Source organism: Pseudomonas sp. (genome assembly GCF_033723075.1).
Lineage (GTDB): Bacteria > Pseudomonadota > Gammaproteobacteria > Pseudomonadales > Pseudomonadaceae > Aquipseudomonas.
Genome location: NZ_JAWVXU010000024.1, coordinates 1 through 54,417 on the forward strand (window position 1 = coordinate 1; position 54,417 = coordinate 54,417).

42 protein-coding genes, 1 tRNA gene and 2 pseudogenes are annotated in these 54,417 nt (G+C 61.8%); 27 read left to right on the forward strand and 18 right to left on the reverse strand.

Annotated elements, in window-relative coordinates; all coding sequences use genetic code 11:
* The 8 genes from R3355_RS21210 to R3355_RS21245 form a co-directional block, all read right to left on the reverse strand.
* Positions 1-294 (reverse strand): aminotransferase class III-fold pyridoxal phosphate-dependent enzyme (locus tag R3355_RS21210; protein ID WP_318963044.1); only part of this gene is annotated, 294 nt, incomplete at its 3' end.
* Positions 295-450: 156 nt separating this feature from the next.
* Positions 451-1,908 (reverse strand): NADP-dependent succinate-semialdehyde dehydrogenase, encoded by a 1,458-nt coding sequence (gabD, locus tag R3355_RS21215; protein ID WP_318963045.1) that lies wholly within the window; start codon positions 1,906-1,908, stop codon positions 451-453.
* 25 nt (positions 1,909-1,933) lie between these two features.
* Complete coding sequence (locus R3355_RS21220) at positions 1,934-2,761, reverse strand: ABC transporter permease (RefSeq protein WP_318963046.1); 828 nt, start codon at positions 2,759-2,761, stop codon at positions 1,934-1,936.
* A gap of 53 nt (positions 2,762-2,814) precedes the next feature.
* Positions 2,815-4,056, reverse strand: a complete 1,242-nt coding sequence (locus R3355_RS21225; protein WP_413243556.1) for an ABC transporter permease — start codon at positions 4,054-4,056, stop codon at positions 2,815-2,817.
* Between the two features lie 96 nt (positions 4,057-4,152).
* Positions 4,153-5,187: an ABC transporter substrate-binding protein gene (locus tag R3355_RS21230; RefSeq protein WP_318963050.1), complete on the reverse strand. Its 1,035-nt coding sequence runs from the start codon at positions 5,185-5,187 to the stop codon at positions 4,153-4,155.
* Between the two features lie 55 nt (positions 5,188-5,242).
* On the reverse strand, positions 5,243-6,352 hold the full coding sequence (locus R3355_RS21235) for an ABC transporter ATP-binding protein (RefSeq protein ID WP_318963052.1): 1,110 nt from the start codon (positions 6,350-6,352) through the stop codon (positions 5,243-5,245).
* Between the two features lie 227 nt (positions 6,353-6,579).
* Entirely contained in the window at positions 6,580-7,209 is a 630-nt protein-coding gene (locus tag R3355_RS21240) for a response regulator transcription factor (protein WP_318963053.1), read from the reverse strand.
* Positions 7,206-9,614, reverse strand: coding sequence for a PAS domain S-box protein (locus R3355_RS21245; protein ID WP_318963054.1), 2,409 nt, complete (start codon positions 9,612-9,614; stop codon positions 7,206-7,208). Before R3355_RS21245 ends, R3355_RS21240 begins: the two co-directional genes overlap by 4 nt.
* Before the next feature lie 221 nt (positions 9,615-9,835).
* Between R3355_RS21245 and R3355_RS21250 the strand changes: the two genes are divergently transcribed.
* Complete coding sequence (locus R3355_RS21250; RefSeq protein ID WP_318963055.1) at positions 9,836-10,858, forward strand: DUF3530 family protein; 1,023 nt, start codon at positions 9,836-9,838, stop codon at positions 10,856-10,858.
* A 6-nt stretch (positions 10,859-10,864) separates the two neighbouring features.
* Here R3355_RS21250 and R3355_RS21255 read toward each other — a convergent pair whose 3' ends face one another.
* From R3355_RS21255 to R3355_RS21265, 3 genes are read right to left on the reverse strand one after another with little or no spacing between them, the layout of a single operon-like run.
* The gene (locus tag R3355_RS21255; RefSeq protein WP_318963056.1) at positions 10,865-11,623 is read right to left on the reverse strand and encodes a DnaJ domain-containing protein; all 759 of its coding nucleotides are present in this window, start codon (positions 11,621-11,623) and stop codon (positions 10,865-10,867) included.
* Between the two features lies 1 nt (position 11,624).
* Positions 11,625-12,296 carry an N-acetylmuramate alpha-1-phosphate uridylyltransferase MurU gene (gene murU / locus R3355_RS21260; RefSeq protein ID WP_318963058.1) on the reverse strand — a complete coding sequence of 224 codons (672 nt, stop codon included), beginning with the start codon at positions 12,294-12,296 and terminating at the stop codon, positions 11,625-11,627.
* On the reverse strand, positions 12,293-13,318 hold the full coding sequence (locus tag R3355_RS21265; RefSeq protein WP_318963059.1) for an aminoglycoside phosphotransferase family protein: 1,026 nt from the start codon (positions 13,316-13,318) through the stop codon (positions 12,293-12,295). Before R3355_RS21265 ends, murU begins: the two co-directional genes overlap by 4 nt.
* A 124-nt stretch (positions 13,319-13,442) precedes the next feature.
* On the opposite strand from R3355_RS21265, the gene R3355_RS21270 reads away from it, so the two are divergent.
* The 11 genes from R3355_RS21270 to R3355_RS21320 all read left to right on the forward strand — a co-directional run bounded on the left by R3355_RS21270 (position 13,443) and on the right by R3355_RS21320 (position 28,135).
* Complete coding sequence (locus R3355_RS21270; RefSeq protein ID WP_318963060.1) at positions 13,443-16,202, forward strand: LPS-assembly protein LptD; 2,760 nt, start codon at positions 13,443-13,445, stop codon at positions 16,200-16,202.
* A complete protein-coding gene (locus R3355_RS21275; RefSeq protein WP_318963061.1) occupies positions 16,183-17,475 on the forward strand; it encodes a peptidylprolyl isomerase in 1,293 nt (430 codons plus the stop codon). Before R3355_RS21270 ends, R3355_RS21275 begins: the two co-directional genes overlap by 20 nt.
* Positions 17,476-17,609: 134 nt before the next feature.
* Positions 17,610-18,602 carry a 4-hydroxythreonine-4-phosphate dehydrogenase PdxA gene (gene pdxA, locus R3355_RS21280; protein ID WP_318963062.1) on the forward strand — a complete coding sequence of 331 codons (993 nt, stop codon included), beginning with the start codon at positions 17,610-17,612 and terminating at the stop codon, positions 18,600-18,602.
* Between the two features lie 122 nt (positions 18,603-18,724).
* Positions 18,725-19,525, forward strand: a complete 801-nt coding sequence (gene rsmA / locus R3355_RS21285; RefSeq protein ID WP_318963064.1) for a 16S rRNA (adenine(1518)-N(6)/adenine(1519)-N(6))-dimethyltransferase RsmA — start codon at positions 18,725-18,727, stop codon at positions 19,523-19,525.
* 146 nt (positions 19,526-19,671) lie between these two features.
* Positions 19,672-20,052 (forward strand): Co2+/Mg2+ efflux protein ApaG, encoded by a 381-nt coding sequence (apaG, locus tag R3355_RS21290; RefSeq protein ID WP_318963065.1) that lies wholly within the window; start codon positions 19,672-19,674, stop codon positions 20,050-20,052.
* On the forward strand, positions 20,052-20,876 hold the full coding sequence (locus R3355_RS21295; RefSeq protein ID WP_318963066.1) for a symmetrical bis(5'-nucleosyl)-tetraphosphatase: 825 nt from the start codon (positions 20,052-20,054) through the stop codon (positions 20,874-20,876). The genes apaG and R3355_RS21295 overlap by 1 nt, the downstream gene beginning before the upstream one ends.
* On the forward strand, positions 20,873-21,202 hold the full coding sequence (gene glpE / locus R3355_RS21300; RefSeq protein ID WP_318963067.1) for a thiosulfate sulfurtransferase GlpE: 330 nt from the start codon (positions 20,873-20,875) through the stop codon (positions 21,200-21,202). The genes R3355_RS21295 and glpE overlap by 4 nt, the downstream gene beginning before the upstream one ends.
* A gap of 283 nt (positions 21,203-21,485) precedes the next feature.
* Complete coding sequence (locus R3355_RS21305; RefSeq protein ID WP_318949721.1) at positions 21,486-23,408, forward strand: PrkA family serine protein kinase; 1,923 nt, start codon at positions 21,486-21,488, stop codon at positions 23,406-23,408.
* Between the two features lie 105 nt (positions 23,409-23,513).
* Entirely contained in the window at positions 23,514-24,785 is a 1,272-nt protein-coding gene (locus R3355_RS21310; protein ID WP_318963068.1) for a YeaH/YhbH family protein, read from the forward strand.
* A gap of 23 nt (positions 24,786-24,808) precedes the next feature.
* A complete protein-coding gene (locus R3355_RS21315; protein WP_318949724.1) occupies positions 24,809-26,362 on the forward strand; it encodes a SpoVR family protein in 1,554 nt (517 codons plus the stop codon).
* A 516-nt stretch (positions 26,363-26,878) separates the two neighbouring features.
* A complete protein-coding gene (locus R3355_RS21320) occupies positions 26,879-28,135 on the forward strand; it encodes a multifunctional CCA addition/repair protein (protein ID WP_318963070.1) in 1,257 nt (418 codons plus the stop codon).
* A 15-nt stretch (positions 28,136-28,150) separates the two neighbouring features.
* On the opposite strand, the gene folK is transcribed toward R3355_RS21320, so the two are convergent.
* Both folK and folB read right to left on the reverse strand, forming a co-directional pair.
* On the reverse strand, positions 28,151-28,690 hold the full coding sequence (gene folK, locus R3355_RS21325; RefSeq protein WP_318963071.1) for a 2-amino-4-hydroxy-6-hydroxymethyldihydropteridine diphosphokinase: 540 nt from the start codon (positions 28,688-28,690) through the stop codon (positions 28,151-28,153).
* Positions 28,681-29,037: a dihydroneopterin aldolase gene (gene folB, locus R3355_RS21330; RefSeq protein ID WP_318951266.1), complete on the reverse strand. Its 357-nt coding sequence runs from the start codon at positions 29,035-29,037 to the stop codon at positions 28,681-28,683. Before folB ends, folK begins: the two co-directional genes overlap by 10 nt.
* Positions 29,038-29,267: 230 nt before the next feature.
* On the opposite strand from folB, the gene plsY reads away from it, so the two are divergent.
* Positions 29,268-29,837, forward strand: a complete 570-nt coding sequence (gene plsY / locus R3355_RS21335) for a glycerol-3-phosphate 1-O-acyltransferase PlsY (protein WP_318951265.1) — start codon at positions 29,268-29,270, stop codon at positions 29,835-29,837.
* A 7-nt stretch (positions 29,838-29,844) separates the two neighbouring features.
* Here the strand turns inward: plsY and tsaD are convergent, their stop codons facing one another.
* Positions 29,845-30,870, reverse strand: coding sequence for a tRNA (adenosine(37)-N6)-threonylcarbamoyltransferase complex transferase subunit TsaD (gene tsaD / locus R3355_RS21340; protein WP_318963072.1), 1,026 nt, complete (start codon positions 30,868-30,870; stop codon positions 29,845-29,847).
* Positions 30,871-31,076: 206 nt separating this feature from the next.
* On the opposite strand from tsaD, the gene rpsU reads away from it, so the two are divergent.
* The 5 genes from rpsU (at position 31,077) to R3355_RS21365 (ending at position 39,276) form a co-directional block, all read left to right on the forward strand.
* Positions 31,077-31,292 (forward strand): 30S ribosomal protein S21, encoded by a 216-nt coding sequence (gene rpsU, locus R3355_RS21345; RefSeq protein ID WP_003296736.1) that lies wholly within the window; start codon positions 31,077-31,079, stop codon positions 31,290-31,292.
* 140 nt (positions 31,293-31,432) lie between these two features.
* Positions 31,433-33,427, forward strand: coding sequence for a DNA primase (gene dnaG, locus R3355_RS21350; RefSeq protein ID WP_318963074.1), 1,995 nt, complete (start codon positions 31,433-31,435; stop codon positions 33,425-33,427).
* Between the two features lie 67 nt (positions 33,428-33,494).
* Positions 33,495-35,345, forward strand: a complete 1,851-nt coding sequence (gene rpoD, locus R3355_RS21355; RefSeq protein WP_318963076.1) for an RNA polymerase sigma factor RpoD — start codon at positions 33,495-33,497, stop codon at positions 35,343-35,345.
* 101 nt (positions 35,346-35,446) lie between these two features.
* A complete protein-coding gene (locus tag R3355_RS21360) occupies positions 35,447-39,184 on the forward strand; it encodes an EAL domain-containing protein (RefSeq protein WP_318963077.1) in 3,738 nt (1,245 codons plus the stop codon).
* A 15-nt stretch (positions 39,185-39,199) separates the two neighbouring features.
* Positions 39,200-39,276 (forward strand) — tRNA-Ile (locus R3355_RS21365).
* Positions 39,277-39,450: 174 nt separating this feature from the next.
* Here the strand turns inward: R3355_RS21365 and R3355_RS21370 are convergent.
* Positions 39,451-40,188, reverse strand: coding sequence for a metallophosphoesterase family protein (locus tag R3355_RS21370; RefSeq protein ID WP_318963079.1), 738 nt, complete (start codon positions 40,186-40,188; stop codon positions 39,451-39,453).
* A gap of 207 nt (positions 40,189-40,395) precedes the next feature.
* Between R3355_RS21370 and R3355_RS21375 the strand changes: the two are divergent.
* The 6 genes and pseudogenes from R3355_RS21375 to R3355_RS21400 form a co-directional block, all read left to right on the forward strand.
* Positions 40,396-40,794 (forward strand): annotated as a pseudogene (locus R3355_RS21375) (PAAR domain-containing protein); the annotation flags it as partial.
* Positions 40,795-41,741: 947 nt separating this feature from the next.
* On the forward strand, positions 41,742-42,137 hold the full coding sequence (locus R3355_RS21380; RefSeq protein WP_318963081.1) for a putative Ig domain-containing protein: 396 nt from the start codon (positions 41,742-41,744) through the stop codon (positions 42,135-42,137).
* Positions 42,138-42,463: 326 nt separating this feature from the next.
* Positions 42,464-43,057 (forward strand): annotated as a pseudogene (locus tag R3355_RS21385) (nuclease-related domain-containing protein); the annotation flags it as partial.
* A 71-nt stretch (positions 43,058-43,128) separates the two neighbouring features.
* Positions 43,129-44,037, forward strand: coding sequence for a hypothetical protein (locus R3355_RS21390; RefSeq protein WP_318963082.1), 909 nt, complete (start codon positions 43,129-43,131; stop codon positions 44,035-44,037).
* A complete protein-coding gene (locus R3355_RS21395; RefSeq protein WP_318963083.1) occupies positions 44,038-44,517 on the forward strand; it encodes a hypothetical protein in 480 nt (159 codons plus the stop codon). It abuts the gene before it with no gap.
* Positions 44,504-46,555: a hypothetical protein gene (locus R3355_RS21400; protein ID WP_318963084.1), complete on the forward strand. Its 2,052-nt coding sequence runs from the start codon at positions 44,504-44,506 to the stop codon at positions 46,553-46,555. Before R3355_RS21395 ends, R3355_RS21400 begins: the two co-directional genes overlap by 14 nt.
* A 256-nt stretch (positions 46,556-46,811) precedes the next feature.
* On the opposite strand, the gene R3355_RS21405 is transcribed toward R3355_RS21400, so the two are convergent.
* Positions 46,812-47,063 (reverse strand): helix-turn-helix transcriptional regulator, encoded by a 252-nt coding sequence (locus R3355_RS21405; RefSeq protein ID WP_318963086.1) that lies wholly within the window; start codon positions 47,061-47,063, stop codon positions 46,812-46,814.
* 312 nt (positions 47,064-47,375) lie between these two features.
* Complete coding sequence (locus R3355_RS21410) at positions 47,376-48,008, reverse strand: TetR family transcriptional regulator (RefSeq protein WP_318963088.1); 633 nt, start codon at positions 48,006-48,008, stop codon at positions 47,376-47,378.
* 231 nt (positions 48,009-48,239) lie between these two features.
* On the opposite strand from R3355_RS21410, the gene R3355_RS21415 reads away from it, so the two are divergent.
* The 3 genes from R3355_RS21415 to adeC are packed head-to-tail and all read left to right on the forward strand — an operon-like array spanning position 48,240 to position 53,983.
* Positions 48,240-49,394 carry an efflux RND transporter periplasmic adaptor subunit gene (locus tag R3355_RS21415; protein ID WP_318963090.1) on the forward strand — a complete coding sequence of 385 codons (1,155 nt, stop codon included), beginning with the start codon at positions 48,240-48,242 and terminating at the stop codon, positions 49,392-49,394.
* Between the two features lie 3 nt (positions 49,395-49,397).
* Entirely contained in the window at positions 49,398-52,547 is a 3,150-nt protein-coding gene (locus tag R3355_RS21420) for an efflux RND transporter permease subunit (protein WP_318963091.1), read from the forward strand.
* Complete coding sequence (gene adeC, locus R3355_RS21425) at positions 52,544-53,983, forward strand: AdeC/AdeK/OprM family multidrug efflux complex outer membrane factor (RefSeq protein WP_318963092.1); 1,440 nt, start codon at positions 52,544-52,546, stop codon at positions 53,981-53,983. The genes R3355_RS21420 and adeC overlap by 4 nt, the downstream gene beginning before the upstream one ends.
* Before the next feature lie 121 nt (positions 53,984-54,104).
* Here the strand turns inward: adeC and R3355_RS21430 are convergent.
* Positions 54,105-54,417: acyl-CoA dehydrogenase C-terminal domain-containing protein (locus tag R3355_RS21430; RefSeq protein ID WP_318963094.1), on the reverse strand; the 313-nt coding region annotated here is incomplete at its 5' end.

A 54,417-nucleotide genomic window follows, 5' to 3' on the forward strand; every position in this document is an offset into this window, starting at 1 on the left:
CACCCGCGCGTTGATCTTCTCGCACAGCTCGACGTAGGGCTCGTAGGCCAGCACCTGGAAACAGGTGTGAGTGAGCTTGGTCAGCTGCTCCTGCACCGCGGCGATGACTTTGGGGTGCAGGTGGCCGGTGTTGAGCACCGCGATACCGCCGGCGAAGTCGATGAACTCGCGACCCTCAACATCGGTGACCGTGGCGTTCTGCGCCCGGTCGGCGAAGATCGGGTGGATCTGCCCCACGCCGCGCGGAACGGCAGCTGTGCGGCGTTGCATCAGGGATTCGTTGGTCTTGCTCATGCTGTCCTCATCGGAATTGCAGGTTGTTCAGGTGGTGGAAGACGCTTCGCGGTCTTCCACCCTACGGATTTAGGGCAACGCTTTTGCTGCAATTTATAGAGCGTAGCGAGCGAAGGTCAGACCCCGCCAACGCCGTATGGCCGAGCGCAGTAGCTCTTAGATCCCCAGACAGAGGTATTTGATTTCCAGGTATTCATCCAGACCGTACTTCGAACCTTCACGACCCAGGCCCGAGGACTTCATGCCGCCGAACGGCGCCACCTCGGTGGAGATCACCCCGGTATTGATGCCGACCATGCCGTATTCCAGCGCCTCGGCCACGCGGAACACCCGACCGAGGTCGCGGGCGTAGAAGTAGGCGGCCAGGCCGAATTCGGTGTCGTTGGCCTGGCGGATCACCTCGGCCTCGTCCTGGAAGCGGAACAGCGGCGCCAGCGGGCCGAAGGTTTCCTCGCGCGCCACGGCCATCTCGGCGGTCACGCCACTGACGATGGTCGGCTCGAAGAAGTTGCCGCCCAGGCGCTTGCCGCCGGCGACCAGGGTCGCGCCCTTGTCCAGGGCATCACGCAGGTGACGCTCGACCTTGGACACCGCCTCGGCGTTGATCAGCGGCCCGGTGGTGATGCCCTCCTGCATGCCGTTGCCGACCCGGAGTTTGGCCACCGCCACCTGCAACTTGGCGGCGAAGGCGTCATACACGCCGTCCTGCACATACAGGCGGTTGGCGCAGACGCAGGTCTGCCCGGCGTTGCGGTACTTGGAAATGATCGCGCCCTCCACCGCCGCATCCAGGTCGGCGTCGTCGAAGACAATGAAAGGCGCGTTGCCGCCCAGCTCCAGCGAGAGCTTCTTCAGGGTCGGCGCGCACTGCTGCATCAGTTGGATGCCGACTGCGGTCGAACCGGTGAACGACAGCTTGCGCACGATGGGGTTCGCGCACAGCTCGGCGCCGACCTCGCGGCTGCTGGCAACATCCGCCGGGATCACGCTGAGCAAGCCGGCAGGAATACCCGCGCGCTCGGCCAGAGCAGCCAGGGCTAGGGCCGAAAACGGCGTCTGCGGCGCCGGCTTGAGCACCATGGCGCAGCCCACCGCCAGGGCCGGACCGGCCTTGCGGGTGATCATGGCGCTGGGGAAGTTCCACGGCGTGATGGCCGCGGTGACGCCCACCGGCTCCTTCTGCACCAGGATGCGCTTGTCCGTGGCATGGCCGGGGATCAGATCGCCATAGGCGCGCTTGGCCTCCTCGGCGAACCACTCGATAAAGGAGGCGGCGTAGGCGATCTCGCCGCGGGCCTCGGCCAGCGGTTTGCCCTGCTCGGCGGTCATGATCCGCGCCAGGTCTTCCTGGTTGGCCATGATCAGTTCGAACCACTGACGCAGGTGACCCGCCCGCTCTTTCGCCGTCAGCGCACGCCAGGCCGGCTGGGCGGCTTGCGCGGCGGCGATGGCGCGACGGGTTTCACCGCGGCCCATGTTCGGCACGCTGCCGATCTTTTCGGCATTGGCCGGATTGAAGATCTCGGTACGCGCGCCGCTGTCGGCTTCGCACCACTGGCCGTTCACATAGGCCTGCTGACGCAGCAGGCTGGGGTCCTTCAACTCAAGGCTCATGCGGATTCTCTTGTTCATTTGGCGATCAAGTGGGTTGCTGGGTGCGCAGTTTCTCGCTGCGCCCGCGCAGCCATTCCAGGGTCAGCAACAGCAGGATGGAGAAGCCGATCAGCAGGGTCGCCGCCGCGGCGATGGTCGGCGACAGGTTCTCGCGGATGCCGCTGAACATCTGCCGCGGCAAGGTGGCCTGCTCCGGGCCGGCGAGGAACAGGGTCACCACCACTTCATCGAAGGAGGTGGCGAAGGCGAACAGCGCGCCACTGATCACCCCGGGGGCGATCAGCGGCAGGGTCACCCGGCGGAACGCGGTCAGCGGCGAGGCGCCGAGGCTGGCAGCGGCACGCACCAGGTTCTGGTTGAAGCCCTGCAGGGTGGCCGACACCGTGATGATGACGAAGGGCACGCCCAACACCGCATGCACCACGATCAGCGAGAAGTAGCTGTTGCCCAGGCCCAGCGGGGCGAAGAACAGGTAGCTGGCCACCCCGACGATCACCACCGGCACCACCATGGGCGAGATCAGCAGGCTCATCACCAGCGCCTTGCCGCGGAACTCGCCGCGGGTCAGGCCGATCGCCGCCAGGGTGCCGAAGACCATGGCCAGCACGGTGGCGGCCGGGGCGATGATCAGGCTGTTCTTCAGCGAACGCATCCAGTCGGCGGACATGAAGAAGTCCTCATACCAGCGCAGGGAAAAGCCCTGCAGCGGGTAGACCAGGAAGGTGCCGGAGTTGAACGACAGCGGGATGATCACCAGTACCGGCAGGATCAGGAACAGCAGCACCAGCGCGCAGAGGCTGCGCAGGCTGTAGTACCAGACGCGCTCGACGGGTGACAGGTGGGGGCTCAGCATAGATCTCTCTCCATCCTAAGGTTGTCCTCGCCCGGCGGGCGAGGACGACAAGGTCATGCCAGGCGCAGCCGGCTTGCGCCGACCAGCCAGCTGTAGACCACGTAAAGCACCAGGGTGGCGCCCAGCAGCAGGCCGCCGAGGGCCGTGGCCATGCCCCAGTTGATGGTGTTGTTGGTATAGAAGGCGACGAAATAGCTGATCATCTGGTCGCTCGGGCTGCCCAGCAGCGCCGGGGTGATGTAGTAGCCGATCGACAGGATGAACACCAGCAGGCAGCCGGCGCCGACCCCGGCCAGGGTCTGCGGGAAGTACACCCGCCAGAAGCTGGCGAAGGGGTGACAGCCCAGCGACACCGCCGCACGCATGTAGGTCGGCGAGATGCCCTTCATCACGCTGTAGATCGGCAGGATCATGAACGGCAGCATGATATGCACCATGGCGATGTACACCCCGCTGCGGTTGAACACCAGCTGCAGCGGCTCGTCGATGATGCCCAGCGACAGCAGCGCACCGTTGATCAGGCCGCCCGACTGCAACAGCACTATCCAGGCCGCGACCCGCACCAGGATCGAGGTCCAGAACGGCAGCAGCACCAGGATCATCAGCAGGTTGCTCTGCCGGGTCGGCAGGTTGGCCAGCAGGTAGGCCAGCGGGTAGGCCAGCACCAGACAGATGCTGGTGATCACCAGGCTCATCCAGAAGGTGCGCACGAAGATGTCCAGGTAGATGGCCTGGTCCGGGGTGGCGCTGGCCAGCTCGCCGAGATCATCGATGCGATGGTCGAGGGCGGCCAGCAGGTAATAGGGGGTGATGCTCGAATCGTTGCGGCGGATCACCTGCCAATAGGCCGGGTCGCCCCAACGCTCGTCCAGGCCTTCCAGAGCGTCCTTGTAGGACTGCGGTTCACTGGCGAAGGGCAGCGCACGGGCGGTGCTGCCGATCAGACTGCGAAAGCCGGCCAGCTCCATGTTCAGCCGCTTGGACAGATCACCCAGGCTGCGCTGTTTGTGCGCCTCGACGATATCCAGGGCCATGGCGCGATAGACCGCCTCGTCCGGCAGCGCCTTGCCGTTCCATTCGGCGATGGCCTCGACGGTAAGCGGCAGGCTGGCGACCACTTCCGGGTTGTCCACACTGCGCCAGAGCAAGGCACCGATGGGCACCAGGAAGGTCAGCAGGAGAAACACCAGCAGGGGCAGGATCAGGGCCTTGGACTTCAGCCGATTGAAGCGTTCGGCACGGGCCAGACGCTGCTTGAGACTGGGACTGGTGATGGGCAGGTCGGTGACAGGCATTACGCTGGCCATGGAAAACTCCGCATGCAACGGCCGCACGAGGCGACGGGTAAACACAGGCATGGCCCCGGCCTTGCGGCCGGGGTCAGGGTGACTTTAGTTGCGCGCAGCCCAGGCGTTGAAGCGCTGTTCCAGCTGCTCGCCGTAGTCGGCCCAGAAAGTCACGTCGATGGCCACCTGATCCTTGATGTTTTCAGGTGTGGTCGGCATCAGGTTCAGGCGCTCGGGCGCCAGCAGGTCGATGGCCTGTTTCTTGGCCGGGCCGTAGGCGATGTTTTCGGCGAAGACTTTCTGCGGTTGCGCTTGCACCGAGAAGGCGATGAACTGCTTGGCTTCTTCCTGATTCTTCGCGCCCCGCGGGATGGCCCAGGAATCGAAGTCGTAGATGCCACCGTTCCACACCACCTGCAGGTTGCTTTCGGCCTGCACTGCGGCGATCCGACCGTTGTAGGCCGAACTCATGACCACGTCGCCCGAGGCCAGGTACTGCGGCGGCTGGGCGCCGGCTTCCCACCACTGGATATGCGGCTTTAGCTCATCCAGTTTGCGGAAGGCCCGGTCGACGCCTTCACGGGTCGCCAGCACCTTATAGACCTCGGTCGGCGCCACGCCATCGGCCATCAGGGCGAATTCCAGGGTGTACTTGGCGCCCTTGCGCAGGCCGCGCTTGCCGGGGAATTTCTCCACGTCCCAGAAATCGACCCAGCCGGTCGGCGCGCCGCTGAGCTTGTCGGCGTTATAGGCCAGCACCGTCGACCAGACGAAGAAGCCCACGCCACACGGCTGGATAGCGCCGTCGATGAAATCGTCCGGGTTGCCGAACAGCGCCGGATCGAGCGGCTCGAACAAGCCCTCGTCACAGCCGCGGGCCAGCTCGGGCGATTCCACTTCGAGCAGGTTCCAGTTCACGCTGTTGGTGTCGACCATGGCCTTGACCTTGGCCATCTCGCCGTTGTACTGGCCGGCCAGGATCTTGTTGCCGGTGCTTTTCTCGAAGGGTTCGTAGAAGGCCTTGACCTGCGCCTCCTTGCTCGCACCGCCGAATGAAATCGCAGTCAGGTCGGCCGCCATCGCCGGAACTGCAAGGGCCACCCCAACGGCCAGGGCCGCAAACTTCAGGGATTTCGACATTGTTGTTATCTCCTCTGTGTCACATGGGTAAGGATGAAGCACTGTCAGAACGGGTTCAGTCCGGCTGCTGTGGATCGAGGGCGCGGACGTGCTCGACATGCCAGCCGAGCGGCACCAGATCGCCAACGGCCAGAGCGATGTCCAGCTCGGCCACCGGCTGCTTGATGTAGAAATCGCTTTTGCCGCAGACCTCCATGCGGATCCGTACGTGGTCGCCCAGGTAGATGACCTCGGCGACGCGCCCGGAGAAGCGGTTCGGGCAGGCCTCGCTGTGGCCGTTCAGGCGGATCCGCTCGGGGCGTACCGACAGGGTCACCGGCTCGCCCGGCTGACCGACATTGACCGCCAGCGCCTCGATCCGCTCGCCGCGGGCCAGGCCGACCACGCAGCGCTCGCCATCGCGGCTGATCAGGTGGCCGCTGAGGCGGTTGTTCTCGCCGATGAAGTTGGCGACGAAGGTATTGCTCGGCTGCTCATACAGGGTGCGCGGATCGGCGATCTGCTGGATCTCGCCCTGGTGGAACACCGCGACCCGATCGGACATGGTCAGCGCCTCGCCCTGGTCGTGGGTGACGTAGACCACGGTCACGCCCAGACGCTGATGCAGGTGCTTGATCTCCATCTGCATGTGCTCGCGCAACTGCTTGTCCAGCGCCCCAAGGGGTTCGTCCATCAGCACCAGTTGCGGCTCAAAAACCAGGGCGCGGGCCAGGGCCACACGCTGCTGCTGGCCGCCGGAGAGTTGCCCGGGGTAGCGGTTGCGGAAGCTGTCCAGTTGCACCATCGACAGCGCCTTCTTGACCCGCTCACTGATGTCGGTGCGCGACAGACCGCGCACACTCAGCGGAAAGGCCAGGTTCTCGGCCACCGTCATGTGCGGGAACAAGGCGTAGTTCTGGAACACCATGCCGATATCGCGCTTGTGCGGTGGCAGCTTGGTCAGCGAGCGACCGCCGAGGAGGATTTCCCCGGCGGTAGGGGTTTCGAAACCGGCCAGCATCATCAAGCTGGTGGTCTTGCCCGAACCGGACGGCCCGAGCAGGGTGAGGAACTCGCCCTTGCGGATGTCCAGATTGAGGTCCTTGACGATCAGATTCTCGCCGTCATAGCTCTTCTGCACACCGCGAAAACTCACCAACACATCGTTTGCCTGAGACTCGGACATCACCGCACCCTTTGTTGTTGTCTGTACGTCGTTGGCTACAGACTAGGGGCAGCGCGGCAGTGAAAAAATCGGGCAGGATGACGACCTGTCATCAGATCGACGGAGAGTTTGCTGTAGGAATCGCCCTACAAAAGCCAAGGATATCCGTCAGGCAGCGGATGCGAGGCACGCCGGCTCGGAGGCTGTGGCAATATCGAGCGCCGACGCGAGGGGTGTTTCACACCCGCTCAGACCAGGCGGTGTTCCATGGCATAACGCACCAGGTCGGCCATCGAGTGCACCCCGAGCTTCTGCATCAGGCGCGCCTTGTGGGTACTCACGGTCTTGTTGCTGATCGCCAGATGCAGGGCGATGTCGTTGACCCCTTCGCCGCGCACCAGGCGCTCGAACACCGAGAACTCGCGCTCCGAGAGCTGGGCATGGGGCGGCCGCGAATCGGTCAAACCGACCTCGAAAACCATGCGATCGGCCAGCTCGGGATCGATGTAGCGAGCACCGCCGGCCACCTTGCGGATGGCGCTGATCAACAGCGCCGGGTCGCTGTCCTTGGTCGCATAACCGGCGGCACCGATCTTCAGCGCGCGGGCGGCCATCTGGGTTTCGTTGTGCATCGACAGCACCAGGATCGCCGGCCCGTTGGCCAACGCGCGGATCCGTGGAATCGCCTCCAGGCCATTGACCCCGGGCATGCTGATATCCAGCAGCACCACGTCGCAGACGGTCTTGCGCAGGCAGTCGAGCAACTGCTCGCCGTTGCCGGCCTCGCCCACCACCTCGAGGTCGCGGGCCATACCGATCAGCTGCTTGATGCCTTCACGCACGATGGCGTGGTCCTCAGCCACTATTACCCGAATCACGCCACTTCCTCCTCGGCCACCGCCACTCGTGCGCACAGCGTAGTCCCCTCGCCGGGCTGGCTGTCAATCTGCAACTGGCCACCGAGCATCAATACCCGCTCCTGCATGCCCACCAGGCCGAACGACTGCCCCGGCTTGCGCTGCTCGGGCGCGAAGCCTTTGCCGTCGTCGCTGACGCACAGGCACAGCTCGCCGCCCTCCAGGCGCAGACTCACCTGTACGCTGTGCGCGCCGGCGTGGCGCATGATGTTGGTCAGCGCCTCCTGAAGAATGCGAAACAGGCCGATGGCCTTGGCATCGCTGAGTGTCGGCAGGTTTTCCGGCACCTCGACCATGCACGGGATCTGGGTGCGCGCCTCGAAGCGGCGTACCTGCCACTCGATGGCCGAGGCGATGCCGGCATCGAGAATCGGCGGGCGCAGCGCCGTGGCCACATCGCGCACCAGCTGAAACAGCTGGGCGATCAGGCGCTTCATGTTCTGCAGGTGCTGATCCAGCGCCGGCAGCTGGCCGGAGCAGACCAGCTCGCACATGGCAGTTTCCAGCTTGAGCACGGTGAGCACCTGGCCCAGCTCGTCGTGCACCTCGCGGGCGATGCGCGCCTTCTCCTCCTCGCGCACGCTCTCCAGATGCGCCGACAGCTCACGCAGGCGCGCCCGCGACTCGCCCAGCGCCAGCTCCACCTGCTTGTTCTCGGTGATGTCCCAGACGACCCCGTCCCACACCACCCGGCCCTCGCCCAGGCGTCGCGCGGTGGCCTTGATATCGGCCCAGCGCAGCTGACCGGCGCGGGTGAGAATGCGCCCCTGCCACTGCCAGTCGCTGTCGCCGGCCAGGGCCGCGCCCTGGCTGCGCCGGTAGCTGGCCTGATCATCGGGATGCACCAGGCTGCGCAGGCCGCGGTCGGCGCGTTGCAACTCGACGGCCGGATAACCGACCAGCTCGGCACTGGCCTCGCTGATATAGGCAAACACCACCTGCTGTTCGAGCGCGCTACGCTCCAGGCGAAACACCAGGCCGGGCACATTGCTGGCGATGCCCTTGAACCGCGCCTCGCTCTCCTGCAGGGCGGCGCGGGCGCGGCGGCGCTCGGTGACATCGGCGAGGAACACCACCAGGTATTCCGCCCGATCGAAGCGCAGGAAGCTCAGCGACACATCCACCGGCAAGCCGCTGCCATCGGCGCGCAGGCACTCGGTCTCGAAGCCCGGCAAGGCCTCGCCGCTGCTGCGCGCCAGCTTCCACAGGCTCAACCAGCGATCCATATCCAGGCTCGGTTCCAGCGCCTGTAACGGCCGCTCCACCAGGGCCCCGCTGGTGTAGCCGAGCATGTCCTCGGCGGCGCGGTTGGCATAACGCACATGGCTGTCCCAATTGACCCAGAGAATGCCCACGGTGCTGTGGTCGATGGAGAACTGGCTGAGGCGCAGGGCCTGCTCGGCCACCTCGCGCTGGCTCAATTCCTGGCGCACACCGAGCAGTTGACGCTCCAGGCTGCGACGCTGCTGGCGCAGGTGCAGGACGATGGCCGCGGCGCTGAGCAAGGCCAACAACAGCAACAACGCAAGACCGCGCCAGAAGGCCAGGGATTCGCCGATCTGCGGGTATTTCAACGGCAGCCAGCGCTCGCGCAGACGCTCGATCTCACGCCCGGGCATGGCCTCCAGGGTCCGCTCGAGGATTTCCGCCAGCAGCGGCTCGTCGCGCCGACTGGCGATGCGCAGCAACTGCGGCAGACCGATATCGCCGACGATGCTCAGGGCGGCGAACTGCGGCTCGCGCAGCAGCAGGCTGAGGCGCGCCTCGTCGACCACCGCGTAGCTGACCTCCTGGCGCAACAGGCGCAGCAGGCCCACCCGCTCCGAGCTCACCGCCTGCAGGCGCAAATTGTTGTGGGTCTTGTACAGGTACTCGAACACCGCGCTCGGCTCGCGCACCGCGACCAGTTCATCGTGCCCCAGGCGGTCGAGGTCGACCGCACTGATACCGCGCTGCTCACTCACCACCAGGTGTGGCACCCGCATATAGGGCGCGGAGTAGAGCCACAGCCGCAGGCCGCGCGGGGTCTGCTGCAGCCCCGGCGCGAGATCGACCTCGCCACGCCGCAGCGCTGCATCCAGCGCGTCCTGGTCGGCGAAACGCAGCCACAGCGGCTCGACCTGCATACCCTGCAGCACGCGCGTCATCAGTTCGACGTTGGCTCCGGAAAGTCGCTGCAGACGCCGGTCGTACAAGGCCCAGGGTGCCTGCATGAGCAGACCCACGCGCAGCTTCCGGTGCTCGGCGAGCCAGGCCTGCTGCTCGGCCGTGTAGAGCGGACGCAGGGGCATCACCGAGCCTTCAGCCCAGGCAAACAGCGGCCACACCAGCAATACAACGAGGATGCGCGACCAGATAGGAGTCATAGCCAACATTACTCTGCCAGGGCAGCGGGATAGAATTCGCCGATTGTGAAAATTTCCAACGCCGGCGCGAGAGCGACTCCAGGCGTTCGTCCCAGACGAGGGTTTTTCACGGCCGCTCATACCTTACTCCAGTCCAGGCCCGGCTCGCCAAGGGATAGCGCTGACAAAGCGCCCCGCACGCAGTAGGCTGAGGCGCTCATCGTTTTGCCCTGGAGTCGTCCATGCCCCGCGCCACCCGCCCCCTGCTGGCAGCCCTGAGCCTGAGCCTGCTCCTGCCGATCGGCTCGCCGCTGCAGGCCGAAGAGCCCGGCACCACCGGCGAGGCCGCCAGCGACCAGGGCGCAGCGCTTGATCCGCCCGCAGCAGACCCGCAGCGCCCGCCACAAACCGAGCGCAGCGCGGATGCCGCCCGCGCGCTGGGCCGCCATCTGCCCAGCCAGGAACAACAGGTGCTGCAGGCCGGGGATGAATCCTTCCTGGCCCTGTGGCTACCCGCCAATACGGCCGAAGCCCATGGCGTGGTGGTGCTGGTCGCCGGCGCTGGCGAAAGCGCCGACTGGCCCAAGGTCATCGGCCCGCTGCGCCACAAACTACCGGATGCCGGCTGGCATAGCCTGACCCTGAGCCTGCCCGACCCGCAGGATGCCCTGCCGTCGGCACCCGACACCAAGGCCACAGACGCGCCAGCGGCGAGCGCTGCGCCGGCACCGCTCGACACCGACCCTGGCGCTGCTGACGAGCCGCTGCCAGGCGCCGACGCCGCGCCAGCCGACCCGAGCCCCCAGACCGATCAACCCGTGGAAGCCCCCGGCGAACGTCACGCCCGGCGCATCAAGCAACGCATCAGCGCGGCGCTGGAACTGGCCCGCCAGCAGCAGGCCAAACACATCGTGCTGCTCGGCCATGGCAGCGGCGGTTACTGGAGCACGCGCTACCTCAGCGAAGAGCAACCTGCCGACGTGCGCAGCCTGCTGCTGGTGGACGTCAAGCCAGCAGCCGAGGCCAGCCCGGCACTGGACGAACTGCAATCCGGCCTCAAGCTGGCCACCGGCGACTTCTACTACCAGGATCGACAACTCGAGCGCGACGCCGCAGCCAGACGCGCCCAGGCCAGCACGCGCCAGGAGCACCCGGCCTATACCCAGGTGGCCCTCAAGGCCTTGCCGGGCAACCCCGAAGTCGAACAGGAACAGCTCTACCGTCGCCTGCGCGGCTGGCTCACGCTGCAACTGAAGGCGCGCTGAACGGCCCTAACGAAAGCCGCGATGCTGGCGAACCAGCCCGTAGGCCTGGTGCAGTTCGCGGGTCTTTTCCGTGGCTTCGCGCAGTCGCTCAGGCGATACCCCGCTGCCGGCCAGCTTGTCCGGGTGGTGGCGGCTCAACAGCCGCCGGTAGGCGCGCTTGATCTGCGCCGGCTCGCTATCGGCGCTCACCCCGAGCAAGCGTAGCGCCTGCTGATAGCTACCTCCGGTGGCCGCCACCGAAGCTTGCTTCGGTGCATAGGCCGCACTCAGCACTTGCTGGGTCGCCATCGACACGGCCAACCACTTGCCCCAGAGCAGAATCAACTCGCGCTCGGCCTGACTGACCTGGCCGTCCACCCAGGCCATGCGCCAGCACGCACGCAGCAAGGCTTCGGCCTGTGCGCGCTGGCGCCGCAGAGGTGCGCGCAGGCCGTCACGCCCGGTCTTGCCACGGGCGAAGGCTTCGACCGCCCGCTGCCGGCCCGCCGCATCCAGGCCCAGGCGCTGCATCTCGGCACGGGCCTGGAGGATATGCGCCTGCAACACCCGGCCATCGCACTTGGCCAGGCGCCCGAGCAGGACAAACAGCAACGCCTCGTCACCCGGATGTGGCTTGCCGCCCAGCCGTTCGCGCAACGCCGCCCAGCTGTGCAAGCGCAAACGCCGATCCACTGCCTGACCGAGCAGCCCCCCCAGCAAAGCGCCGGGAATGCTGGCAAGGGCCAGGCCGCCAACGGCACCGAGCAGCGTCGCCGGCCAGAGCATCTCAGTGCCCCGCGGCGAGCAAACGCTCGACTTCGGCCAGGCGCTCATGGGTGCCGACATCGACCCAGCGCCCGGCGAAACGCTCGCCGCTCACCAAGCCTTCGCCCATGGCGCGGCGCAACAGCGGGGCCAGCTTGAATGCACCCGGCTGGCAAGCGGCAAACAAGGCCGGGGCCAACACGGCGATACCACTGTAGGTCAGGCTCGGCTGATCGGCGTGCGCCTCGCCGACCTGCTCGGTGTACAAGGCAAAATCGCCAGTGCGGTGATGCGGCGGATTATCCACCAGCACCAGATGAGCCAGCCCCGCCAAGGGTCGACGCAGCTGGGCAAAGGGGTAGTCGGTGAAGATGTCGCCATTGACCAGCACAAAAGGCTGATCGCCCAGCAGCGGCAGCGCGCGGAAAATTCCACCGCCGGTTTCCAGCGGCTCGCCTTCGGCCGAATACTGAATACTCAGGCCAAACTCCGCGCCATCGCCCAGGTAGTCCTCGATCTGCTGACCGAGCCAGGCATGGTTGATCACCAGTTCGCGGAAACCGGCGGCAGCCAGGGCGCGCACGTGGTACTCGATCAAGGGCACACCGGCGGCCTGGACCAGCGGTTTCGGTGTATGCAGGGTCAAGGGCCGCAGACGTTCGCCCTTGCCGGCGGCGAGAATCATCGCCTTCATGCCGGCACCGCTTCGGCCTGGGGCAGGCTGGCGAACAGCTCGCCCAGCTCGGCCAATTCCGGACGGCGCGCCAGCACGGCGTCTATATAAGCGAAGAAACGCGGCACATCGCCGAGGTAACGGGGCTTGCCGTCACGGTGGCAGATCCGCGCGAAGATGCCGATCACCTTGAGATGCCGCTGCACGCCCATCAGGTCGCTGGCGCGCAGGAATTCGTCCAGTTCGGCCTGCACCGGAATCCCCGCAGCACCAGCCTGCTGCCAGTAGCCCGCGAGCCAGTCGCGCACCCGCGCCTCGGGCCAGCTGAGAAAGGCATCCTTGAACAGACAGGTGACGTCGTAGGTCACCGGACCGTAGACCGCATCCTGAAAGTCCAGCACCCCCGGGTTCGGCGTGCTGAGCATCAGGTTGCGCGGCATGTAGTCGCGGTGCACCAGCACCTTGGGCTGGGCCAGGGCGCTGTCGATCAGCAGCGTGCAGATACGCTGCCAGGCGGCCTGTTGCGCCTCGCTCAGCTCGACGCCCAAGTGACGCTGCACGTACCACTCGGGAAATAGCTGCAACTCGCGGCGCAGCAAGGCATCGTCATAGCTCGGCAGCGGCGCATCCATCGGCAACCGCTGAAAGGCCAGCAAGGCCTGCAGCGCATCGTCGAACAACTGGTCGGCGTTCTGCGTGTCGATTACCTCCAGGTAGGTCTGCCGCCCCAGATCGCTGAGCAAAAGAAAGCCCCGTTCCAGGTCTGCCGCGAGGATCTGCGGCACATTGACCCCGGCCGTGGCCAGCCGCTCGGCGACCTTGACGAAGGGCCGGCAATCCTCCTGCGGCGGCGGTGCATCCATCAGGATCAGGCTGCGGCCATCGCCCTGCCAACGGAAATAACGGCGGAAACTGGCGTCACTGCTGGCAGGCGTCAGGGTACCGAGCGGCACCTCACCCCAACCGTGGGCGGCGAACAAGGCCGGCAGTTGCTGGTCGAGCCAATGATTGAGGAGTTGCAGGCGTATATCTTCATCAGGCATTACAAGGGTCTCCGACGGCGCTAGCCGTTGCGCGGGTCATGCTTTATTATCCAGCATCTTTTTCAGCCCATCGAGAGGCGTGCGGCCCCTGGGCCTAATGCGCGCAGGAAGCCCGGATAACAAGATGGCAGTAAAATACCCTAGGTTCCGCAAAAAATTCCCCCTTCTGGTAACTGGCGGCCTGCTGGCCTTGCAGCCACTGACCAGCCAATTCGCTGTCGCTGCAGAGCAGTACGACTGCCAGGCATCCGCTACCGGGGGTTGGGCATGCGCCCCGAAAACCAGTAGCGCTGCCGTGCCGGAGCGGCCCGTGCCAAAAGATACCGTCACGGCCCAGCGCCAGGACAGTTCTGACGCACGTCGAGCCTCCCGCGCCACCCTGGTCACGGAGAGTGGCGGAAAAGCCCTGGCTTCGCGTAGCGCCGACTACAGTCACCTCGACTGGGTACCCCGCGAGAACCTGAGCGAAGCGCAACTGGCGGAAGTCGGCCCCTACTGTGCGGGCGGTTATGTCGAGCCGAGCCGGCCGGGGATGAACGACCAGACGCCGATGAATCAGGCGCCAATGTTCATTGGCGCCAAAGCCTCGCGCTACGAACAGGAACAGCAGGTTGCCACCCTGGCCGGCGATGTTGTATTGCGCCAGGCCGGTATGCAGGTCGAGGCCGACGAAGCCAACCTGTATCAGGCCGAGAATCGCGGCGAGCTGATTGGCAACGTGCGCCTGCGCGACCAGGGCATGCTGGTGGTCGGTGATCGCGCCGAACTGCAACTCGACAACGGCGAAGCCAAGATCGACAACGCCGAGTATGTGCTGCACAAGAGCCATGTACGCGGCAGTGCGCTCTACGCCAAACGCGAAGAAACCGCAGTGATCCGCCTGAAAGACGGCACCTATACCTCCTGCGAGCCGGGCAGCAATACCTGGCACCTGAGGGGCAATAACGTCACCCTGAACCCGGCCACCGGCTTCGGCACCGCGACCAACGTGACCCTGCGGGTGAAAGACTTCCCGGTTTTCTACACCCCCTATATCTATTTCCCGATCGACGATCGCCGTCAGTCCGGCTTCCTGCCGCCGAGTATCAGCAGCTCCAGCGATAACGGCCTGACGCTGCAAACGCCCTACTACTTCAACCTCGCGCCGAACTACGACGCCACGCTCTATCCGACCTACATGAGCGACCGCGGTCTGCTCATCGAAGGCGAGGGTCGCTACCTGACCAAGAGCAGCGAAGGCCAGTTTGGCGCGGCTTACCTCGACGACAGCAACGACGACCGCAAACTGCAGTCGGAGTACGAAGACCAGCGCTGGCTCTATAGCTGGCAACACAAGGGCGGTCTCAACTCGCGCCTGCTGGCCGAGGTCGACTACACCGACATCAGCGATCCTTATTACTTCCAGGATCTGGACACCGATCTCGGCATCGACACCGCCACCTATGTCAACCAGCGCGGCACCCTGACCTATCGCGGCGGCAGCTATACCGCGCGGCTCAATGCCCACGCCTACGAACTGGCCAATATCACCGATATCACGCCGTACGACCGCCTGCCGCAGATCACCCTGGACGGCGCCCTGCCATTCCAGCCGGGCGGTCTGAACATCAGCTACGGCAGCGAACTGGTGCGCTTCGACCGCGACTTGCGTAGCGGCAGCTTTATCAATGAAGAGGGTGTAGCCGAACAACCCTGGTACGACGCCAACCTGCGTGGACTGGCCCGCGCCAACGGCACTCGCCTGCACCTGGAGCCGGCCGTCAGCCTGCCGCTGAACTGGAGCTGGGGCTTTCTCAAGCCCCAGGTCAAATACCTGCAGACCAGTTACGACCTGAGCCTCGATCAGCAGGGCAAAAACAGCCTGCTGGCCGAGCAGGAGTTCGACAGCAGCCAGGATCGTGGCGTCCCGATCTTCAGCGTCGACAGCGGCCTGTACTTCGACCGCAACACCGAGTGGTTCGGCAAGTCCTATCGCCAGACCCTCGAGCCGCGGCTGTTCTACCTCTATGTCCCCGAGGAAGACCAGACCGACATTCCGGTCTTCGACACCGGCGAAAGCACCTTCAGCTACTCCTCGCTGTTCCGCGAGAACCGCTTCTCCGGCAAGGACCGCATCGGCGACGAAAACAAACTGTCGCTGGGCGTCACCAACCGCTGGATCGAGAGCAACGGTTTCGAGCGCCAACGCTTCAGCATCGGCCAGGCCTTCTACTTCGAAGACCGCCAGGTGCAGATGCCGGGCATCGACTACCGCACGCGTCAGGACGCACAGGCCTCGCAATCGCCTTACGCCCTGGAGTACCTGTATCGCTTCAACCGCGACTGGCGCTTCTCCTCGGACTTCAACTGGGATCCGGACACCCACCGCACCCGCTCGGGCAGCGCGATGTTCCACTACCAGCCGGAAGACAATCCGAACAAGGTGGTCAATGCCGGCTACCGCTACCGCAACGACACCATACGGTTTGACCAGACCAGCGGTAACTGGGTGATAGGTGGCGGCGACTTCGGCACCCCGGGCAGCGCCAACTTCATCAAGGACTACTACAAGGTCAGCCAGCATGACTTCTCGGTGATCTGGCCGATCGTCCCGCAATGGAGCGTGATCTCCCGCTGGCAGTACGATTATAGTCGTGATCGCACCCTCGAAGCCTTCGGTGGCTTCGAGTACGACAGCTGCTGCTGGAAACTGCGCCTGATCAATCGCTACTGGATCGACTATGACGAAGTCAGCCTGAACCCGTCGCTGAATGATGAGCCAGACCGTGGCATTTTCCTGCAAATCGTCCTCAAAGGCTTGGGCGGCGTGACAGGCAACAAGGTTGAGACTTTCCTCGATCAAGGCATTCAAGGTTATCGTGAACGTGAAGATCAAGCTTTCTGATTGCGTGCGCCCGCTACTGCTGGGCGCACTGTTTCTGGGTGCGGCGGCGCAAGCCGAAGTACAACCCCTCAATCGCGTCGTGGCTATTGTCGACAATGACGTAGTCATGCAGAGCCAGCTGGACGCACGCGTACGCGAAGTGCAGCAAACCATCGCCAAACGCGGTGCAGAACTGCCGCCGGAGCAGGTGCTCAGCCAGCAGGTGCTGGAGCGCCTGATCATCGAGAATATTCAGCTGCAGATCGGCGACCGCTCCGGCATTCGCATCACCGATGAAGAACTCAACCAGGCACTGGCCAGCATCGCCCAGCGCAACGGCATGAGCCTCGACCAGTTCCGCGCGGCCCTGGCGCAGGACGGCCTGTCCTATGCCGACGCCCGCGATCAGGTGCGCCGCGAGATGATCATCAGCCGCGTGCGCCAACGCCGGGTAGCCGAGCGCATCCAGGTCACCGACCAGGAAGTGCAGAACTTCCTCGCCTCCGACCTCGGCAAGATGCAACTGTCGGAAGAGTTCCGCCTGGCCAACATCCTCATCCCACTGTCGGACGGCTCGTCCCCGCAAGAAATCCAGGCCGCTGAGCGCCAGGTGCAGGAACTGCATCAGCAGCTGCGCGACGGTGCCGATTTCGCCCAGATGGCCATTGCCCACTCGGCCAGCGAGACCGCCCTTGAAGGCGGCGAAATGGGCTGGCGCAAAGCGGCGCAACTGCCGCCGCCATTCGACGCCATGCTTGGCGCGATGGCGGTCGGTGACGTCACCGAGCCCATGCGCACTCCCGGCGGCTTCATCATGCTCAAGCTCCTGGAAAAACGTGGCGGCGGCACCCAGGTACTCGAAGAAGTCAACGTTCGGCACATCCTCATCAAGCCCAGCGAGATTCGCAGCGAAGCGGAAACCAAACGCCTGGTCGAACGCCTGCATGAGCGCCTGCTGGCCGGCGAAGATTTCGCCGAACTGGCGAAGAGCTTCTCCGAAGACCCGGGCTCGGCGCTCAACGGTGGCAGCCTCGACTGGATCGACCCCGGTGCGCTGGTGCCGGAGTTCCGCGAGGTGATGAGCAAGACCGCCAGCGGCGAGCTGTCGAAACCGTTCAAGAGCCCTTACGGCTGGCATGTGCTGCAGGTTGTCGGCCGCCGCGCCACCGATGGCAGCGCGCAGTTCCGCGAGCAACAGGCCTTGACCGTGCTGCGCAACCGCAAGTACGACGAAGAACTGCAAGCCTGGCTGCGGCAGATCCGCGACGAGGCCTACGTCGAAATCAAGCTGTAGGTAACACCGAGCAAATTAAAGCCCGGCGCCTGCCCCTCGCAGCGCCGGGCTTTTTTCGTTCCGCAGCAGGCGCGGCGTAAACTGGCACTGCCCGCCTCGATGCCCACCCCGAAGGCACAACCGAGAACCTGCCCATGACTGCACAACACCTCTTCGCACTGACCCCCGGCGAGCCGGCGGGCATCGGCCCCGACCTGTGCCTGCTGCTCGCCCGCCAGGCCCAGCCCCATGCGCTGATCGCCATCGCCAGCCACGACCTGCTCGCCGAACGCGCTCAGGGCCTGAACCTGGACATTCAGCTGATCGAGGTCGGCCCCGGCAACTGGCCGAGCGCTCCCGCGCCGGCCGGCAGTCTGTTCGTCTGGGACACACCGCTGACGGCAGCCGTGCAGCCCGGCCAACTGAACCCGGTCAATGCCGGCTACGTGCTGGAAACCCTTACCCGCGCCGGCCAGGGCTGCCTCGACGGGGATTTCGCCGGCATGATCACCGCACCGGTGCACAAGGGCGTGATCAACCAAGCCGGCATCCCCTTCTCCGGCCACACCGAGTTTCTCGCCGAACTGACCCATAGCGAACAGGTGGTGATGATGCTCGCGACCCACGGTCTGCGCGTGGCCCTGGTGACCACCCACCTGCCGCTCAAGGATGTCGCCGCCGCCATCACCGCCGAACGCCTGACCCGGGTCAGCCGCATCCTCGACCATGACCTGCGCACTAAATTCGGCATCCCCCGGCCACGCATCCTGGTCTGCGGTCTCAACCCGCACGCCGGCGAAGGCGGCCACCTCGGGCGCGAGGAGATCGAGATCATCGAACCGACCCTCGAGCAATTGCGCGGAGAAGGCATCGACCTGGTCGGCCCACTGCCAGCCGACACCCTGTTCACCCCCAAGCACCTCGAGCACTGCGACGCCGTGCTGGCGATGTACCACGACCAGGGCCTGCCGGTACTCAAATTCAAGGGCTTTGGCGCCGCGGTCAATATCACCCTGGGCCTGCCGATCATCCGCACCTCGGTCGACCATGGCACGGCCCTAGACCTGGCCGGCAGCGGCAAAATCGACACGGGCAGCCTGCAGGTCGCCCTGGACACCGCCTATCAGATGGCGGACAGCCAGCACTGAGCGGCAAGCTGCACGCCAGGCGGGGTGCCGTTCCCGGGCGCAACTGGTAAGCTGCGCGTCTTTGCATTAATGCTTTCAGCGCTTGCTTGATGCTTGCAGCTTGAGGCTTGGAGCTGCCCCAGATGTCAGACCACCACCGCGCGCGCAAGCGTTTCGGCCAAAACTTCCTGCACGACGCCGGGGTCATTCACCGCATCCTGCGCGCCATCCATGCCCGTGAAGGCGAACGCGTGCTGGAAATCGGCCCGGGCCAGGGCGCCCTCACCGAAGGCCTGCTCGACAGCGGCGCGCAGCTCGACGTGATCGAACTGGACCGCGACCTGATCCCGATCCTCAATGCCAAGTTTGCCGCCGAGCCGCGCTTTCAGCTGCATCAAGGCGACGCCCTGAAGTTCGACTTCAGCAGCCTCGACCCCGCGCCCCATAGCCTGCGCGTGGTCGGCAACCTGCCGTACAACATCTCCACCCCGCTGATTTTCCACCTGCTGAACAACGCCGCATTGATCCGCGACATGCATTTCATGCTGCAGAAGGAAGTGGTCGAGCGTCTGGCGGCAGGCCCGGGCGGCAAGGACTGGGGCCGGTTGTCGATCATGGTGCAGTACCACTGCCGGGTGGAGCATCTGTTCAATGTCGGCCCCGGTGCGTTCAATCCGCCGCCCAAGGTCGACTCGGCTATCGTGCGCCTGGTGCCGCACGAGGTGTTGCCCCATCCGGCCAAGGACCACCGCCTGCTCGAGAACGTGGTGCGCGAAGCCTTCAACCAGCGCCGCAAGACCCTGCGCAACACGCTCAAGGCCCTGTTGACCGCAGAGGAAATTGAAGCGGCTGGCGTCGATGGCAGCCTGCGCCCCGAACAGCTGGATCTGGCGGCCTTCGTACGCCTGGCCGATCGGCTGGCCGAACAACCCAACGCTGTTTGAGCCAGTTAAACTGGCTCATCGCAACGACTGCGAAGGATGCTCGAGACGAGCTTACGAGGTGTGAATGAGCCTTTCGAGACACTATGTCCCGGCCCATTCGTAACGCCGCAATTTCCAGAGCAGCAGCTATCAAGCAGGTTTTGTCCATGTCAGATCCCCGTTACCAGGTCGACGTCAGCGTCACCACCCGTTACCTGCCGGAACAGTCGCAGCCGGAGCAGAACCGCTTCGCCTTCGCCTACAACGTGACCATCGTCAACCAGGGTCAGTTGCCGGCCAAACTGCTGTCTCGTCACTGGCTCATCACCGATGGCGACGGCCACGTGCAGGAGGTGCGTGGCGCTGGCGTGGTCGGCCAGCAACCGCTGATCGCGGTCGGCGAGCGCCACACCTACAGCAGCGGCACCGTCATGGCCACCCGCGTCGGCACCATGCAGGGCAGTTACCAGATGCTCGCCGAAGACGGCAAGCAGTTCGATGCCTTTATCGCACCGTTCCGCCTGGCGGTACCAGGCTCGCTGCACTGATGGCGACTTATGCCGTCGGCGACCTGCAAGGCTGCCTGAAACCCCTGCAATGCCTGCTGCAGCGGGTCGCCTTCGACCCCGCCATAGATCGTCTATGGCTGGTTGGCGACCTGGTCAACCGCGGCCCGGAATCGCTCGCCACCCTGCGCTTTCTCTATCAGATGCGTGATGCGCTGACCTGCGTGCTGGGCAACCATGACCTGCACCTGCTGGCCGTCGCGTCCAATATCGAACGGCTGAAGAAGAGCGACACCCTGCAGGAGATTCTCGACGCGCCGGATCGCGCCGACCTGCTCGACTGGCTGCGGCGGCAGAAGCTGCTGCATTATGATGCCGAACGCGACATCGTCCTGGTGCATGCCGGCATCCCGCCGCAATGGTCGCTGTCCAAAGCCCTCAGGCGCGCGGCCGAGGTCGAGGAAGCCCTGCTCGACGACGCGCGCTTTCCACTGTTCCTCGATGGCATGTACGGCAACGAGCCGGCCAAGTGGGACAAGGATCTGCATGGTGTGACCCGCCTGCGGGTGATCACCAACTACTTCACACGCATGCGCTTCTGCACGGCCGATGGCACCCTGGACCTGAAAAGCAAGGAAGGCGTCAGCAGCTCGCCACCTGGTTATGCGCCCTGGTTCAGCTACAAACAGCGCAAGACCCGTGGGCAGAAGATCATCTTCGGCCACTGGGCGGCTCTGGAAGGTCGCTGCGATGAACCCGGCCTGTTCGCCCTGGACACCGGTTGCGTGTGGGGTGGAGCCCTGACCCTATTGAATATCGACAGCGGCGAACGCCACCGCTGTGACTGCAGTGAGGTGCATACATGAGCGAGTTCACCCGTATCCCCCCATCCGCGGCTCAAACTCTGCGCCAGCAAGGCGCCGTCGTGGTCGACATCCGCGATCCGCAGAGCTTTGCCGCCGGCCATATCAAAGGCTCGCAACACCTGGACAATCACTCGCTGCATGACTTCATCGCCAAGGCCGATCTCGACCTGCCGCTGATCGTCAGCTGCTACCACGGCAACTCCAGCCAGAGTGCCGCTGCCTACCTGGTCGGCCAAGGCTTCAGCGCGGTGTACAGCCTGGATGGCGGCTTCGAACTGTGGCGCGCGACCTTCCCGGAAGAAACGGCGCAAACGCCCGACGAATAAAAATTTATTCACCCCTCAAGACCACGCCAACACTGGGCTACCGCCCGCCCCTAAGCAGCGGTAATATCCAGATATCGTTCGTGGCCACTTGACCTTGCCGATTCCGAACTATCCTTTAGCTCAGGCCATCCAAAACTAAGGTAGAGCCGGCCAGCCGGCATCCGGGCCATCGGTAAGACCTTTAGGTGTTCTGGGGGATTTTCCTAGGCTGATGTGTCAGCCGATCACCCGCACCCGCACGACCGATGCCACGGCGGCTCCAAGCATCGAGCGAGGTGAAGTTATGAGCATATTCAGCCACTTCCAGCAACGTTTCGAGGCTACCCGGCAGGAGGAATACTCCCTGCAGGAATATCTCGAACTGTGCAAACAGGATCGCAGCGCCTACGCCACGGCTGCAGAGCGTCTGCTGCTGGCGATTGGCGAGCCTGAATTGCTCGATACCTCAAGCAACTCACGGCTGTCGCGGATCTTCTCCAACAAGGTGATCCGCCGCTATCCGGCCTTCGCCGACTTCCACGGCATGGAAGAATGCATCGACCAGATCGTCTCCTACTTCCGCCATGCCGCCCAGGGCCTGGAAGAGAAGAAGCAGATCCTCTACCTGCTCGGCCCGGTTGGCGGCGGTAAATCGTCGTTGGCGGAAAAGCTCAAGCACCTGATGGAAAAGGTGCCCTTCTATGCCATCAAGGGCTCGCCGGTGTTCGAATCGCCGCTCGGGCTGTTCAACGTCGATGAGGACGGCGCCATCCTCGAAGAGGAATACGGCATTCCGCAGCGCTACCTGAGCAGCATCATGTCGCCCTGGGCGACCAAGCGCCTGACCGAGTTCGGTGGCGACATCAGTCAGTTCCGCGTGATCAAACTGTACCCCTCGATCCTCAACCAGATCGCCATCGCCAAGACCGAACCGGGTGACGAGAACAACCAGGACATCTCCGCGCTGGTCGGCAAGGTGGATATCCGCAAACTCGAGGAGTTTCCGCAGAACGACGCCGACGCCTACAGCTATTCCGGTGCCTTGTGCCGAGCCAACCAGGGGCTGATGGAATTCGTCGAGATGTTCAAGGCACCGATCAAGGTGCTGCACCCACTGCTGACCGCCACCCAGGAAGGCAACTACAACAGCACCGAGGGGCTGGGGGCGATTCCCTACAGCGGCATCCTGCTGGCCCACTCCAACGAGTCGGAATGGCACAATTTCCGCAACAACAAGAACAACGAGGCGTTCATCGACCGCATCTACATCGTCAAGGTGCCCTACTGCCTGCGCGTCACCGACGAAATCAAGATCTACGAAAAACTCCTCACCAACAGTTCCCTGGCCAAGGCCCACTGTGCGCCGGACACCCTTAAGATGCTCGCCCAGTTCTCCGTATTGAGCCGCCTGAAGGAGCCGGAAAACTCGAACATCTACTCGAAGATGCGCGTCTATGACGGTGAAAACCTCAAGGACACCGACCCCAAGGCCAAGTCGATCCAGGAGTACCGCGACAATGCCGGTGTCGACGAGGGCATGAACGGCCTGTCGACCCGCTTCGCCTTCAAGATCCTGTCCAAGGTGTTCAACTTCGACCCGCACGAGATCGCCGCCAACCCGGTGCACCTGCTCTATGTGCTGGAGCAGCAGATCGAACAGGAACAGTTCCCCGCAGAAACCCGCGAGCGCTACCTGCGCTTCATCAAGGAGTACCTGGCGCCGCGCTACATCGAGTTCATCGGCAAGGAAATCCAGACCGCCTACCTGGAGTCCTACAGCGAATACGGGCAGAACATCTTCGACCGTTACGTGCTCTACGCCGACTTCTGGATTCAGGACCAGGAATACCGCGATCCGGAAACCGGTGAAATCCTCAACCGCGTTGCGCTCAACGAGGAACTGGAGAAGATCGAGAAACCGGCCGGCATCAGCAACCCGAAGGACTTCCGCAACGAGATCGTCAACTTCGTGCTGCGCGCCCGCGCCAACAACAACGGCAAGAACCCGACCTGGCTCAGCTACGAGAAGTTGCGCGTGGTGATCGAGAAGAAAATGTTCTCCAACACCGAGGATCTGCTGCCGGTCATCAGTTTCAACGCCAAGGCGAGCAAGGAGGATCAACAGAAACACAACGACTTCGTCACTCGCATGGTCGAGCGCGGCTACACCGACAAGCAGGTACGCCTGCTGTCCGAATGGTATCTGCGGGTTCGTAAATCGCAGTAAGGCAGCCATAAGCGACAAGCTTCAGGCTGCAAACAACAGCGACCGCGGGACAGGGTTGCAGTTGCAGCTTGTGGCTTGTGGCTTGCAGCTCCTCGGAGGGGCCCCATGAGCCATGTGATCGACCGACGTCTGAACGGCAAGAACAAGAGCACGGTTAACCGTCAGCGCTTCTTGCGGCGTTACCGTGACCACATCAAGAAAGCCGTCGAAGAGGCGGTGAGCCGCCGTTCCATTACCGATATGGAGCATGGCGAACAGATCAGCATTCCCGGTCGCGACATCGACGAGCCGATATTTCACCACGGCCGCGGCGGCAAGCAGACCATCGTCCATCCGGGCAACAAGGAATTCACTGCCGGCGAGCGCATTCCGCGGCCGCCTGGCGGCGGTGGCGGCCGAGGCGGTGGCAAGGCCAGCAATAGCGGCGAAGGCATGGATGAGTTCGTCTTCCAGATCACCCAGGAAGAATTTCTCGACTTCATGTTCGAGGATCTCGAACTGCCCAACCTGGTGAAACGCCACCTGACCGGTGCCGACACCTTCAAGACCGTGCGCGCCGGCATCAGCAACGAAGGCAATCCGTCGCGGATCAACATCGTGCGCACCCTGCGCTCGGCCCACGCCCGGCGTATCGCCCTGTCCGGCAGCAGCCGCACCAAGCTGAAAGAGGCGCAGGTCGAACTGGAGCGACTGAAGCGCGAAGAGCCGGACAACTTCGGCGACATTCAGGCGCTTGAAGCGGAAATCGGCAAGCTCCTGGCCCGGATAAAACGCGTGCCCTTCCTCGACACCTTCGACCTCAAATACAACCTGCTGGTCAAGCACCCCAATCCCAGCTCGAAAGCGGTGATGTTCTGCCTGATGGACGTGTCGGGCTCCATGACCCAGGCCACCAAGGACATCGCCAAGCGCTTTTTCATCCTGCTGTACCTGTTCCTCAAGCGTAACTACGACAAGATCGACGTAGTGTTCATCCGCCACCACACCAGCGCCAAGGAGGTGGACGAGGAGGAGTTCTTCTATTCCCGCGAGACCGGCGGCACCATCGTCTCCAGCGCGCTCAAACTGATGCAGGAGATCATGGCCGAGCGCTATCCCACCAACGAATGGAATATCTATGGTGCCCAGGCGTCGGATGGCGACAACTGGAATGACGATTCACCGATTTGCCGGGATATATTGATCAAGCAGATCATGCCGTTCGTGCAGTACTTCACCTACGTCGAGATCACCCCGCGCGAGCACCAGGCGCTGTGGTTCGAGTACGAACAGGTCAGCGAAGCCTTTGACGACACCTTCGCCCAGCAGCAACTGGTGTCGGCAGGCGATATCTACCCCGTGTTCCGCGAACTGTTCCAGCGGAGGCTTGTGACATGACAGCGCATGACAGCAGCGTACCCGTGAAGAAACGCCAACCGATCTCCACCGGCTCGGAGTGGACCTTCGAGCTGGTGCGTGCCTACGACCGCGAAATCAGCCGACTCGCCGAACGCTATGCGCTGGACACCTACCCCAATCAGATCGAAGTGATCACCGCCGAACAGATGATGGACGCCTATGCCTCGGTGGGCATGCCATTGGGTTATCACCACTGGTCCTATGGCAAACAGTTCCTCAGCACCGAGAAGAATTACAAACGCGGGCAGATGGGCCTGGCCTACGAGATCGTGATCAACTCCGATCCCTGCATCGCCTACCTGATGGAAGAGAACACCATGTGCATGCAGGCACTGGTGATCGCCCATGCCTGCTACGGCCACAACAGCTTCTTCAAGGGCAACTACCTGTTCCGCACCTGGACCGACGCCAGCTCGATCGTCGACTACCTGGTGTTCGCCAAGCAGTACATCATGCAGTGCGAGGAACGCCATGGCATCGATGCGGTGGAAGACCTGCTCGACTCCTGCCATGCCCTGATGAACTACGGGGTCGACCGCTACAAGCGCCCCTACCCGATTTCCGCCGAAGAGGAGCGGCGTCGGCAGAAGGAGCGCGAAGAGCATCTGCAGAAACAGATCAACGACCTCTGGCGCACCATTCCCAAGGGCGCCGGCAAGCGCGGTGAGGAAGACAACAAGCGCTTCCCCCTGGAACCCCAGGAAAACATCCTGTACTTCCTGGAGAAACATGCCCCCCTGCTCGAACCCTGGCAGCGTGAAGTGATCCGCATCGTGCGCAAGATCGCCCAGTACTTCTATCCGCAGCGCCAGACCCAGGTGATGAACGAAGGCTGGGCCTGCTTCTGGCATTACACCCTGATGAACGACCTGTATGACGAGGGCCTGGTCACCGACGGCTTCATGATCGAGTTCCTCCAGTCGCACACCAGCGTGATCTACCAGCCGCCCTTCGACAGCCCCTACTACAGCGGCATCAACCCCTACACCCTGGGTTTCGCCATGTACCGCGACATCCGCCGGATCTGCGAAGAGCCCACCGAAGAGGACAAGCACTGGTTCCCCGATATCGCCGGCAGCGACTGGCTGACGACCCTCAAGTTCGCCATGAGCAGCTTCAAGGATGAGAGCTTCATCCTGCAGTACCTGTCACCCAAGGTGATCCGCGACCTCAAGCTGTTCAGTATTCTCGATGACGATCAGAAGGATGAATTGCTGGTCCCGGCCATCCATGACGAACCCGGCTACCAGAACATCCGCGAAACCCTGGCCGCCCAGTACAACCTGGGCAATCGCGAGCCCAACATCCAGATCTGGAGCATCGACCGCCGCGGTGACCGCTCACTGACCCTGCGTCACCAGCAGCACGACCGCAAACCCCTGGGCAACTCCACCGACGAAGTGCTCAAGCACCTGCACCGCCTGTGGGGCTTCGACATTCACCTGGAAACCCTGCAGGGCGACAAATTGATCGACACCCAGCATGTACCGCCCAAGGGCGAAAGCGATCACGACAGCGACTACCCCCGGCTCGACCTGGTCATTCCACCGATCTGATCGCGCTGCCCATTCCCCCATTAGCCTGGATGACGTGAGCAATGGCGTTTGCGCCAGGCAGGGTGACAAGGACGTAGCCCGGATGCAATCCGGGAGCGGCTTGTTGGCGCCAGATTTCCCCGGATTGCGCCAAGGCTTATCCAGCTACTGCAGCGCGAGCCTTTTACGTAATGCCGTTCACTCTGCTGAAGTGAACGACGCGCTCTCCATCCGCGGACAAGCCCCCTCCCTCCTGAGCACCACAGAGCTGTAGGCACGGCGCCCCGCCGGGCCCGTCAAATGCTCGCAGCCAAGTCCGCCCCCACAAGAGCACCAGCGCAGCGCAGGAGGGGCCCTGGCCGCGAACCGTGACCTGGACTCTCGATTGCCCACAGTCTCAAGCCATGGCCGCTCAGAGGTTGTGAAAATATCGAGCGCCGTAGCGGGCACCAGGGGGCGGTCGCCGTAGGCGAGAGTTTTTTCACAGCCTCTCAGGCCCTCCAGCCGTTATGCTGTGCCGCCTACAGAGGAGCAGACATGCAGATCTACAAAGTCGGCGGTGCAGTGCGTGATCGCCTGCTTGGCCGCGAAGTCACAGAGGTTGACTGGGTGGTGGTCGGCGCCAGCGCCGAACAGATGCTGGAACAGGGCTATCGCCCGGTGGGCGCAGACTTTCCGGTGTTCCTGCACCCGCAAACCGGCGAGGAGTATGCCCTGGCGCGCACCGAGCGCAAGAGCGGGCGTGGCTACGGCGGCTTCACCTTCTACGCCAGCCCGGACGTCACCCTCGAAGAGGACCTGATCCGCCGCGACCTCACCGTCAACGCCATGGCCGAGGACGAACAGGGCCGCCTGATCGACCCCTATGGCGGCCAACGCGACCTCGAAGCCAAGCTGCTACGGCATGTCTCCCCGGCCTTCGCCGAAGACCCGTTGCGCGTCCTGCGGGTCGCCCGCTTCGCCGCGCGCTATGCACCACTGGGTTTTCGCGTGGCGCCCGAGACCCTGGCGCTGATGCAGCAACTGAGCGACTCCGGCGAGCTCTCGGCGCTGACGGCCGAACGCAGCTGGAAGGAAATCTCCCGCGCCCTGCTCGAGTCTCGCCCCGACGTGTTTATCCAGGTCCTGCGTGACTGCGGCGCACTCAAGGCGCTGCTACCGGAAGTCGACGCCCTGTTCGGCGTGCCACAGCCACCCGCCCATCACCCGGAAATCGATACCGGCGTGCACGTACTCAGCGTGCTGCGTCAGTGCGCCGAACACCGGCAGCCGCTGGCGGTGCGCTGGGCCTGCCTGCTGCATGATGTCGGCAAAGGCCTGACGCCGACGGCCGACTGGCCCCGGCATATCGCCCATGAGCGACGCGGACTGAAGCTGATCCGGGCGATCAACTCGCGCAGCAAGGCGCCGAAAGACTGCCAGGAACTGGCCCTGCTGGTCGGCGAATACCACACCCACGGCCACCGCGCCCTGGAGCTGAAAGCCTCGACCCTGCTGGAGCTGCTGCAGCACTTCGATGTGTTTCGCCGCCCGCAGCGCTTCGAGGCGTTCATCGCTGCCTGCGAGATGGATGCCCGTGGACGGGACGGCCTGGAACAACGCGACTACCCGCAAGCCGATTACCTGCGCGGCGCCATGCAGGCGGCCCGCACAGTGGCGGTGCAGCCGCTGCTGGAGCAGGGCTTGCAAGGCCCCGAGCTGGGTGAGGCGCTCAGGCGCGAGCGCCTCAAGGCGCTCAAGGCCTACAAGGCGAGCCTTGCGCCGGCCGCCGAGGATGCGCGCAACGAGCCCTAGCGACTCGCCAGGTCGCTAGGCAGACCTGGGGAATGCCGCGAGCAGATCGGCCGGCGTCAGTTCGCTTCCGCGCCACTGGAATGGCACAGGACAGAGTTGCTGCTCGATCTGCGCCGCCTGCCACAGCACGGCAAAGCTGCGCTGCTCTGCTGGGTGCAGGCGATCCGGCAGCAGCAGCGCCAACGGCCAGAGCACAAAGGCGTTTTTCAGGATTTCTGCCCGCGGCAGCACCAACCCGTCGAAATTACCGACCTGATCGCCATACAGCAGGACATCGATATCCAGCGGCAGGCCCTTGCGCTCGGGCGCATAACGACCGTTGTCCGCCTCGATGAATTTCAGCCGGCGATCCAGCTCACCCAACGGCAGCTCGCTATAGCCCACCACCACCAGGTTGAAGAAGGGTCCACTCTTGATGCCCACCGCCTGGCTTTCAAACACTGGCGAACAGCGCATGTCGCCCAGCATGGCGGCCAGCGCGTCGAGCCCGGCCTGCAAATGCGCCTCACGCTCGATATTGCTGCCCAGGCCAAGCACAACGGGAGTTAGCGACATCCGCGCTCGATCTCCACGCCAACACCGCCAATCGCGGCCGGTACTGCACCGGGCTTGGTCAACCTGAGGCGCAGCCAGGGAATCTGGAACTCGCTCATCAGCACCGCGGCCAGCCGCTCGGCAAAGGTTTCCACCAGAATGAACTGCGCTTCGCTGGCAAAGGCCTGGACTCGCGCCGACACCGCCGCGTAATCGAGCGCCTTGCTCAGGTCATCGCCAGTCGCTGCCGGGCGGTTGTCCCAACCCAGGCACAGATCCAGGCGCAAGCACTGGCGAATGGTGCGCTCCCAGTCGTAGGCGCCGATTACCGTATCGACTTCCAGACCTTCAATAAACACTGTGTCCAAGCACTCTCTCCACAACACGCCAAAGCCGCAGCATATCGCTGACTGACCGAGTAACACCTACTGTGCACGACTATACGGCGTTGAAATCAGCTTTAAATGCTCATTTGCGACGCCTACACCGCGCTTTTGCCTTATCGGGCCAGCCCCGCACGCCATCGCGGTACTGCACTCGCTACCTTTTTCAACTGCCTGCTAGAATCCAGCCATTCCTTCACCGCGGAATGGCTACCATGTTTTGGCTGCTGACGATCCTCGCCTACCTGCTCGGCTCACTGTCCTTCGCCATTCTACTCAGCCGCAAGGCGGGTGGACCGGATCCGCGCATCAGTGGCTCCGGCAACCCCGGCGCTACCAATATGCTGCGGGTCGCCGGCAAACGCCTGGCCGGCCTGACCCTGCTCGGCGACCTGTTCAAAGGCCTGCTCCCGGTCCTGGCCGGAGCCCTGCTTGGCTTGAGCCTGCAACAACAAGCCTGGCTGGGCCTCGCAGCCGTCATCGGCCATCTATACCCGCTGTACTTTCGCTTCCATGGCGGTAAAGGCGTGGCCACTGCCGCCGGCATGCTGCTGGGGCTTTACCCGCCGGCTGCACTGCTGGCCATCTGCGCCTGGCTACTGAGCTTCAACCTGACCCGCACCAGCTCGTTGGCCGCACTGATCGCCACCCCGCTGAGTCTGCCACTGCTGGCCTGGCAACAACCCGAAGCACTGCTGCCGATGAGCGCAGTGACCGGTCTGATCGTCTGGCGGCACCGCAGCAATCTCCGCGACCTGTTCGACGGCCGAGAGCGGCATTTTTAAGTAACCGCTAGATCGCCGGCAACGCCTCCATCGGCCAGCGCGCCTGCACCTTGATGTTCAGCTCCTCATGCTGCCCGGCCTTGAGGCGCTGGCAACCGGCATAGGCGATCATCGCGCCGTTGTCGGTGCAGAACGCCGGACGGGCGTAGAACACCTGCCCCTTGAACTCGGTGAGCATTTTTTCCAGCCCCAGACGCAGCGCCTTGTTTGCGCTGACGCCGCCGGCGATCACCAGGGAGTTGAGCCCGGTCTGCTTGAGCGCCCGCCGGCACTTGATGGTCAGGGTCTCGACCACCGCCTGCTGGAACGCCAGGGCGACATCACAACGGGTCTGCTCGCCATCATCGCCGGCGGCGCGACGCTGCTGCCAGGTATTGAGGGTAAAGGTCTTCAAACCGCTGAAACTGAAATCCAGTCCCGGCCGATCGGTCATCGGCCGCGGAAAAGTAAAGCGCCCCGGCGTACCCTTCTCGGCCAGTCGCGCGATTTCCGGCCCGCCCGGGTATTGCAGGCCCATGAGCTTGGCGGTCTTGTCGAAGGCTTCGCCGGCGGCATCATCGAGTGACTCGCCGAGCAGCTGGTAACGACCGATGCCATCGACCCTCACCAGCTGGGTATGACCACCGGAGACCAACAAAGCGACGAACGGAAAAGCCGGCGGATTTTCTTCCAGCATCGGGGCCAGCAAGTGGCCTTCCATATGGTGCACGCCAAGCGCCGGAATGCCCCAGGCGAAAGCCAGCGCCTGGGCACAGGAGGCGCCTACCAGCAGCGCTCCAACCAGCCCCGGGCCGGCGGTATAGGCAACGGCCTGGATATCGCCCGGCACGCATTTGGCTTCGGCCAATACCTCGCGGATCAACGGCAGCATGCGTTTGACGTGATCGCGCGAGGCCAGCTCGGGCACCACACCGCCGTAAATACGGTGCTGCTCGATCTGACTGAACAAGGCATCGGCCAGCAGGCCACGCTCGCTGTGATAGAGTGCGACACCTGTCTCATCGCAGGAAGTTTCCAATCCCAGTACCAGCATGGGCAACGCCTTGATATTGAGGGGCTAAACGCCAGAAGGCGCGCATGATAATCGGCGCTGGCGGACTCAGACCAGTCCTTTTCGATCAGAGGCTTTGCATTCCTGATGATGAGACGGTAACATCCGCAACCCTTAAAAACGTACGTTCTCCAGCGCCATTTGCCAGGAGTACGACACCCCCCGGTAATAAAGAAGGTACGCCCTGGATGCCAGCCGTCAAAGTTAAAGAGAACGAACCCTTCGACGTAGCTCTGCGTCGTTTCAAGCGCTCCTGCGAAAAAGCCGGTGTTCTGGCCGAAGTTCGCAGCCGTGAATTTTATGAAAAGCCGACTTCCGAGCGTAAGCGCAAAGCAGCAGCCGCTGTTAAGCGTCACGCCAAGAAAGTACAGCGCGAGCAGCGCCGCAGCGTCCGCCTGTACTAATACGTACAAGCGCAACGCCTGAATGCCCGGCCTTGGCCGGGCTTCGCTTCTGGACTCCGCACCACCCATGGGTGGCGCGGGGTCTTTTAGTTTCCGTAATATTTGTGCAGCCGCCTCGCACGGCAGTATCCTGAGCGCCTATGGCCGGCCTGATCCCGCAATCCTTCATCGATGATCTGCTCAACCGCACCGATATCGTCGACGTGGTCGCCTCGCGCATCCAGCTGAAAAAGGCCGGCAAGAACTACACCGCCTGCTGCCCCTTCCATAAAGAAAAGACCCCCTCGTTCAGCGTCAGCCCGGACAAACAGTTCTATTACTGCTTCGGCTGCGGCGCCGGCGGCAACGCCCTGGGCTTTATCATGGACCACGACCAACTGGACTTCCCCCAGGCGGTCGAGGATCTGGCCAAGCGCGCCGGCATGGACGTGCCGCGCGAAGAGAGCGGACGCAACAGCAACAGCAAACCGCGCCAACCCACCGACTCCCCGCTTTATCCGCTGCTGACCGCCGCCGCCGAGTACTACCGCCAGGCCCTGAAGAGCCATCCGCAGCGCAAGGCCGCCATCGACTACCTCAAGGGCCGCGGCCTTTCCGGCGAGATCGCCCGCGATTTCGGCCTGGGCTTCGCCCCGCCCGGCTGGGACAACCTGCACAAGCACCTGGCCAGCGACAGCCTGCAGCAGAAAGCCATGATCGACGCCGGTCTGCTGGTGGAAAACGCCGACAACCCGGAAAAAATCAAGCGCTACGACCGCTTCCGCGACCGCATCATGTTCCCCATCCGCGACAGTCGCGGCCGGGTGATCGCCTTTGGCGGCCGGGTGCTCGGCGACGATAAACCCAAGTACCTGAACTCCCCGGAAACCCCGGTATTCCACAAGGGCCAGGAACTCTATGGCCTGTTCGAGGCACGCAAAAGCAACCGCGACCTCGACGAGATCATGGTGGTCGAGGGCTACATGGACGTCATCGCCCTGGCCCAGCAAGGCCTGCGCAACGCCGTCGCCACCCTCGGCACCGCCACCAGCGAAGAGCACCTCAAACGCCTGTTCCGCGTCGTGCCCAGCGTGCTGTTCTGCTTCGACGGCGACGCGGCCGGACGCAATGCAGCCTGGCGCGCCCTGGAGGCGACCCTACCCAGCCTGCAGGATGGCCGGCGCGCGCGCTTCCTGTTCCTCCCTGACGGCGAAGACCCGGACACCCTGGTGCGCAGCGAAGGCACCGACGCCTTCCGCGCGCGCATCAACCAGCACGCCCAGCCCCTGGCCGACTACTTCTTCCAACAACTCAGCGAGGAGGCCGATCCGCGCTCACTCGAAGGCAAAGCCCACCTGGTGACACTGGCCGCCCCACTGATCGACAAGATTCCCGGCAACAACCTGCGCATCCTGATGCGCCAGCGCCTCACCGAAATCACCGGCCTCAGCGGCGAATCCCTGAGCCAGATGGCACCCTCCACCAAGAGCAGCGCCCACCCCGGCGCCAACTCAACCTCCGGCGATTACTACCCGGATCATGGCGAAATCCCCGATAGCGCCTACTATGATGTTGCCCCCGCCCCCAATGAATATGAAAATCCCACCCCGGCGGCGGGCTTCGAGCGCAGCAAGGGCAAGAGCGACTGGAAGAAAGAAGGCGGCAAATGGAGTAAAAAGGGCCGCGACGACTTCACGCCACGCGCACCACGCACCGCTGTCAGCGTCGAATCGCCGCACTTGAGCGCGTTACGCACGCTGCTGCATCACCCCGAACTGGCACAGAATGTCGAAGACGTCAGCCACTTCGCCGCCGAAGACGACACCTACACACAACTGCTGGTGGCCCTGCTCGGCGCCCTGCAAAAGAACCCGAAGCTGCGCGCACTGCAACTGCTCGCGCGCTGGCACGGCACCGAGCAGGGCCGCTTGTTACGGGCCCTGGCGGAAAAGGAGTGGCTGATTTCAGCCGACAACCTTGAACAACAGTTTTTCGACACTATAACTAGTCTTGTGGCCCGCCAACGCGAGCGCAGCCTGGAACATTTGATCAACAAAGCCCGTCTAAGTGAGTTAAGTGCAGAGGAAAAAAACCAACTGCGCAACCTGCTGAGCCGAAATGCATCACCGGTAATCCCGAGCCCAACTGGCGCATAGGGGTCTTATTCGGGTATAATCCGCGGCTTGTTTTTAGCCCGCCAAGACCTTCAGTGGATAGGGTGTTATGTCCGGAAAAGCGCAACAGCAGTCTCGTATCAAAGAGTTGATCACCCTTGGTCGTGAGCAGGGCTACCTGACTTACGCGGAGGTCAACGACCACCTGCCGGAGGATATTTCAGATCCGGAACAGGTGGAAGACATCATCCGCATGATCAACGACATGGGGATCAACGTATTCGAGGTTGCGCCAGATAAGGATTCTCTTATGCTGGCCGACGCCGATACTGACGAAGCGGCTGCGGAAGAAGCAGCGGCTGCGTTGGCAGCGGTCGAGACCGACATTGGCCGGACTACCGACCCAGTGCGCATGTATATGCGCGAAATGGGTACCGTAGAGCTCCTCACACGTGAAGGCGAAATCGAAATCGCCAAACGTATTGAGGAGGGTATCCGTGAAGTCATGGGCGCTATTGCCCACTTCCCTGGCACAGTCGACAGCATCCTCGCCGAATACACCCGCGTGACCACCGAAGGTGGCCGTCTGGTTGAAGTCCTCAACGGCTATATCGACCCGGACGACGGCAGTGTTCCTGCCGAAGCCGCCGCGCCGGTGCCGGTCAAGGACGGCACGGCCGATGACAAGGACAAGGACGACAAGGACGAGGACACGGACGACGCCGAAGAGGAAGAAGAAGGCGATGGCGGTCCGGACCCGGAAGAAGCCCTGCGCCGCTTCACGGCCATCTCCGAACAAATGGAGATCGCCAAGAAGGCCGTGAAGAAGCATGGCCGCGGCAGCAAGCAAGGCATCGCCGAGCTGAAAGCCCTGGCTGAGCTGTTCATGCCGATCAAGCTGGTGCCCAAGCAATATGAAGCATTGGTGGTTCGCGTACGCGGCACCCTGGAGCGCTTGCGCGCTCAAGAACGCGCCATCATGCAACTCTGCGTACGTGATGCACGGATGCCGCGCGCCGACTTCCTGCGCCTGTTCCCAGGCAATGAAGTCGATCTCACCTGGTCCGAGCAACTGGCCAAGGGCAAAGCCAAGTACGCCGAGGCCATCGGCGGTCTGCAAGCCGACATTCAGCGCTGCCAGCAGAAGCTGGTTGCCCTGCAAGCCGAGTGCGACCTGACCCTGGCCGAAATCAAGGACATCAACCGGCGCATGTCGATCGGCGAGGCCAAGGCCCGTCGCGCGAAGAAAGAGATGGTTGAAGCCAACTTGCGCCTGGTGATCTCGATCGCCAAGAAGTACACCAACCGCGGCCTGCAATTCCTCGACCTGATCCAGGAAGGCAACATCGGCCTGATGAAAGCGGTGGACAAGTTCGAATACCGTCGCGGCTACAAGTTCTCGACCTATGCCACCTGGTGGATCCGTCAGGCGATCACTCGCTCGATTGCCGACCAGGCTCGCACCATCCGTATTCCGGTGCACATGATCGAGACCATCAACAAGCTCAACCGTATCTCCCGGCAGATGTTGCAGGAGATGGGTCGCGAACCGACCCCGGAAGAGCTGGGTGAGCGCATGGAAATGCCCGAGGACAAAATCCGCAAGGTATTGAAGATCGCCAAAGAGCCGATCTCCATGGAAACCCCGATCGGCGACGACGAAGATTCGCACTTGGGCGACTTCATCGAGGACTCCACCATGCAATCGCCGATCGACGTGGCGACCGTGGAAAGCCTCAAGGAAGCCACCCGCGAAGTACTCTCCGGCCTCACCGCGCGTGAAGCCAAGGTACTGCGCATGCGCTTCGGCATCGACATGAACACCGACCACACCCTCGAGGAGGTTGGTAAACAGTTCGATGTCACGCGCGAGCGGATTCGTCAGATCGAGGCCAAGGCGCTGCGCAAGTTGCGCCACCCGACGCGAAGCGAGCATCTACGCTCCTTCCTCGACGAGTAAGACCAAACCCCCGGCCCAAACCGGGGGTTTTGCTATCTGCCTAGCCGACTGCCGAGCCCGGTCTACACTCGGAGTACCACCCGCTCCGTAACGAGGCTGCCATGCCGCGATTGCCGGCCATTCTCCTGTTGTGTCTGGTGTGTTGGGTCAGTCCGGTTGCAGCTCTGGCGCTCAGCGAAGAGGAGCGCAACTGGCTTGCCGAGCACCCGGTACTGCGCCTGGGCATCGATGCCTCCTGGCCGCCGTTCGAGTTTCGTGACGCCCAAGGTCGCTACCAGGGCCTGGCTGCCGACTACATCGCCCTGCTCGAGCAACGCCTGGGCGTGAGCCTGCAGCCAAACACAACGAACAGTTGGAGCGAGGTACTGGAGCAGGCCAAGGCCGGCCAGATCGACTTGCTGCCCGCCGTGATGGCAACCCCTGAACGCCAGACCTACCTGGCCTTCACCCGCCCTTACCTGGACTTCCCAATCGTCATCCTGGCGCGCGATGGCGGCCCGCAACCACGCACAATGAAGGAGCTCAACGACCTGAAAACTGCAGTGGTCGCCAATTACGCGCCCCACGAACTGCTGCGCAGCCAGCACCCAGACCTCCAGCTGCTGCCGTTACCGACCGTCAATGCCGCCCTGCAAGCACTCGCCAGCGGCCAGGCCGACGCCATGATCGGCGACCTCGCCTCCAGCGCCTGGAGCCTGCGCCAGCTCAAACTGGAAAGCCTGTTCATCAGCGGCGAAACGCCCTATCGCTATCAACTGGCCATGGCCGCGCCGCACGACCAGGCGATCCTCAGCGGGATTCTCGACAAGCTGCTCGCCGACATCACCAGCGAAGAAGCCGGCGCCCTGCAGGCGCGCTGGATCGGCAACCTGCATGACCGGCGCAGCATCTGGCGCGAACTGCTGCTCTACGGCCTCCCGGGCCTGCTCGCGCTGAGTTTCATCATTGCCGTGATCCTGCGCATCAACCGCCGCCTGCACGCCGAAATGGACGCCCGCGGCCTGCTCGAACAGGAATTGCGCAACAGCGAACAGCACTACCGCAGCCTGGTGGAAAACCTCTCGGCCATCGCCTGGGAGGCACGCCTGGATGACTACAGCTTCACCTATGTCTCGCAGCACGCGGAAAAACTGCTCGGCTATCCGCTGGCCGACTGGACGCGCCCAGGCTTCTGGCTGAACGCCCTGCACCCGGACGATGCCCAGCAGGCCATGGAATACTGTCTGCGCGAAAGCACCGCCGGCCGCGATCACAGCCTCGACTACCGCATGTGTGCCGCCGACGGCCGCGTGCTATGGATCCGCGACATCGTCACCCTGACCCGCAGTGGCGACCAGACCATCATGCGCGGCCTGATGGTCGACATCAGCGAAGCCAAACAGGCCGAGCAGGCCCTGCGCCTCTCCGAGCAGAAATTCGCCTCGGTATTCCAGCAATGCCCGGACATCCTGGTGATCGCCCGCCAGTCCGACGGCCGCCTGCTGGAAGCCAATAATGCCTTCGAGCAGCAGACCGGCATCCCGGTCAGCGAAGCGCTCGGTAAAACCGCCACCGAACTGAATATCTGGGCTATCCCCGGCATCGGCCAGACCCTGCTCGAGCGCCTCCAAGGCGAGAGCCTGCGCAACCTGGAAATGCCCTTCCAGCGGCGTAATGGCCAACGCTTCACCGGTCTGATCTCCGCCCAGGCCTTCCAGCTCGCCGACACCCCGGCGCTGGTGGTGGTGGTGCGTGACATCAGCCAGCTCAAAGCCACCCAACAGCAACTGCTGCTCTCCGAAGACAAATTCGCCAAAGCCTTCCACGCCTCCCCCGACGGCCTGCTGATCAGCCGCGTTCGCGATGGCCTGCTGATCGAAATCAACCAGGGTTTCAGTCGCATCACCGGCTACAGCAGCAGCGAAGTGGCGCAGCGTTCGACCCTGGAGCTGGGCGTCTGGGCCAACCCGGCGGATCGCACCCGGATGATCGAACAGATCGACCTGCACGGCAGCGTACGCGACCTGGCAGCCCCAATCCGCACCCGCAATGGCCAGATACGCCTGTGCGAACTGTCTGTCCAACCGATCCAGGTCGGCGATGACCCCTGCCTGCTGACCATCGCCCGCGACATCACCGAGCGCCAGCTCATGCAGGAAAAACTCCAGCAAGCCGCCACCGTGTTCGAAAGCACCGCCGAAGGCGTGATGATCACCGACCCCCAGCAATGCATAGTCGCGGTCAACCGCGCCTTCAGCGAAATTACCGGCTTCAGCGAAGCCGAAGCGCTCGGGCAAACACCTCGGCTGCTCGCCTCCGGCCAGCACGACAGCGCCTTCTACAGCGCCATGTGGCACCAGCTGGAAGCTGAAGGACACTGGCAAGGGGAAATCTGGAACAGACGCAAGAACGCCGAGATCTTTCCGGAATGGCTGACCATCAGCGCCGTGCGCAATAAAGACCGGCAGACCACGCACTTCGTCGCCGTATTCGCCGACATCAGCTCACTCAAGCATGCCCAGGCCCGCCTCGACTACCAGGCCCACCACGACTCGCTGACCGGCCTGCCCAACCGCATGCTGTTCGAAGCGCGACTGCATGCCGCACTCGACGATGCGCAAACCGACGACCGCCAAGGCGCAATCCTGTTTCTCGACCTCGACCGCTTCAAGCACATCAACGACAGCCTTGGCCACCCGATCGGCGACCTGCTGCTCAAGAGCATCGCCATCCGCCTCAAGGAACAACTGCGCGACATCGACACCGTTGCCCGCCTCGGCGGCGACGAATTCATCATCCTGCTACCGGGCCTGCACCAGACCGACGACGACGCCAAACTGGTCGCCAACAAACTGCTCGCCTGCTTCAGCCTGCCCTTCCACCTCGACGACCACGAGTTCCATATCAGCGCCAGCATCGGTATCAGCCTGTACCCGGATGACGGCCTGGATGTCGCCACCCTGGTGAAGAACGCCGACGCCGCCATGTACCGCTCCAAAGCCAAAGGCCGCAACCGGGTCGAAATGTACACCCACGACCTGACCTTCCAGGCCACCGAACGCATGACTCTGGAACATGAGCTGCGCCGCGCCCTCGAGCGCGGAGAGCTGCAACTCTACTACCAGCCGAAACTCTGCCTGAGCACCCGGCGCCTGGCCGGCGCCGAAGCCCTGGTCCGCTGGAGCCACCCTGTGTTTGGCGAAATCCCACCGGACCGTTTCATCCCCCTGGCCGAGGAAACCGGCCTGATACTGCCGCTGGGCGACTGGGTGCTGCAGCAAGCCTGCCGGCAAATGGGCGAATGGCAACGCCTCCACGCCCCGTTCGGCCCCCTCTCGGTCAACCTGGCCGGCGTACAACTGCGTCAACCGAAGCTGCTCGAACGCATCACCCAGCTGCTCGACAGCAACTCACTGGCCCCCAGCCTGCTGCAACTGGAAATCACCGAAAGCTTCATCATGAACCAGACCGAGGACGCCCTGAGTATCCTCCACCAACTCAAGACCCTCGGCGTGCAACTGGCCATCGACGACTTCGGCACCGGCTACTCCTCGCTGAGTTACCTCAAGCGCCTGCCACTGGACACCCTGAAAATCGACCAATCCTTCGTCCGTGGCCTGCCGAACGACCCGCACGACGCAGCCATTGCCCGCGCCATCATCGCCCTGGGTCGCAGCATGCAACTCACGGTGATCGCCGAAGGCGTGGAAACCAAGGCCCAGGAGCGGTTTCTCGCCGCCGAAGGTTGCGAACAGATCCAGGGCTTCGTCCTCAGCCACCCCCTCACCGCCGACGCCTTCGCCCATAATTTCCTCGGCCCACGTCGTTCAGTTGGCACTACGGAGAAGGCGCCGGTATAATCCGCCGGCTTCTGAGGGCCCATAGCTCAGTTGGTTAGAGCAGGGGACTCATAATCCCTTGGTCCACGGTTCGAGTCCGTGTGGGCCCACCAAATCGAAAAGCCGCGCACTGCGCGGCTTTTTGCTGTCTGAGCTATTCAATCCTTCAGGTCACAGCAAAGGCGTGCAGCCGCTCCATCATTGGCCTGATGTATCGCTTCCTCAAGGCAGCTCATCCGGCCAGAGTTTCTGGACGATGTAGGAGTTGGACTCACCTGGCAGGGTGGTTAGAGCTCAATGATCAGATCCGGGCGGAACCCAGTCTCTTCACCCGGATATCCTCGAGGGTTGCAGACCACCCGCGTGCCCGCCAGGTCATAGTCGACAGCCCTATGCGAATGCCCGTGCACCCACAGCGCCACCTGCTCGCCACCCATAAGGTCTTCCCAGCGATTGGCGTAGGCGGCATCCAGATGAGTGCCCGCGTGCGGGCTGCCCTGGAGGGAGCGCAGCGTCGGCGCGTGGTGAGTGATCACCACGGTTGGGCCGTCAAATGGTTGCGCCAGCTGCATGCGCAGCCAGTCTTTCGTCTGTACCGATCGGGCGACCAGATCGGCCGGGCGGATACGTCTGTAACCTTCGGTGCGGATCTGCCGGAAGTCGTTCATCGCGTTCTGCGCACTCAGGCACGCCATCGGCGGGTTGCCGGTAGCGGAAAAGTCCGTCCACATGGTCGCCCCCAGAAAGCGTACGCCGCCCAGGATGACCTCATCGCGCTCCAACACCCGAACACAATCATCCTGCGCCGCGCGCATTTTTTCCAGGGTATGGCTCAGGTGTCCACCGTAGAACTCGTGGTTGCCTGGGACGTACAACACCGGGCCGGCAAAGACTTGCCTGGCCCACTCGACAGCACGCCCCTGGACATCGATGTCGCCAGCCAGAATGACCGCATCGCAGTCCAACGGCACCGGAGTAAAGGGGCCGAACTCATTGTGCAGATCGGACAACAAATGAATACGCATAATGAAATACTCGCCCCTCGGCTGGCCGCTGGTCTACACCGACAACAACCGATCATGATTTTTTTGCCGTGAGCCCGTTTTCGCCCCCCAATGAAGGGCCAAACATACCTTTAGCAAACAGTGACCCTTCGCTCACTTCGACAAGTGCAGCAAGGCCAAGGCGGGAGACACGCGTAGGATCGGCACCTACGAAAACAAGGGAGCTTCACCATGAGCGGAAAACCGGCGGCTCGCCAAACTGATCCCACCTCTTGCCCAGCGCCTGGCCATGGCACAAACCCCATAGCAACGGGCTCACCGAACGTCTTCTTCGATAACCTGCCAGCAGCGCGAATGAGCGACACGTCGGCCTGCGGCAGCCCCATAGTGGGCGCAGTTGCCAGCACGGTACTGATCAACGGCCTGCCAGCGGCGACGCTGGGCAGCACGGGTGGTCATGGGAACGTGATCATCGGCGGCTCAGCCAGCGTGATCATCGGGGACTCCGCAGTAGGGGCACCTTTCACCGCACCAGCCCCATTATCATTGGCCCCAGCCCCGGTGCCAGTAACGACTGCAGTGGCTCCAGCGAACCAACCGCCTGCCACGACACTCGCGACGCAGCCCGCCCAGCAAGCCGCCGCCTCATCTATGCCCCAACCCGTGCAGACCACGGATCCAGTAGCCGCAGCCAAGCAGATTTTGGACACCTTCGAATGCTCGACCGCTCAGAGTCGTGTTTTCAACGATCAGGCCCATCCAATGGGGACGGCCAGCGATCCATTCGAGAAAAGCAAGGTCATAGAGCAACTGCGAGTGCGCGTCGCAAAATCCCAAGGGCAATACATTGCGACAAAGGAAAGAATCACCCCATATCCGAACCAGCAAGAGACAAGCCTGTGCGGCCCTGCGGTTTTCTTCTACGCATTGCTGGTGGACCGCCCCGATCTTTACACCCAGGCGATAATCGAACTATGGGAAACCGGGGAAACCACGATAGGGCAGCTGCACATCAAGCCCAGCCATGACTGCCGGAACCCGAAGAAATTCAGCCATACGGCAGCGGGAGATCGCATATCTGCGATTGACTGGATTTCCCTGGCCAGCCTTCGTGACAGCGAAAACGGCCTTTTTGATTATGACTCGCCAGGTGATCAGATCCCTGGGATTACCCTTCCAGGGAAAGTGAAGTCCTGGTTCACCGAAGCCGGCGCGACCGTAGTCTTCGACAACATCCAGTTCCGGGGACATATCAATCAAGAAAAGCTCTTGGAACTCTTTAGCTATGTGGGCAGCCAGCATCATGTCACTTCGCTGATTTCCGCCTCGATGGTGGAAGGCGGGGCTGGGGTCGGAAAAAACCATTGGATTGCCTGGGAGAAAGTCCCGCAGACTCATGGCGGCCCAGTCGACGAGACCACCTTGCCGGCTGAAGTCATCGTCAACTCCAAGCTGTTCTCCTGGGGGCAGTCCATGCACCAGGTTACGCGGGACTACACGCTCAAGCAGCTCCTCAAGGACGCATTCGGCGGGATCGTATTCAGCCGAATCCCATGATCAGGAAGGAACCCCATATGCTGCGAAAAATACTTTTTGCTCTCTGCTTGGCACTACCTCTTGCAGGCTGTGAAGCAGGCATCTTTGCAAATACGCTGACGAGCTGTGCCATGCAGCCTGAACCTGAGCTACTCCCCGAGAGCCTGCCAGTAGCCGTTGCGGGCGAGCCCTATAGCGTGCAACTGGAAGTGATCAACACCTCGGCGCCAGTCCATGGCATCTATGTGAGTGATACAAACGCCCTGCCTGAAGGGCTTTGGGTCGAGCACCAGGACCGTGATTCCCATGGGTTGATCACAGGAACGCCGGTCAAGGCCGGCACCTATGAAGTGCACGTGTCCGCCGGCACCTATGGCACCCAATGCGCGGGCCTAAGAGCAAGTCGCGTCTACAGGCTCGAAGTCATGGAGTGACGGACACTCAATGAGCTAATTAGACAGTGAGCCGAATCGCCCGCGCTATCAGCTCACGCAATGAGCCGAATAAGCCCGCTAATCGGCTCACAGACAAGCAATCCCCATAAACGAACCCTTCTGGATCTGGCCGCCGTTCCACTGGCAAAACCAGCAAAAATCAGCACGTCAGTCGCTGATCGCTGTTAGCAAATAGTCGATGAGCCCTTGAGCTAGCGAAAGCAATTGGCCATTATCCGGGCCAGTGCCCGGCATTTGGATTCTTGGCACGCCTGCTCGCTCGGATAACGAGCGTCACCTAAGCGGCTTTGCTCAAGGAAGACGGTATGGACTACAGCGTCATCCTCCGCCCCTTAATCGACACCGCGACCTGGCTGATTCCCGCCATGCTGCTGATCGGCCTGCTCAAGTCGCCTTGGGCCAAGGGCCAGATCGGCGAACTGCTGGTGCGCCTGTTCGCCCATTGGCAGCTGGATAAGCAAACCTACCGCCGCCTGCACAACGTCACCCTGAGCACCCCCGACGGCACCACCCAGATCGACCACGTATTTCTCTCGCCCTACGGCATCTTCGTGCTGGAAACCAAGAACATGAGCGGTTGGATCTTCGGCAGCGAGAAGCAACCACAGTGGACGCAGAAGCTCTACAAACGCACCTTCAAGCTCCAGAACCCGCTACGGCAGAACTACAAACACCTCAAGGCCCTGGAAGCCACCCTTGGCGTTAACCCGGAGCACCTGCACTCGGTCATCACCTTCATCGGCGGCAGCACCTTCAAAACCGAGGTGCCGGACAACGTGACCCAGGGCATTGGCTTTATCCGCCATATCCAGTCATTCCAGCAGCCGCTATTCAGCGAGGCTGAAGTCGACGCCATGTTGCAGGCTCTGCAATCAGGCCGCCGCGCACCAACACTCGCCAATAAAGACAATTCAGCCTTGAGTCGTTTTGTGCATTAGCATGGCGCGCATTAGTCTCGTACGGGAAGTTTATGGAAATCAGTCCAAATAAAGTATGGGAAAGAAAAGAGTGGGAAGAGCATGTAAATGACCTTCTCAGAATAAAACATGGGCAGGAAAATTATGTTCCTATACCCGACAGACATAATGGAGACGCCGGCATTGAAGGCTTTTCCTTCTGCGGCAATGCCTATCAAGCGTTCTGCCCTGAAGAGCTTTGCCCCATGGCGCAGCTTTATGACAAGCAGCGCGACAAAATGACAACTGACATTAATAAATTCATCGAGAATAAAGGCAACGTCTTATCAACAATTCTCGGCCCTACTAAGATTAGACGTTGGATACTTGTCGTACCAAACCACCTATCGAAGCACCTAAACGCTCATGCCTCCACAAAAACAGCGGAAGTTATAGCAGCGCAACTACCCTACGTTGAAAATACGGACTTCCACGTTCTTGTATGGGATCGAAGCACGTTTAAGACAGAAGAGGCGGAGCTATTAGACCAAGGCATCAGAGTACTCAAACTAGAAAGAAAAGTAATATCTGACGTGGACATAAGCACGTACCAGGCTGACAAGTCAGAATTCGCGAGCAACATAGAGACGAAGCTATCAAAGCTTAAACCGGCATCCCCACATCAAATCGAAAAAGCAAGGGATACGATGTTTAAACAGACCATCTATGCTCAGAACATGCTTGAGGATCTAAAACAGGAGTACCCTGAATATCACTCTCAAATCACGTCTGGAGTGATGGAAATGGAGGAAAAACTACACGTTGAGTACTTCGAGGAAAAACAAAAAAGCCCAGCCCAGCATACAACTGCACTCAAAGAAGCGCTGACCAAGAAAAGCAAGCTCCACGAGGATAATTTGGATTGCATTGCTTCAGGAACCGTTGCTGATTGGCTTATGCGCTGCAATTTGGATTTTGAATAAATGGATATCTTAAACACCATCCCAAACAAGGTAATATTTCGCCAATCCGGCACCCCAGTAGAGCCCGAACTCAGACCGCTTTGGAGGATATCCTTAATTGCACTGATACTACTCAAACTTAGCGCTGGAAATAAAGCGGGAATAAAGAAAATACAGGTGCTTAGTTCTTTGGTTTCATCCCATGAAAAGCGGAAGAACTACTTTTCTGAGATCAAAGATCTCTTCTCTGCTGTAAATGTTAGATTTGACCCTCTTGTGGATAGAGCTATTAACATGGGGCTGGGCGAAGGGATATTCGAACTAGAGCCATCCAAAAGCGTTAAGCTGTCAACTACAGGTCTAGCATTCGCAAAATCAATCGACTCAGACATGGAAGTCTTTGCAAAAGAAAAAGAATTCATACAGAACTTTAGCAAATCCTTCTTCACCGACACCATTATTGACAAACTTATTTCCGGTGACTTTCGTGAGCAGACTTAAGATAAACAGACTAAAGATCATCTCCAGAACAAACGAAGGAGATTACGGCGTAGATATACCATTTGCTTACGGCCTAAACATTATCAGAGCCGATAACACATTAGGTAAATCAACCTGCGTGCAAAGCATTGTATATGCATTAGGCTTAGAAGGCACCCTAGGGCCTAGCAGGAAAAACCCTTTAAAATCTGCGTTAACCAGCAAACTTAAAAAGCCTGATGGTAGCTATGCGCTTGTCACCGAATCGAGAGTTAACCTAGAGATATCCAACGATGCAGGCGAGACAATCACAATATCAAGAAGCGGCATAGAAGAAAAAAGCAGGGTTATATCTGTTTATACCGTACCAATTGATAAGATCGATTTTCTTTCCGACACATCTTTCACAGATTACTTTGTTCGCGATCCTGGCGCAGCAGTCAGAGAACGGGGTTTCCATACCTTCCTAGAGAAATTTCTTAGCATAGAGGATCCACAAGTCGTCAAGTATGATGGCAACACTTGCCCTCTTTATTTGGAGTCAATTTTTTCGGTTAACTATGTCGAACAGACTAGAGGCTGGGGCGGAATCCTGAACGTGCTCCCTACTTACCTTGGCATCAAGGACCTAGCGAATAGAGCTCTTGAGTACAATCTCGATTTAGACATCCAGGAGAACAACAGAAAGAGACAACAGTTGATCTTCAAAAGAAATGACCTTGGATCGGTCTGGACTATAACTATTGAAAAGCTTATTTCAACAGCGAGGCAAGTTTACGCATTTGTCGAGCCCGCCGTTAGTGATGATATCAGCAAACAAAAATCCATAAACAGCGCAACCGATCTTTACGTTTTGAACGGCGAGTCTCTTAAAACCAATCTTTCCGACCACTTGACGAATCTCAGGCTAGAACTCTCAACATCAAAATTAGCAATCACCTCAACTGACGCAACTGGGTCAAAAACGCTTACACAAGAAAGAGAACTTAACCTCTTGATGAAAAGACTCTCAGAAGAGGAGTCGGCTATTTCAATTATCTTGTCGGACATAGACGTTAGCGAAGACTACGTTAGATCCATAGAAAAACGAGTTTTGGCGGTCAAGGAAGGGCTACGCAAATACCGAGACATTAAAAAAATACACGAGTACGGATCCACTGAGAAATTCAAGTTCTTAAGTGGCCGCTGCCCAACTTGCGATCAGCCAATAGAGGACTCGTTACTCCCTCACATGCACAACCAATCTGCACTAGGGATTGACGACAACATCAAGTATCTCGAGAAACAACTTTTAGTTTTCGAGTCCCTGAGAGCAGGCGAAGAGCGCAAAGCCTTAAACAAAAGGACACTAATACTACAGGCTCAAGACAAAGTTAACTCTACACGCGCTGACATTCGCTCACTAAAAGAAAGCCTTCTTGATGTTAAAGGAGCCCCATCTAGAGCTCAACTTAGAAAAGAGATCCTGCTTGAGGAGAAAATTGAGGCCATCGAACGGACTCTAACGCTTGAATCCGAAATAAAAGAGAAATTATCTGCTACAAAACTAGAATGGTCTAGAGTAGACGGAGCAATCTCAAAGCTGCCATGGGACGGTTTTAGCCGCAACGACTATATAAAGCTCGGAAAACTAACTGAGCAATTTAAGAAAAACCTGAGCGACTTTGAATACAAAAGCACACCCATTGAAGACTTTGAAATATCGAAACGAACATACAAGCCTTCAATTGATGATGTTGACTTAGGCTCCGAGGCTTCCGCCAGTGACAACATAAGGGTTATTTGGGCCTACCTATATTCTCTTCTAACCTTGGACAACCACTTGGAAGGTCTTACTACCAATCACCTTGGATTGCTTATACTAGACGAGCCGCGCCAACAAGAAACCAAGGAGGTCAATTTCAAAACATTCATCGAAAGAGCATCTGAAACCCGCAGTATGGAGCGACAAGTTATAATAGCAACTAGCGAGAAGCATGCTGACTTAACAAAAATGATTGAGGGACTTCCCGTCAAAGTAATCAACTTTGACGGCCCCCTGATTTCAAAGAGGACCTAAGCCCATGTCCTGCATACGCGACATATCAAGTTGAATGTCGCTCGCACGGGGCCAAATGAAAATCAAAGCGAAAAAAACAGGGGACGGAAAAAACGGGAAAAAAGGGAACAGACCACGGTTTACGGAGAATTAATCGTGGCCTGCTCCCCCCGTTGTTCACTCCGCCGCAACATCAAACCTGAACGCGAAATAACAAATGGGGACGCATTTATTTTTGCGTCGCCCTATGGCGTTGCAACCTGCAGCACGGCCGTCATCAGTCGAACACGCCGTGGATCTCATCCAGCGTGGGCATTCGTGCGGGTACAACCGCCAACTCACAGTCCAGGGCTGCCAGCATTCGCGCATAGGCCATCATGCCCACCGAGAGATCGCCCTTTTCGATGGCGATAACCTTTTGCCGGGTGATGCACGCCAGGGAGGCAAGCGCGGCCTGAGTAAGACCTCGATTCAGGCGGCGCTGCCGTAGCTGCTCGCCAAGTCGCAGCGTGATGAGGGAGTAGTCCATGTTCCGTATACGCAACAAGTAATATGAAATGTAACGTATACCGAACTACTGGAAAAATCAAAGCGGATGCGGCCACTCAGCCAAGAGCCGACGCTAAGCGGCCATATAGCGATCCACCACTACTCGCAATTCGCGGCTGCGTTGACGGTAGGTTTCCAGCCCCTGGCGGCCTATCAAACTCGAGTCACGATGCTTGCAGCTTGCGCGGCTAAGCGGGGCAACAATCTCGGTATTTTCCGACGACAGTCGCGCCCCCGCCCCGCCTCCAGCGCTCAGCAGCAGTAGAGGCCAGGCGCGAGCCGCAGTAAAACCTTAGCGGCGCAGCGCCTGGCTTTCACGCAGCATGTCCAGGGCGCTATCGACCAGCAGTTCGGCATCGCGCTGCAGCGAGAAGCTTTCCGGCACCAGCAGCCACTGGCTGAGCAGGCCGTCGATGTAGGCATGCAGGCAGATCGCCGCGCGGGCGGTGTCCAGTGTCGCGGGGAGTTGCTTGCGCTGGACCGCATTGCGCAGCGACTGGTCGATGCGGCCGTTGCATTCCACGCTGTCGGTTTGACGCTGCTGGCGCAGGTCGCTCATCTCGTCGGTGAGTTCGCAGCGGTGATAGAGGATTTCGGTGATCCGGCGGGTTTTCGGATCCAGCGCAACCCGCTGAAACAACGTGATCAGCAGCTGGCGCATGCAGCCCAGCGGGTCGTCCTCATCCGGGTTCTCGCCGGCCCTGGCCAGCTCGTCCAGCGGCTCGTGCAAGCTGTCCAGCATGGCCTGGATCAGGTCGGCCTTGTCCTTGAAGTGCCAATAGATCGCCCCGCGAGTGACGCCGGCAATGCCGGCAATTTCTGCCAGCGTGGTGCGCGAGATGCCGCGCTCGTAGAAAGCTTTTTCGGCCGCCTCGAGTATCTGGCTGCGCGTCTGCTGAGCCTCCTCTTTGGTACGACGAACCATGGCAGTAACCCTCAATCAGGATGGCTTCACGCAGGAAGCTATTGGCAGGCAAGGCTTTCGTTGAGCCTTTGGCTGATTTTCACATTTTGTTGCTTCTGCGTACTAAAAATCACTTACAAACATTCATGAACGTAAGTATATTGATTAGCAGACTACTTATCCAACCTCTCATCCGATTTTGTCACTGGCATTTCGCTCAAGCGCCTTGCCAGGCTCCCGACCGAGGCCTTCATGCGATTCAATCCGGTTTTCCCCGCGCTGGTTACCGCCGCCGTCCTGACCGCCCTGCTCAGCGGTTGCCAACAGGAAGAAGCGCCACCTGCCGCATCACTGCCGCAAGTCGGCGTGGTCACCCTGCAACCGCAAGCCTTTACCCTGACCTCCGAGCTACCGGGACGCACCACCGCGTACCGCATTGCCGAAGTGCGCCCGCAGGTCAACGGCATCATTCTCAAGCGTCTGTTCACCGAGGGCCGCGCAGTCAAAGCCGGCCAGCAGCTGTACCAGATCGACGCCTCGACCTATGAAGCGACCCTGAAAAGCGCGCAAGCCTCGCTACTGTCGAGCAAATCCCTGGCCGATCGCTACAAGCTGCTGGTCGACGAGCAGGCCGTCAGCCGTCAGGAGTTCGACGAGGCGCAAGCCAAGCGTCTGCAGGCCGAAGCCGTTGTGCAAAGCGCGCAGATCGACCTGCGTTACACCAAGGTGCTGGCGCCGATCTCCGGGCGCATCGGCCGTTCGGCGATAACCGAGGGCGCGCTGGTCAGCAATGGTCAGAGCAGCGCCATGGCGGTGATCCAGCAGCTGGATCCGATCTATGTCGACGTCACCCAGTCCTCGGTGGCGATGCTCAAGCTGCGCCGTGAGCTGGCCAGCGGGCATTTGCAGAAAGCCAGCGAGAACGCCGCCAGGGTCAAGCTGATCCTGGAGGACGGCAGCGAATACGCAGAACAAGGTCAGCTCGAATTCTCCGAGGTCTCGGTCGATGAAGGCACCGGTTCGGTGACCCTGCGCGCGGTGTTCCCCAACCCGAACCACGACCTGTTGCCGGGCATGTTCGTCCACGCCCAGCTGCAGGCCGGGGTCAACAGCCAGGCAATTCTCGCCCCGCAACAAGGCGTGACCCGCGACCTGAAGGGTCAACCCACGGCCCTGGTGGTCAATCAGGACAACAAGGTCGAGCTGCGTGAGCTCAAGGCCGACCGCACCATCGGCAATCAATGGCTGATCAACGAAGGCCTGAACAGCGGCGACCGCCTGATCACCGAGGGCCTGCAGTTCGTCAAGCCAGGCGACGAAGTCAGCGTCAGCGCGGCGAGCAATGTCCAGGCAGCCAATCCGGCCCTGGTCTCGACCAGTGCCAAAGCGCGCGGCCAGGGGGAGTAACGCATGTCGAAATTCTTTATCGATCGGCCGATCTTCGCCTGGGTGATTGCCCTGGTCATCATGCTGGTCGGCGCGCTGTCGCTGCTCAAATTGCCGATCAACCAGTACCCGAGCATCGCGCCGCCGGCCATTGCCATCGCCGTGAACTACCCGGGTGCGTCCGCGCAGACGGTGCAGGACACGGTGGTACAGGTGATCGAGCAGCAGCTCAACGGCATCGACAACTTGCGCTATGTCACCTCGGAAAGTAATTCCGACGGCAGCATGGCCATCACCGCCACCTTCAACCAGGGCACCAACCCGGACACCGCCCAGGTACAGGTGCAGAACAAACTCAACCTGGCCACCCCGCTGCTGCCGCAGGAAGTTCAGCAGCAGGGCATCCGTGTGACCAAGGCGGTGAAGAACTTCCTGATGGTGATCGGCCTGGTCTCCCAGGACGGCAGCATGAGCAAGGACGACCTGGCCAACTACATCGTTTCCAACATGCAGGACCCGATCTCGCGCACCGCCGGCGTCGGTGACTTTCAGGTGTTCGGCGCCCAGTACGCCATGCGCATCTGGCTCGATCCGGCCAAGCTGAACAACTTCCAGCTGACCCCGGTGGACGTGAAAAACGCCATCGCCGCGCAGAACGTCCAGGTCTCCTCGGGCCAGCTCGGCGGTTTGCCGGCGGTGCAAGGCCAGCAGCTGAACGCCACTATCATCGGCAAGACCCGCCTGCAGAGCGCCGAGCAATTCGACGCCATCCTGCTCAAGGTCAACCCGGATGGCTCGCAGGTGCGCCTGGGTGATGTGGCCGAGGTCGCCCTGGGCGGCGAAAACTACGGCATCAGCGCCCAGTTCAACGGCAAGCCGGCCTCTGGCCTGGCCGTCAAGCTGGCGACCGGCGCCAACGCCCTGGAAACCGCCAAGGCCCTGCGCGCGACTATCGCCGAACTCGAACCCTTCTTCCCGCCGGGCATGGAAGTGGTGTTCCCGTACGACACCACACCGGTGGTGAGCGAGTCGATTTCCGGCGTGGTGCACACCCTGCTCGAAGCCATTGCCCTGGTGTTTCTGGTGATGTACCTGTTCCTGCAGAACTTCCGCGCCACGCTGATTACCACCATGACGGTACCGGTGGTACTGCTCGGCACCTTCGGCGTGCTCGCCGCCTTCGGCTTCAGCATCAATACCCTGACCATGTTCGGCATGGTGCTGGCCATCGGACTGCTGGTGGACGATGCCATCGTCGTGGTGGAGAACGTCGAACGGGTGATGGCCGAAGAAGGCCTGTCGCCGAAAGAGGCCACGCGCAAATCCATGGGCCAGATCCAGGGTGCGCTGGTCGGCATCGGCCTGGTGTTGACCGCCGTGCTGCTGCCGATGGCGTTTTTCAGCGGCTCGACCGGGGTGATCTACCAGCAGTTCTCGATCACCATCGTCTCGGCCATGGTCCTGTCGGTGCTGGTCGCGCTGATTTTCACCCCGGCACTCTGCGCGACCCTGCTCAAGCCGCTTGGCAAGGGCGAGCATGCGCCCAAGCGCGGCTTCTTCGGCTGGTTCAACCGCAGCTTCGACCGCGGCGTGCAACGCTACGAACGGGGTGTCGCGAGCATGCTGCGGCACAAGCTGCCGTACCTGCTGGCCTATCTGCTGATCATCGTCGGCATGATCGTGCTGTTCACCCGCATCCCCACGACCTTCCTCCCGGAGGAGGATCAGGGCGTGCTGTTCGCCCAGGTGCAAACGCCGGCGGGATCCACCGCAGAACGTACCCAGGTGGTGGTCGACGAGATGCGTAGCCACCTGCTCAGCGCAGAGGCGGATACGGTCAGCTCGGTATTCACCGTCACCGGCTTCAACTTCGCCGGTCGCGGCCAGAGTTCGGGCATGGCCTTCATCATGCTCAAGCCCTGGGGCGAGCGTTCGGCGGAGAACAGCGTGTTCAACCTGGCGCAACGCGCGCAGCAGCACTTCTTCAGTTTGCGCGACGCCATGGTGTTCGCCTTCGTGCCACCGGCGGTCATGGAACTGGGCAACGCCAGCGGCTTCGACCTGTTCCTCCAGGATCGCGCCGGGCTTGGCCACGACAAGCTGATGGAAGCACGCAACCAGTTCCTCGGCATGGCCGCGCAAAGCAAGGTGCTGGCGGGCGTACGACCGAACGGGCTGGACGATGAGCCGCAGTACCAACTGAGCATCGACGACGAACGCGCCAGCGCCCTCGGGGTGACCCTGGCGAACATCAACCAGACCCTGTCGATTGCCCTGGGTGGCAGCTACGTCAACGACTTCATCGACCGCGGCCGGGTGAAGAAGGTTTACCTGCAGGGCCAACCCAGCTCGCGGATGAGCCCGGAAGACCTGAACAAGTGGTACGTGCGCAACGACAGCGGCGAGATGGTGCCCTTCTCGGCCTTCGCCAGTGGCGAGTGGGTCTACGGCGCGCCCAAACTGACCCGCTACAACGGCGTCGCGGCCATGGAAATCCTCGGCACACCGGCACCCGGTTACAGCTCCGGCGAGGCCATGGCCGAAGTCGAAGCGCTGGCGCAGAAACTGCCGGCGGGCATCGGTTATTCCTGGACCGGGCTGTCCTACGAGGAGCGCCTGTCCGGCTCGCAGGCACCGGCCCTGTATGCGCTCTCGCTGCTGATGGTGTTCCTCTGCCTGGCGGCCCTGTATGAGAGCTGGTCGATCCCGATTGCGGTGATGCTGGTGGTGCCACTGGGCATCATCGGTGCCCTCGCGGCCACCAGCATGCGTGGGCTGTCCAACGATGTGTACTTCCAGGTCGGTTTGCTGACGACTATCGGCCTGGCGTCGAAAAACGCCATTCTGATCGTCGAGTTCGCCAAGGAGCTGCACGAACAAGGGCGAAGTCTGAGCGAAGCGGCGATCGAAGCCTGTCGCATGCGCTTGCGCCCGATCATCATGACCTCGCTGGCCTTCGGCCTCGGCGTGGTGCCGCTGGCCATCTCCAGCGGCGCCGGTTCGGGCAGCCAGCACGCCATTGGTACCGGGGTACTCGGCGGCATGACCAGCGCCACCATTCTGGCGATTTTCTGGGTTCCCCTGTTCTTCGTCGTCGTCTCTTCACTGTTCCAGCGCAAGGAAAGCAAGGAAAGCAAGAAGAGCGAAACACTCGTCGAGGAGCCGGCCCAATGAACCAGACCCTAGTGTCCATCGCAGTCGCCACCCTGGTGCTCAGTGGCTGTTCGCTGATACCCGATTACCAGCAACCGCCTGCGCCGATCGCCAGCCAATGGCCCCAGGGCCAGGCCTACGCGCCAGCCGAGGCGGCCGACATCGCCGCCGCCGAACAAGGCTGGCGCCAGTTTTTCCGCGACCCGGCCTTGCAGCAGTTGATCGCGACCGCGCTGCTGAATAACCGCGACCTGCGCGTCGCCGCCTTGAATATCGAGGCCTACCGCGCGCAATACCGGATCCAGCGCGCCGACTTGCTGCCGGCGGTTAGCGCGGATGGCAGCGGCAGCCGGCAACGCCTGCCCGCGGACATTGCGCAAACCGGTCACGCCGGGATCAGCAGCCAGTACTCGGCGACCCTCGGCGTCAGTGCCTATGAACTGGATCTGTTCGGTCGCGTGCGCAGCCTCAGCCAGCAGGCCCTGGAAACCTACCTGTCCAGCGAAGAGGCGCGGCGCTCCACGCAGATCAGCCTGGTCGCCAGCGTCGCCAATGCCTACCTGACCTGGCAGGCCGATCAGGCCCTGCTGCAGCTGACCGAAGACACCCTCGGCACCTTCGAGGAAAGCTACCGGTTGACCCGACGCAGCAGCGAGATCGGCGTGGCGTCGGCGCTCGACCTGAGCCAGTCGCGCACCTCGGTCGAAGCGGCCCGGGTCAAACTGGCGCAATACCAGCGCCTGGTCGCGCAGGATCGCAACGGCCTTGCCCTGCTCCTCGGCAGCGGCCTGCCGGCGGATCTGCCAGCCAGCCAAGCACTCGACGCCGAACTGCTCAGCCAGGTGCCGGCCGGGCTGCCGTCGGACCTGCTGCAACGGCGCCCGGACATTCTCGAAGCCGAGCACCTGCTCAAGGCGGCCAACGCCAACATCGGCGCGGCGCGGGCGGCGTTCTTCCCGAGCATCAGCCTGACCGCCAATGCCGGCAGCCTCAGCCCGGATCTCTCCGGTCTATTCGGCGGCGGCTCGGGTACCTGGCTGTTCCAGCCGCAGATCAGCCTGCCGATCTTCAATGCCGGCAGCCTGCGCGCCAGCCTGGATTACTCGAAGATCCAGAAGGACATCGGCGTCGCCCGCTACGAGAAGAGCATCCAGACCGCCTTCCAAGAGGTTGCCGACGGCTTGGCGGCTCGCCAGACCTACCAGCGCCAACTCCAGGCCCAGCGTGACCTGGTCGAAGCCAACCAGGACTACTACCGCCTGGCCGAGCGCCGTTACCGCATCGGCATCGACAGCAACCTGACCTTCCTCGACGCCCAGCGTTCGTTGTTCAGCGCGCAACAGGCACTGATCACCGATCGCCTGGCGCAGCTGACCAGCGAGGTCAACCTGTACAAGGCGCTCGGCGGTGGCTGGCGCGAACGCAGCGACCCGCCACAGGCGCCAGCGGAGGGCTGATACACCTCGACCGCAGCGGCCGATCGCGCCGGCGTGAGCGACCGGGGCGGTCGGCAATTGCGTTCTTGCTGGCTTGCCGCACGCCCTTCTGCTTGTCGTCCAAGCGCCTGCCGGCAGAGCCTCAGAACTGCGCCGCGTCCAGCAGGTACAGGCTCTCGCTGCCGGCCTTGACCGAGGCAGTCAGCGAGTGGATGCGCGGCAGGATGCGGGCGAAGTAGAAGCGCGCGGTGCCCAGCTTGCCGGCGTAGAAGTCGTCCTGGCCTTCCTTGCCCAGCGCGGCCCGTGCCATCAACGCCCACATGTAGGCGTAGGCGGTGTAGCCGAATACCTGCAGGTACTCGACCGAGGCGGCGCCGACTTCGTTGGGGTTGGCCTTGGCCCGCTGCAGCAGGTCGGCGGTCATCAGCTCGAGGTTGGCGATGGCACCTTTCAGC

Excerpts from the sequence above, each read along its gene's own strand:
- gabD (WP_318963045.1), bottom strand. The coding sequence starts at position 1,908 with ATGAGCCTTGAGTTGAAGGACCCCAGCCTGCTGCGTCAGCAGGCCTAT.
- dnaG (WP_318963074.1), top strand. The coding sequence starts at position 31,433 with ATGGCCGGCCTGATCCCGCAATCCTTCATCGATGATCTGCTCAACCGC.
- R3355_RS21415 (WP_318963090.1), top strand. The coding sequence starts at position 48,240 with ATGCGATTCAATCCGGTTTTCCCCGCGCTGGTTACCGCCGCCGTCCTG.
- R3355_RS21220 (WP_318963046.1), bottom strand. The coding sequence starts at position 2,761 with ATGCTGAGCCCCCACCTGTCACCCGTCGAGCGCGTCTGGTACTACAGC.
- R3355_RS21255 (WP_318963056.1), bottom strand. The coding sequence starts at position 11,623 with ATGCTCTGGCCGGCGACGCTGCTCGGTGCCGTTGGCGGCCTGGCCCTT.
- R3355_RS21235 (WP_318963052.1), bottom strand. The coding sequence starts at position 6,352 with ATGTCCGAGTCTCAGGCAAACGATGTGTTGGTGAGTTTTCGCGGTGTG.
- R3355_RS21320 (WP_318963070.1), top strand. The coding sequence starts at position 26,879 with ATGCAGATCTACAAAGTCGGCGGTGCAGTGCGTGATCGCCTGCTTGGC.
- apaG (WP_318963065.1), top strand. The coding sequence starts at position 19,672 with ATGTCAGATCCCCGTTACCAGGTCGACGTCAGCGTCACCACCCGTTAC.
- rpsU (WP_003296736.1), top strand. The coding sequence starts at position 31,077 with ATGCCAGCCGTCAAAGTTAAAGAGAACGAACCCTTCGACGTAGCTCTG.
- R3355_RS21395 (WP_318963083.1), top strand. The coding sequence starts at position 44,038 with ATGGATATCTTAAACACCATCCCAAACAAGGTAATATTTCGCCAATCC.
- R3355_RS21420 (WP_318963091.1), top strand. The coding sequence starts at position 49,398 with ATGTCGAAATTCTTTATCGATCGGCCGATCTTCGCCTGGGTGATTGCC.
- glpE (WP_318963067.1), top strand. The coding sequence starts at position 20,873 with ATGAGCGAGTTCACCCGTATCCCCCCATCCGCGGCTCAAACTCTGCGC.
- R3355_RS21295 (WP_318963066.1), top strand. The coding sequence starts at position 20,052 with ATGGCGACTTATGCCGTCGGCGACCTGCAAGGCTGCCTGAAACCCCTG.
- rsmA (WP_318963064.1), top strand. The coding sequence starts at position 18,725 with ATGTCAGACCACCACCGCGCGCGCAAGCGTTTCGGCCAAAACTTCCTG.
- R3355_RS21245 (WP_318963054.1), bottom strand. The coding sequence starts at position 9,614 with ATGACTCCTATCTGGTCGCGCATCCTCGTTGTATTGCTGGTGTGGCCG.
- plsY (WP_318951265.1), top strand. The coding sequence starts at position 29,268 with ATGTTTTGGCTGCTGACGATCCTCGCCTACCTGCTCGGCTCACTGTCC.
- R3355_RS21230 (WP_318963050.1), bottom strand. The coding sequence starts at position 5,187 with ATGTCGAAATCCCTGAAGTTTGCGGCCCTGGCCGTTGGGGTGGCCCTT.
- R3355_RS21410 (WP_318963088.1), bottom strand. The coding sequence starts at position 48,008 with ATGGTTCGTCGTACCAAAGAGGAGGCTCAGCAGACGCGCAGCCAGATA.
- R3355_RS21310 (WP_318963068.1), top strand. The coding sequence starts at position 23,514 with ATGAGCCATGTGATCGACCGACGTCTGAACGGCAAGAACAAGAGCACG.
- R3355_RS21405 (WP_318963086.1), bottom strand. The coding sequence starts at position 47,063 with ATGGACTACTCCCTCATCACGCTGCGACTTGGCGAGCAGCTACGGCAG.
- folK (WP_318963071.1), bottom strand. The coding sequence starts at position 28,690 with ATGTCGCTAACTCCCGTTGTGCTTGGCCTGGGCAGCAATATCGAGCGT.
- R3355_RS21305 (WP_318949721.1), top strand. The coding sequence starts at position 21,486 with ATGAGCATATTCAGCCACTTCCAGCAACGTTTCGAGGCTACCCGGCAG.
- R3355_RS21370 (WP_318963079.1), bottom strand. The coding sequence starts at position 40,188 with ATGCGTATTCATTTGTTGTCCGATCTGCACAATGAGTTCGGCCCCTTT.
- R3355_RS21390 (WP_318963082.1), top strand. The coding sequence starts at position 43,129 with ATGGAAATCAGTCCAAATAAAGTATGGGAAAGAAAAGAGTGGGAAGAG.
- murU (WP_318963058.1), bottom strand. The coding sequence starts at position 12,296 with ATGAAGGCGATGATTCTCGCCGCCGGCAAGGGCGAACGTCTGCGGCCC.
- R3355_RS21360 (WP_318963077.1), top strand. The coding sequence starts at position 35,447 with ATGCCGCGATTGCCGGCCATTCTCCTGTTGTGTCTGGTGTGTTGGGTC.
- tsaD (WP_318963072.1), bottom strand. The coding sequence starts at position 30,870 with ATGCTGGTACTGGGATTGGAAACTTCCTGCGATGAGACAGGTGTCGCA.
- R3355_RS21265 (WP_318963059.1), bottom strand. The coding sequence starts at position 13,318 with ATGCCTGATGAAGATATACGCCTGCAACTCCTCAATCATTGGCTCGAC.
- rpoD (WP_318963076.1), top strand. The coding sequence starts at position 33,495 with ATGTCCGGAAAAGCGCAACAGCAGTCTCGTATCAAAGAGTTGATCACC.
- R3355_RS21270 (WP_318963060.1), top strand. The coding sequence starts at position 13,443 with ATGGCAGTAAAATACCCTAGGTTCCGCAAAAAATTCCCCCTTCTGGTA.
- R3355_RS21380 (WP_318963081.1), top strand. The coding sequence starts at position 41,742 with ATGCTGCGAAAAATACTTTTTGCTCTCTGCTTGGCACTACCTCTTGCA.
- R3355_RS21250 (WP_318963055.1), top strand. The coding sequence starts at position 9,836 with ATGCCCCGCGCCACCCGCCCCCTGCTGGCAGCCCTGAGCCTGAGCCTG.
- pdxA (WP_318963062.1), top strand. The coding sequence starts at position 17,610 with ATGACTGCACAACACCTCTTCGCACTGACCCCCGGCGAGCCGGCGGGC.
- R3355_RS21225 (WP_413243556.1), bottom strand. The coding sequence starts at position 4,056 with ATGCCTGTCACCGACCTGCCCATCACCAGTCCCAGTCTCAAGCAGCGT.
- adeC (WP_318963092.1), top strand. The coding sequence starts at position 52,544 with ATGAACCAGACCCTAGTGTCCATCGCAGTCGCCACCCTGGTGCTCAGT.